Annotated in this window: 44 protein-coding genes and 1 pseudogene (2 of these 45 running past the window's edge); 17 read left to right on the forward strand and 28 right to left on the reverse strand. The window is 43.0% G+C overall.

Annotation, left to right across the window (positions count from 1 at the left end; genetic code table 11):
* From K1Y79_RS29460 to K1Y79_RS23015, 6 genes are all read right to left on the reverse strand, one after another.
* Positions 1–446, reverse strand: the beginning of a protein-coding gene (locus K1Y79_RS29460) for a non-ribosomal peptide synthetase (protein WP_220252544.1). It extends 11,359 nt beyond the left edge of the window; the window shows 446 of its 11,805 coding nt (coding positions 1–446); the start codon lies at positions 444–446; the stop codon falls past the left edge of the window.
* A gap of 25 nt (positions 447–471) precedes the next feature.
* A complete protein-coding gene (locus K1Y79_RS22995) occupies positions 472–2,883 on the reverse strand; it encodes an ABC transporter permease (protein ID WP_220252545.1) in 2,412 nt (803 codons plus the stop codon).
* A gap of 22 nt (positions 2,884–2,905) precedes the next feature.
* Positions 2,906–9,157, reverse strand: a complete 6,252-nt coding sequence (locus tag K1Y79_RS23000) for a non-ribosomal peptide synthetase (RefSeq protein WP_220252546.1) — start codon at positions 9,155–9,157, stop codon at positions 2,906–2,908.
* A gap of 36 nt (positions 9,158–9,193) precedes the next feature.
* Positions 9,194–9,385, reverse strand: coding sequence for a hypothetical protein (locus K1Y79_RS23005; RefSeq protein WP_220252547.1), 192 nt, complete (start codon positions 9,383–9,385; stop codon positions 9,194–9,196).
* Between the two features lie 72 nt (positions 9,386–9,457).
* The gene (locus K1Y79_RS29585; protein ID WP_220252805.1) at positions 9,458–9,715 is read right to left on the reverse strand and encodes a transcription termination/antitermination NusG family protein; all 258 of its coding nucleotides are present in this window, start codon (positions 9,713–9,715) and stop codon (positions 9,458–9,460) included.
* Positions 9,716–9,928: 213 nt separating this feature from the next.
* Entirely contained in the window at positions 9,929–10,615 is a 687-nt protein-coding gene (locus tag K1Y79_RS23015; RefSeq protein WP_220252548.1) for a response regulator transcription factor, read from the reverse strand.
* A gap of 467 nt (positions 10,616–11,082) precedes the next feature.
* Between K1Y79_RS23015 and K1Y79_RS23020 the strand changes: the two genes are divergently transcribed.
* Positions 11,083–12,174: a serine hydrolase domain-containing protein gene (locus K1Y79_RS23020; protein WP_220252549.1), complete on the forward strand. Its 1,092-nt coding sequence runs from the start codon at positions 11,083–11,085 to the stop codon at positions 12,172–12,174.
* Positions 12,175–12,259: 85 nt separating this feature from the next.
* On the opposite strand, the gene K1Y79_RS23025 is transcribed toward K1Y79_RS23020, so the two are convergent.
* From K1Y79_RS23025 to K1Y79_RS23055, 7 genes are all read right to left on the reverse strand, one after another.
* A complete protein-coding gene (locus K1Y79_RS23025) occupies positions 12,260–14,029 on the reverse strand; it encodes a hypothetical protein (RefSeq protein ID WP_220252550.1) in 1,770 nt (589 codons plus the stop codon).
* The gene (locus tag K1Y79_RS23030) at positions 14,026–14,742 is read right to left on the reverse strand and encodes a type II restriction-modification system restriction endonuclease (protein ID WP_220252551.1); all 717 of its coding nucleotides are present in this window, start codon (positions 14,740–14,742) and stop codon (positions 14,026–14,028) included. Before K1Y79_RS23030 ends, K1Y79_RS23025 begins: the two co-directional genes overlap by 4 nt.
* 477 nt (positions 14,743–15,219) lie before the next feature.
* Positions 15,220–15,564 (reverse strand): hypothetical protein, encoded by a 345-nt coding sequence (locus K1Y79_RS23035; RefSeq protein WP_220252552.1) that lies wholly within the window; start codon positions 15,562–15,564, stop codon positions 15,220–15,222.
* A 61-nt stretch (positions 15,565–15,625) separates the two neighbouring features.
* Positions 15,626–16,036 (reverse strand): response regulator, encoded by a 411-nt coding sequence (locus K1Y79_RS23040; RefSeq protein WP_220252553.1) that lies wholly within the window; start codon positions 16,034–16,036, stop codon positions 15,626–15,628.
* A 94-nt stretch (positions 16,037–16,130) separates the two neighbouring features.
* Entirely contained in the window at positions 16,131–16,553 is a 423-nt protein-coding gene (locus K1Y79_RS23045) for a response regulator (protein ID WP_220252554.1), read from the reverse strand.
* Between the two features lie 412 nt (positions 16,554–16,965).
* Positions 16,966–17,496, reverse strand: coding sequence for a hypothetical protein (locus K1Y79_RS23050; RefSeq protein ID WP_220252555.1), 531 nt, complete (start codon positions 17,494–17,496; stop codon positions 16,966–16,968).
* 245 nt (positions 17,497–17,741) lie between these two features.
* Complete coding sequence (locus K1Y79_RS23055) at positions 17,742–19,358, reverse strand: DUF262 domain-containing protein (protein WP_220252556.1); 1,617 nt, start codon at positions 19,356–19,358, stop codon at positions 17,742–17,744.
* A gap of 589 nt (positions 19,359–19,947) precedes the next feature.
* On the opposite strand from K1Y79_RS23055, the gene K1Y79_RS23060 reads away from it, so the two are divergent.
* Both K1Y79_RS23060 and K1Y79_RS23065 read left to right on the forward strand, forming a co-directional pair.
* Positions 19,948–20,688 carry a class I SAM-dependent methyltransferase gene (locus tag K1Y79_RS23060; RefSeq protein ID WP_220252557.1) on the forward strand — a complete coding sequence of 247 codons (741 nt, stop codon included), beginning with the start codon at positions 19,948–19,950 and terminating at the stop codon, positions 20,686–20,688.
* A gap of 77 nt (positions 20,689–20,765) precedes the next feature.
* Positions 20,766–21,227: a GNAT family N-acetyltransferase gene (locus tag K1Y79_RS23065; RefSeq protein WP_220252558.1), complete on the forward strand. Its 462-nt coding sequence runs from the start codon at positions 20,766–20,768 to the stop codon at positions 21,225–21,227.
* A gap of 219 nt (positions 21,228–21,446) precedes the next feature.
* Here K1Y79_RS23065 and nhaA read toward each other — a convergent pair whose 3' ends face one another.
* Positions 21,447–22,793, reverse strand: coding sequence for a Na+/H+ antiporter NhaA (nhaA, locus tag K1Y79_RS23070; protein ID WP_220252559.1), 1,347 nt, complete (start codon positions 22,791–22,793; stop codon positions 21,447–21,449).
* Between the two features lie 1,137 nt (positions 22,794–23,930).
* Here nhaA and K1Y79_RS29185 point away from each other — a divergent pair.
* The 3 genes from K1Y79_RS29185 to K1Y79_RS23080 all read left to right on the forward strand — a co-directional run bounded on the left by K1Y79_RS29185 (position 23,931) and on the right by K1Y79_RS23080 (position 25,902).
* Entirely contained in the window at positions 23,931–24,476 is a 546-nt protein-coding gene (locus K1Y79_RS29185) for a SulP family inorganic anion transporter (RefSeq protein ID WP_236059780.1), read from the forward strand.
* Between the two features lie 52 nt (positions 24,477–24,528).
* Entirely contained in the window at positions 24,529–25,224 is a 696-nt protein-coding gene (locus tag K1Y79_RS29190) for a SulP family inorganic anion transporter (RefSeq protein WP_236059781.1), read from the forward strand.
* Positions 25,225–25,539: 315 nt separating this feature from the next.
* The gene (locus K1Y79_RS23080) at positions 25,540–25,902 is read left to right on the forward strand and encodes a hypothetical protein (protein ID WP_220252560.1); all 363 of its coding nucleotides are present in this window, start codon (positions 25,540–25,542) and stop codon (positions 25,900–25,902) included.
* A gap of 141 nt (positions 25,903–26,043) precedes the next feature.
* On the opposite strand, the gene K1Y79_RS23085 is transcribed toward K1Y79_RS23080, so the two are convergent.
* From K1Y79_RS23085 to K1Y79_RS23100, 4 genes are all read right to left on the reverse strand, one after another.
* On the reverse strand, positions 26,044–26,475 hold the full coding sequence (locus K1Y79_RS23085; RefSeq protein ID WP_220252561.1) for a VOC family protein: 432 nt from the start codon (positions 26,473–26,475) through the stop codon (positions 26,044–26,046).
* Positions 26,476–26,492: 17 nt separating this feature from the next.
* On the reverse strand, positions 26,493–27,044 hold the full coding sequence (locus tag K1Y79_RS23090) for a dihydrofolate reductase family protein (RefSeq protein ID WP_220252562.1): 552 nt from the start codon (positions 27,042–27,044) through the stop codon (positions 26,493–26,495).
* Between the two features lie 273 nt (positions 27,045–27,317).
* Positions 27,318–27,551 (reverse strand): hypothetical protein, encoded by a 234-nt coding sequence (locus K1Y79_RS23095; RefSeq protein WP_220252563.1) that lies wholly within the window; start codon positions 27,549–27,551, stop codon positions 27,318–27,320.
* A gap of 306 nt (positions 27,552–27,857) precedes the next feature.
* A complete protein-coding gene (locus tag K1Y79_RS23100) occupies positions 27,858–28,604 on the reverse strand; it encodes a hypothetical protein (RefSeq protein ID WP_220252564.1) in 747 nt (248 codons plus the stop codon).
* Between the two features lie 389 nt (positions 28,605–28,993).
* Between K1Y79_RS23100 and K1Y79_RS23105 the strand changes: the two genes are divergently transcribed.
* The 6 genes from K1Y79_RS23105 (at position 28,994) to K1Y79_RS29590 (ending at position 37,742) form a co-directional block, all read left to right on the forward strand.
* A complete protein-coding gene (locus K1Y79_RS23105; protein WP_220252565.1) occupies positions 28,994–29,590 on the forward strand; it encodes an RNA polymerase sigma factor in 597 nt (198 codons plus the stop codon).
* A 137-nt stretch (positions 29,591–29,727) separates the two neighbouring features.
* Complete coding sequence (locus K1Y79_RS23110; protein ID WP_220252566.1) at positions 29,728–30,885, forward strand: FecR family protein; 1,158 nt, start codon at positions 29,728–29,730, stop codon at positions 30,883–30,885.
* Between the two features lie 141 nt (positions 30,886–31,026).
* Positions 31,027–34,446 carry a SusC/RagA family TonB-linked outer membrane protein gene (locus K1Y79_RS23115; RefSeq protein WP_220252567.1) on the forward strand — a complete coding sequence of 1,140 codons (3,420 nt, stop codon included), beginning with the start codon at positions 31,027–31,029 and terminating at the stop codon, positions 34,444–34,446.
* An 11-nt stretch (positions 34,447–34,457) separates the two neighbouring features.
* Entirely contained in the window at positions 34,458–35,963 is a 1,506-nt protein-coding gene (locus K1Y79_RS23120) for a RagB/SusD family nutrient uptake outer membrane protein (protein ID WP_220252568.1), read from the forward strand.
* A 52-nt stretch (positions 35,964–36,015) separates the two neighbouring features.
* Positions 36,016–37,317, forward strand: coding sequence for a thioredoxin family protein (locus K1Y79_RS23125; RefSeq protein ID WP_220252569.1), 1,302 nt, complete (start codon positions 36,016–36,018; stop codon positions 37,315–37,317).
* Positions 37,318–37,334: 17 nt separating this feature from the next.
* Positions 37,335–37,742, forward strand: a complete 408-nt coding sequence (locus tag K1Y79_RS29590) for a helix-turn-helix domain-containing protein (protein ID WP_220252570.1) — start codon at positions 37,335–37,337, stop codon at positions 37,740–37,742.
* 24 nt (positions 37,743–37,766) lie between these two features.
* On the opposite strand, the gene K1Y79_RS23135 is transcribed toward K1Y79_RS29590, so the two are convergent.
* The gene (locus K1Y79_RS23135) at positions 37,767–38,024 is read right to left on the reverse strand and encodes a hypothetical protein (protein WP_220252571.1); all 258 of its coding nucleotides are present in this window, start codon (positions 38,022–38,024) and stop codon (positions 37,767–37,769) included.
* 367 nt (positions 38,025–38,391) lie between these two features.
* On the opposite strand from K1Y79_RS23135, the gene K1Y79_RS23140 reads away from it, so the two are divergent.
* The 3 genes from K1Y79_RS23140 to K1Y79_RS23150 all read left to right on the forward strand — a co-directional run bounded on the left by K1Y79_RS23140 (position 38,392) and on the right by K1Y79_RS23150 (position 44,510).
* The gene (locus K1Y79_RS23140; protein ID WP_220252572.1) at positions 38,392–40,989 is read left to right on the forward strand and encodes an alpha/beta hydrolase family protein; all 2,598 of its coding nucleotides are present in this window, start codon (positions 38,392–38,394) and stop codon (positions 40,987–40,989) included.
* Between the two features lie 831 nt (positions 40,990–41,820).
* Complete coding sequence (locus tag K1Y79_RS23145; protein WP_220252573.1) at positions 41,821–43,101, forward strand: toll/interleukin-1 receptor domain-containing protein; 1,281 nt, start codon at positions 41,821–41,823, stop codon at positions 43,099–43,101.
* 23 nt (positions 43,102–43,124) lie between these two features.
* Positions 43,125–44,510, forward strand: a complete 1,386-nt coding sequence (locus K1Y79_RS23150; protein WP_220252574.1) for a hypothetical protein — start codon at positions 43,125–43,127, stop codon at positions 44,508–44,510.
* Between the two features lie 429 nt (positions 44,511–44,939).
* On the opposite strand, the gene K1Y79_RS23155 is transcribed toward K1Y79_RS23150, so the two are convergent.
* On the reverse strand, positions 44,940–45,239 hold the full coding sequence (locus K1Y79_RS23155; RefSeq protein ID WP_220252575.1) for a hypothetical protein: 300 nt from the start codon (positions 45,237–45,239) through the stop codon (positions 44,940–44,942).
* A gap of 51 nt (positions 45,240–45,290) precedes the next feature.
* On the opposite strand from K1Y79_RS23155, the gene K1Y79_RS23160 reads away from it, so the two are divergent.
* Positions 45,291–46,100, forward strand: a complete 810-nt coding sequence (locus tag K1Y79_RS23160) for an adenylate/guanylate cyclase domain-containing protein (protein WP_220252576.1) — start codon at positions 45,291–45,293, stop codon at positions 46,098–46,100.
* An 11-nt stretch (positions 46,101–46,111) separates the two neighbouring features.
* On the opposite strand, the gene K1Y79_RS23165 is transcribed toward K1Y79_RS23160, so the two are convergent.
* The 4 genes from K1Y79_RS23165 to K1Y79_RS23180 form a co-directional block, all read right to left on the reverse strand.
* Positions 46,112–46,555 (reverse strand): hypothetical protein, encoded by a 444-nt coding sequence (locus tag K1Y79_RS23165; RefSeq protein ID WP_220252577.1) that lies wholly within the window; start codon positions 46,553–46,555, stop codon positions 46,112–46,114.
* Positions 46,552–46,803 (reverse strand): hypothetical protein, encoded by a 252-nt coding sequence (locus tag K1Y79_RS23170; RefSeq protein ID WP_220252578.1) that lies wholly within the window; start codon positions 46,801–46,803, stop codon positions 46,552–46,554. The genes K1Y79_RS23165 and K1Y79_RS23170 overlap by 4 nt, the downstream gene beginning before the upstream one ends.
* Before the next feature lie 202 nt (positions 46,804–47,005).
* Complete coding sequence (locus K1Y79_RS23175; RefSeq protein ID WP_220252579.1) at positions 47,006–47,629, reverse strand: DUF6266 family protein; 624 nt, start codon at positions 47,627–47,629, stop codon at positions 47,006–47,008.
* 145 nt (positions 47,630–47,774) lie between these two features.
* Complete coding sequence (locus tag K1Y79_RS23180; RefSeq protein WP_220252580.1) at positions 47,775–48,419, reverse strand: DUF6266 family protein; 645 nt, start codon at positions 48,417–48,419, stop codon at positions 47,775–47,777.
* 341 nt (positions 48,420–48,760) lie between these two features.
* Here K1Y79_RS23180 and K1Y79_RS23185 point away from each other — a divergent pair, with 341 nt between their 5' ends.
* Positions 48,761–49,402, forward strand: coding sequence for a Pycsar system effector family protein (locus tag K1Y79_RS23185; RefSeq protein WP_220252581.1), 642 nt, complete (start codon positions 48,761–48,763; stop codon positions 49,400–49,402).
* Between the two features lie 685 nt (positions 49,403–50,087).
* Here K1Y79_RS23185 and K1Y79_RS29595 read toward each other — a convergent pair.
* The 4 genes and pseudogenes from K1Y79_RS29595 to K1Y79_RS23210 form a co-directional block, all read right to left on the reverse strand.
* A pseudogene (locus K1Y79_RS29595) lies at positions 50,088–50,419 on the reverse strand (DUF4265 domain-containing protein).
* Between the two features lie 131 nt (positions 50,420–50,550).
* Positions 50,551–50,847 (reverse strand): DUF4265 domain-containing protein, encoded by a 297-nt coding sequence (locus tag K1Y79_RS29600; protein ID WP_220252806.1) that lies wholly within the window; start codon positions 50,845–50,847, stop codon positions 50,551–50,553.
* A 111-nt stretch (positions 50,848–50,958) separates the two neighbouring features.
* Complete coding sequence (locus tag K1Y79_RS23205) at positions 50,959–51,264, reverse strand: hypothetical protein (protein WP_220252584.1); 306 nt, start codon at positions 51,262–51,264, stop codon at positions 50,959–50,961.
* 7 nt (positions 51,265–51,271) lie between these two features.
* Positions 51,272–57,671, reverse strand: the 3' portion of a protein-coding gene (locus K1Y79_RS23210) for a DUF6443 domain-containing protein (protein WP_220252585.1). It continues 767 nt past the right edge of the window; only the last 6,400 of its 7,167 coding nucleotides appear in the window; the start codon falls outside the window, past its right edge — the gene reads right to left on this strand; its stop codon occupies positions 51,272–51,274.

The raw sequence follows: 57,671 nt of genomic DNA on the forward strand, positions 1-57,671 counted from the left end.
GTGCTCCAGCCGTCATACAATATATGGTGGTGTGCAATGTTGAGTACATAGCGTTCAGGAGCTGTCTGTATCAGCGAGATGCTTACAGGGAGGTTGGTAAGATCAAAAACCCTCGAATGTTCTTCTGCTATGACAGCTTCCAACGCAGTACCGTTTGATAAGACAGTATATGTAAAAGGTAACTGCACTTCTTTCAGGATGATCTGCACCGGCTTTTCCATGCCTTCCCAGCGAAACACTGCCCGCAACACCTCATTACTGCGTTGCACCAATTGCACTGCTTTTTCAAAAGCAGCAACATCTATCCCCCCATGTATATGCAGGGATAAGAAGACAGCATACAGGTTACTGTCCGGCGATGCCAGGTAATGATGCAACATCCCCTGTTGAAGCATATTGAGTTCAAATATGTCTTCAACATTTGACTTTTGAAGTTTTTGTGTCACGGGTTACAATTTTGAAAGGTCACAGTTAAGCTCTCAGACTTTTAACTGGGTTAAGCCGGGCAACCTTAATGGTTTGAAAACTTATGGTAATGAAGGCAATTGACAGACATAGCACAGTAGCTACCAGGAACACCCACCAGGGAAATTCACTTCTGTATGCAAAATTGCCCAACCATTTGTTCATGAAATAATATGAGATAGGCGCTGCCACTATTACGGCAATAATCACCAATCTCAGAAAATCGACCGATAACAGGAAGATGATACGCCCTACTGAAGCACCCAACACCTTTCTTACGCCGATCTCTTTGGTGCGCTGTTCGGCGATGTAGGTAGCCAGACCAAATAGTCCGATACAGGCTATTAATATCGCCAAACTTGCAAAGATGACTGCTATCTTTCCCATCCGGCGTTCTGCATAGTACATCCTGTTAAAGTCTTCGTCAAGAAAGCGATAATTAAACTGGGCATCTCCGATGTTGCCCCTCCATTTGCTTTCTATCTGCCGCACTGCTGTACCTACCTGGGATGTACTTAGCCGGAACGATACCAGCCCGTTATTTTTTCCCAACGTAAGGCAAAGCGGACCTATGTTCTTGCGGAGTGATTCATAGTTAAAGTTCTTCACCACGCCGATGATCTTCAGTTCTTCGATATCCGGTGCTGCACCAGTGTAAATCTTTTGTCCGATGGGATCGTTGTACCCCAGGGATCTGGCCATTGCTTCATTGATAATGACCGCCCCTGAATCTGACGTAAACTCCTTGGAGAAATCACGTCCTTTCACAATCTGCATACCCAGCGTTTTGATATAATCCACATCTACATTCCAACTTTCGACGCTGATGCCGTTGTTCAGATCCATAGTGGCATTCTTCCAGTAGGTCCAACCTTTTCGCTGTGCAGTAGATACCGGCAGAAAGCCTGTAACAGTACCTGACTTTACACCATTGATACCTAATACTTCCTGTTTGAATAATTCCTCTTTCCCATTCAGTGCCACTGAGCCGCTGATAATCAATACCTGCTCTTTATCAAATCCGACATCTTTCGTCTGGATAAAATTCAGCTGACGGAATACCACGATGGTCGATATGATCAGGATTGCTGAAGTAGCAAATTGGAAGATGACAAGCACATTTCTGAAATTACTCTTTCTCAGTGCGCCGGACATTCCCTTTAGCACTTTGATAGGCTGGAAGCGCGACATAAAGAATGCCGGGTAACAACCTGCGCCTAAACCTATCAGGAATGGCAATGCAAGAATGGTCAGCAACAACTTCGCATTGAACATATTGAATACGGAGATGCTCTTGGATGCCAGCTGGTTGAAAAAAGGCAGCATGAGTATTACAAAGAGCAGTGCAAACAACAGCGATATCATTGAGGTGATGGTAGACTCTGTCAGAAACTGATATATCAGTGATGTTCTGTCCGTACCCAGCACCTTACGGATGCCCACTTCTTTTACCCTGGCTGCAGAACGTGCCGTAGACAGGTTCATGAAGTTGATGCACGCGATCAATAGAATGAATATGGCAATGGCCAGGAAGATGTATACAAACTGTACGTTACTGTTTGCAGACATTTCTCCCTGTCTGTCAGAGTACAGATGTATATCTGTAAGCGGGAACAAGTTAAACTCAAACCGGTTGTCTCCCCGGTTCAGCTGATCAGCACTGTTAAGCTGCATAATATCTTTCGCCTGCGGAAAAATATACTTCTCCACCACCTGACGCAGTTTCTTATTAAACTGTAGATAGTCTACTCCTGGCTTCAGTACCACGTATGTCTGGAAGTTAGCGCTCAGAAAGTTACCCCACTCATAATCCACTTCAGACATCGGGAAGATGAAATCAAAGTTGAAATGTGCATTGGCTGGAATATCCTTTATAACAGCTGTTACCTTATAGTGCTTACCATCTGCCTCCAGGATCTCTCCCACACAATTCACCGACCCGAAATACTTCTTTGCCATAGAAGCTGTAATGACAACACTGCCAGCATCATTGAGCGGCGTAGTACCGTTTCCAGCTACAACAGGTAAGGTGAACACATTAAACAAAGTAGAATCTGCATGTACAACACGATGCTCGTTAATCAGCTCATTGCCCTTTCTGATCAACCGGGAGTCTTCTTTTGTATAGAACCGTACATAGTCTTCTACTTCCGGGTAATCACTTTTAAGCGTAGGGCCGATAGGATCAGGGGCTACCGCTACCAGCTGTTCCACACCTCCGAATTTAACGTCGGCATTAATACGATAGGTGCGTTCTGCCTTCTGATTAAACCTGTCATAACTGAACTCGTCGTTCACATACAGCATGATCAGCAGAAAACAGGTGATACCCAGCGAGAGCCCGAATATATTCAGGAACGAATGGAACTTATGATTACGCAAATTGCGCCACGCAATTTTGAGATAACTCCTAAACATCAGTGATCAGTTTACAAAGGATTTAAAATAAAATGTCCAGTTCTTCCTGGCTGAGATTGACATGTGCAAAATCAGCAGGCGTTACCTGTCTTTCTTCCTCTCCGGACAGCAATTGTATTTGCTGCTCCAGGATGTTCATCCAGTCCTGTATAGTTTCTTTGCTGAATGCCTTTTCATTATATACCACATCCAGCTGCAACACACCATCTATAATCATGGCATTCAACTCCAGTCTGGCGGTCATATGGTTGTCGCCGTGCACATCTCTGCCTGTTGGCAGGGTTACATAGCTGAATAGATCATTGTGAAAATCGCGGGTAAAATCTCCCAGGTAGTTAAATCTGACATCGACCCGTCCGGTTAACTGGTCAGGCGAATCTGCTGATTTCCGGATCTCCTCCTGTATTTGATGGATGAGTATGGGGAATGGTACACCGGCGTCCTGAATAGTCAGTGGGTACATCACTGTAAACCAGCCTGCGGTACGGGACACGTCTGCACCATCCAGGTTCCTGCCATGGCGTTCCTGTTCAATTACGAATTTCTGTTTGCCTGTCCACAGTGCCAGTGCTTTTACCAGAGCCGCGTTCAGCAGAACGCCAACGTCAGCTTTATACCGCTGCCACACATTGGTGACCATCGCTGCATCCATAGTAAGCGTATAATGCTTGCTGTCTGCGATGAGCCAGTCAGACAGTTCATTGTCAGCCGATATAAAAGAAGCCACCTGCAACGGCTTACGCGCAGGATACTGGTTCCAGTCTACCTGTGCCACCGTTTTCAGCGGCAACGTTGTTCCCTCACGCGTCAGCAACTGATACAGGTCTTCCAATAATATGCGCCAGGTTACGCCGTCCACTACCAGGTGATGAGCAGTAATAAACAGCATATCCCTTCCATCTGCCAGATGGAGCAGCGCTGCTCTCATCAGTAGTCCCTGTTGCAGGTCAAATCCGCTCTTTATGCGTTCGCATATGGTAGACAAAGCTGCTTCAGTGGTACTGATCTCCTCTATCGGGAATGGCGCATCCAGGTGAAGCGGGTTGTAAAAGAGCTTTCCTGTGGATGCATTATAGTTAAGTCGCAAGCCATCATGGTGAGCCAGCAACTGGTCAAAAGCCTGTTGCAAACGGGCAAGCTCCGGCGTATGATGTAACTGTAGCAGGACAGATTGGTTATAATAGGCCGGCTGAGGGAATTGCTGTGAGAAAAACCATTTCTCTATCGGAGAATGCTGCTTCTCTCCCGTTATGATTCCCTGATCTGCTACGGGGCTGTCAGTGCCGGCATCGATATGCATACATACCATTTCTACGGTATGATATGCCAGTATATCCCTTACCTTCATCTGGATACCCTGTGCCGCCAGTTTCGTAGCAATCTGGATACCTTTGATAGAATCACCTCCGCACTCAAAGAAGTTGTCTGTCTGATGCATCTCCGGACAGCCCAGCACATCCCTCCATACCTGCAGTACACGGGCGGTTATACCTGTTGCAGCTTCTTCACGATCCTGGGCTATAGGTTGATGATGCAGCACCAGTCTGGCCGTATCAACTTTTCCATTATTGGTAAGCGGAATTTCCGGTACATGGTGGAAATAGGCAGGTATCATGTAATGTGGTAACCGGCCACCCAGGTAACTTTTCAGTTGCTTGTCTTCCAGACCTGCCATTTCATCTTCCGTGCGGTAGTAAGCGACCAGATATTGCTGTCCGGCATTCCCGGTGGTCACATCCAGCACTGCTTCTATTATGCCTGTATATGCCAGTAACTGCTGCTCTATCTCTGCCAGCTCTATCCGGAAGCCATTGATCTTCACCTGCCTGTCTGCACGGCCCAGGAACAGCAATATGCCTCCGGGCAACATCCTGGCAATATCGCCGGTTTTGTACATGCGGTTACCGGGAATAAACGGATCACTGATAAACCGTTGTGCGGTCAGTACTTCATTATGCAGATATCCTTTACCAACACCATCGCCACCGATATAGATCTCGCCGGTGAGGCCTTCGGGAACCTGCTTATTGTTCTCGTCCAGCAGATAGATCCCTGTATTTGCCGCGGGCACACCGATAGGAACGCTCAGCCACTCTTCTGCAGGATCAAACTGGTGAATCATACAACCTACAGTAGTTTCTGTAGGGCCATATTCATTATACAGGGTCACATTACCCTGGAATAACCGGTAGATATCTGCGGCCAGCCATGTTTCCAGTGATTCCCCTCCTATTACAAACACCCTGATGCTGGTATGTTCATCAATATACCTGCTAAGCTGTTCATTCCTTAAGAGCCGCAGGTGTGAGGGGGTGATCTTCACTACCACTGACTTATTGTCCTTTAATATCTGTTCGAGCACCAACGCCCCCGGAGAGTCATCGTATATGACTATCTTATTGCCGCTGAGCAGTGGCGGGAAGATAGCGGTAATTGTCAGGTCGAAGGAAATAGCTGTATAAAGTGGCATTGTTGCCGGTTGTTCCTTCAGATAGTGCCTGATGCCCCAGCTGGTATAGTTCACCAGTGACCGGTGAGCAATCATTGCCCCCTTTGGATTTCCCGTTGTACCGGAAGTATAGATCACATAGGCCAGGTCGTCAGGAGTATGTGCGGGCGCAGGCGCAGCTGTCGCAATATCAGTGTAGATATCTGCCAGGACCTTAATACCCGGTAAGTGCTGGTATTGATCCTGCAGATCGCTGGTGGTCAGTACCAATGGCGTGCGGCAGTCGCTCAGTATATAAGCAATACGTTCAGCAGGCAACTCCGGATCTACCGGTACATAAGCCGCTCCGGCTTTCAGCACACCCAGCAGAGCAATAATAAATGCTGGTGAGCGGTGAAACAGCAAAGCAACGATCGTACCTCTGGTAATCCCTTCCTGCTGTAACCTCTTAGCTACTGCGTTAGCGCGCAGCTCTATTTCTTTATACGTGTAGTCAATTCCTTTGTATTCAATCGCAATGGCCTCTGGCCTGGCAGCTACCTGCAGTGTAAAGAGCTGGTCTGCCGTTTTATCCCGTGGATAGTCCACCGGTAGGCTCATTTGCGGCGGAGCAGCATCCGCCAGCGACAGCTGACTGATCACCGTACCGGGATCAGCCAGTACATGCTGCAGCAATGCATTCAGACGCTGGTTAAATGTCACTATCGTGCTCCTGTTAAATAAACTGGTGGCATATTCTAATTGGTAGCGCAGCGCTGTTCCGTCGTCATACACTTCCAGCGTAAGATCGAACTTCGAGATACCCGAATCAACATTCACTGGCCTGATACGCAGTCCGTCGTACTCACCTTCCGGCATGGGCATATTCTGATAGACGAACATGGTATCAAATATGGGTTGCCTGGCTGGATCTCTCACCAGTTCCAGCTGCCGCAATACTTCTCCGAACGGCACATCCTGGTGCGTCATGGCTTCCAGCAGCGCCTCTTTTTCTTTCTTCAGTGCATGCAGGAAGCGGTCGCCCGGCTCCAGCGGATGCCTGATGGAGAGGTTGTTGACAAACATTCCCTGCAAGGGTAGCAGGTCGAGGTGGTTTCTGCCGGCCACGGGTATCCCTATCACAATATCCTGCTGGCGGGAATACTTATGTAAGAGAATCTTATAAACAAAGAATAATAATACCTGCATTGTACAACCAGCCTTATGGGCTAATTCTCGAAGATGCAGTGTGGTATCGGCGTCAAGTTCAAAGAACAGCTTTTCTCCTTTTGTAGAGAATACTGCAGGTCGTTGACGATCCAGCGGTAATTCCAGCACAGGTAATGTACCTGACAGCTGTTGCTGCCAATAGGTACTGTTCACCCCCTTTTGCTGCCATGCGGCGTAGTCGAGGTAGCGGACTTTCAACGCCGGCAACGGGCCTCCTGCATACAATGTAAACAGTTCATCTACAAAGAGACTTACAGAGATCCCATCTGATATGATATGATGGAAATCCAGGAAGAGGATACTACCTGATATAAGCGTAGCCCTGCATAGCGGTGCTTTGGAGAGATCGAAGGGTTGTACCAGCGAGCGTAGTATACCTTTATCTCCGGACACTACTGACATGCTGAACGTTACCTCCTTCTGCATACGGATAACTGGTACGTCCTTCAAATGAAATGACATCCTGAAAACATCATGGCGTTCCAGCAATGTCCGGATGCAAGATGCGAGTTTGTCAGCATCCACAGGCCCGTCGATTTCAAAAGCTACAGGGATATTATAGGCTACAGCGTCCTGTTCACGTGCCCAGGTATAATATAGCGACTGTTGTATGGGAGAAGCGGGTAATTCTGCCGGCTCATATTCCAGCACAGGAATACTGACCACCGGAGAATGAGTGCTTTCACTACTGACAACTGCTTCCAGTGCAGCGATGGTTCTTTTCTCAAACAGCAGCTGGAGTGGGAAAGACTGGTTGAAGGCACGGGATATTTTCATAGAGGCTTCGATTGCCCGAAGGGAATTACCCCCGGTTTCAAAGAAGTCATCATAGATCCCGATCGCATCATGCTGCAATACTTCTCTCCATATAGCGGCTAATGTTTCTTCTGTAGCAGTACGAGGACCGGCAGATGACTGCGTATCCTTCATTGCCCGGGCCACTTCATCCGCAGTATCCATCAGCTCATCCAACTGCTCAATAAGTTTAAAACGCTGCAGTTTACCACTGGTAGTACGGGGTATGTTACGTACAGGGATAATCAGGTCCAATACAATTCCCAGTCTGCTGTTGATATGCCTTTTCAAAGCGTTGGCCAGCGGCAGGAACTGTTGAACAGTACCCCTGTGGAAAACGAATGCAATGGCTTCTTCTATTTGTGTATGATAATTGAAACGCCCGGCAGCTACTATTTTGTTCAGGCTGATACCTTCCACTTCAGCAGCCACCTGCTCAATATCGTGGGAATAGAAGTTTTGTCCATTCACGAACAGTACATCTTTCATCCTGCCTGTTACGTAGAGCTGTCCTTCGCGCATAAACCCGAGGTCGCCGGTCTTCAGCCAGCCGTCGGCAGTGATCAGTGCAGCTGCGGCGTCAGGATTATTGTAGTAGCCTTTTGTAACGTTCTCGCCCCGGATCTGTATTTCACCGATTTGCAGATCGGGCAAGGGGGTGTTGTCTTCATCTGCAATCCGGAGAAAACAATCCGGTACAGGCGTACCTACGTTGACCATTAAGGCGGTGTAAGCGTCTGTGGTTGTCTGCACCCTTACCTGTTCGCCTCTGCCCGTAAACCGGCCATCAATTGCCAGGGTTTCCGCAGGTGTTCCGATACCTGACATGGTTACTGCCAGGCTGGCCTCTGCAAGTCCGTAAACCGGCCTTACAGCCCGGGGTGATAATCCTACAATAGAAAGCTGTGCTGTAAATTCTTTATAGAGATAAAATGAGATAGGTTCTGCTCCATTATAGAGTATCCTTACGGCAGACAGATCCCATTCTTCGCTGATGCTGGCGTGTCTCAACAGGTATTCATACCCGAAGTTGGGCGAGCTGAGTACGGTGACCCTGTGTTCAGTAACTTTCTCCATCCAGAGTGCCGGTCTTCTGATAAATGTGGAGGTCGGCATCAGCATTTGCTGCATACCGCAGCATAACGGATTAAGGTGGAAGCCAATGAGGCCCATATCGTGGGTCAGTGGCATCCAGCTCAGCATAACATCCTGTTCAGTATACCGGGCAGCAGTGCTAATGGCGTTAATATTGGTAAGAAGGTTACCATGAGTCAGGCACACACCTTTCGGTTTTCCTGTAGAACCGGATGAGAATTGTATAAAAGCAAGATCATCTTTGCCGGACTGATATATTGTGCCGGCGGTGTGTTGATTGGAAATTTCGTTCAGAGAGAGCGACCGTTGCTGCATCTGTTCAAAGATGTGATGCTGCTGATGTTTGTGCGCATATGCGGCCATTTTGTCCAGATCAGCATCAGCGATGGCGAGGAAGGGATGGTGTAATACCCCCCATACATTAAACAGCTTCTGCCTATGCTCATCATTCTGGCCTACAGTTAATGGTACCGGGATAATTCCGCCCAGCAGACAAGCCCAGAAGACAGTCAGGAAAGTACTGTTATCTTCTATTTGCAGTACCAGTTCGTGGCCAGGCGCGAGTCCTTTTTGCTGCAGGTAGTATAATGAGGATAAGGCCTGCTCAAACAGTTCCTGGTAAGAAACAAAATGTTCATGTTGACCGGATTCAATAAAGGTGATGCCTTTATGTGCCACATGTTTCTTTTCCAGCAGTATTTCACTCAGGCTGTTATAATGTGTCATTCTTCATTGGATCTATGGTTATTAAGCCGTGGTACGCTATTCCTGTACAACGCCGAATACGCGGAGATATGCTTCGGGTACGGTCATCAGCAGGTCCCGCTTCATGAAGCCGGTCCATACTATAAATTTCCCCATACCATCGTGGGCTACAATCCCGCAGGAGAGGCCTGCCAGCGAACTATCAACAATGGTTATCTGTTCACCTGGCGCTAACTGAGTTAACCTCACTTCAATGTCTTCACCAGCATTACAGAGAATACGTATATTCCTGATAGTGGTGTCGTTTACGCGGACAATTCCTTATTCAAACTTCACGAAACATAGTACGCCGTTGACGCCGGGACAATCAAAGTATTGCTGGATACTGTTAAGATGGACGAATATGTAAGAAGAAAATACGGGCTCATAATGCATATGTTTTTCAATCTTGTAGTTTGTAAGCACTTTTCTCAATGGCAGCAGATACGTTGTTTCCAGATCATCTAGTCTTTCTGCAATCTTTTTCTCATAACACGGTCTGGTGTATAACAGATACCATGCGGAAACGAAGTGGCTTATTCCTTAACGTTTAAATACAATAAGACTAAGCACAGTAATGTTCATTTCGTACCATGGGTAACAATTAAAATGGTACGGATAGGGTTTCGCATGGTGTTGACATAGCTATTGCCGCAACCCTTTACAATTACTGTCTGCGAATATGTTAGCAAAATACTTCAAAATGCATAGTATATACTATAGTATAACTACCAAATATCATTTCGGTTTTTACTAATTACCTGTATATGATGTGCTTGAAATAATGACATTGGTATTGAGGTGGATGATTCTGTTATACAGGGCATACTTCAGCAAACCCACTGTAGACTTGAGTCCCAGTCGATCGCGTATATCCTGTCTGATCTTTTCAATAGACCTTGTACTAAGGAAAAGCTCATCTGCAATTTCTTTGTTTGTCTTCTCTTCCCACATCAGCTGCACAACCATTTTTTCTCTCTCATTTAATCCGAGCATGGACTCATTATTCTCCCTGGTCATATTCCTTCGCCGGTTCAGATACAGTGCTTCTGTGAAGAGCTTATTCCTGAAGATATCATTGCCTGCTATCATGCGAATAGCATAGACCAGCTCTTCACCGTCATCTGCTTTAGATATATAGCCGTATATACCCAGATCCTGCAACTCACTGACTACTTGCAGGTCTGTACACATCGACAATATCAGGATATTGACCTGTGGAAAATTTACACGCAGCGTCTTTATCTGCTCGAGATAATCAGGAAAGGAGATATCCATGATCAGTACATCTACGGGTCGTATATGGAGCCGATCCGTCAGATCATCAAAGCCGGAAGATATAATTTCCACAGACATCCCGGGCTGCTCAGACAAATACTTTCTGAGCATTTTTGCAAATAACGGTGTCTTGTCCAGGATTGCCAGGCTTATTGTTTTCATAACTCTAAAAGCTATTAACGGGTCTATAAATAATAATACAGGCTAACAGATATTAACCTCGTGCATTTGTAGTCATACGGTTATTTATCAGGTAATCAAGTTAACATAGCATCGCGTCTGTTTACGCACGGTTTACGACTGACGTTTATGACAGACAAAAAGTTTTGTCTGATTGGTTAAAAAACATGGTAAACATACTAAAAACTTATTAATTGAAAGCCGGTTTCCGATAGTTTAATCCAATTATAATGTGGTGCATTTCAATTGGCAGAAGAGACCGGCAATGTTCAGATTTTCGCATAACTTCATGTATTTGTTTACGTTAAATGCGATTCCCATTTTAAAAAGCTAGCAGGTAAATGTAGTTTTTCTTTTTATATTTGGACGCCCTTTTATTTTCCGGACATCTCTATGTAAAGGAAACTAAGAAAAAGTTCCGAGAATAAAAAAACAAAAAGTATTTCCTCATGAAGTTAAAGCATATAATCCATGTTGTCATTGTTGTTCAGCTCATCACCTTATTCTCCTGCCCTCAGGGTTATTCACAGATAAAAGCATTAAACGGCACTACCATTAGCGCCAGTCAGATGGATAAGATACTTAAAGCCAGAATGCTGTCTTTAAATATACCTGGACTATCCGTTGCTATTATCAATGACGGAAAGATTGTCTATCACCGTACAATGGGAATGGCCAATATTGAACGCAGGCAGCCAGTGGATAAACAGACCCTTTTTGAAGCCGCCTCTCTCACAAAGCCTGTCTTTGCCTACTTTGCCATGAAGATGATGGAGAAGGGCATTCTTCACCCCGACACACCTTTATATAAATATCTGCCGCCACAGGATTTCGATTATGATAAACGCTACCAGGCTATTACTGCAAGAATGATACTGGACCATACCAGCGGACTGCCCAACTGGCGATCTGATAATCCGGGAATGGAGATGGATATTAAATTTAACCCCGGCACTGAGTTTTCTTACTCAGGAGAAGGATACTACTACCTCGCAAAAGTAATTGCTCATCTCACAAATAATAACCTGCAAAGCATCGCTGATCTGTTGCAGACAGAAGTGTTCACTCCGCTCGGTATGGCGCAGGCACATGTAGTATGGAATGACTCTTTGTTACAACATATGGCGTATGGATATGATGAGAAAAGACACCCACGTAAGCTCTGGAAGCCAAAGGTATTCAATGCCGCCTCCAGTCTGCTGACCGAAGCCGACAGCTATGCGCACTTCCTGATAGCCATGATGGAGGAAAAGGGATTGACACATGCATCTTTCAACGATATGCTGCAAAATCATATCGCCTTGCCCGCAGACCACCTTATCAGGAAATACTTTGGTTATACTGCCTGGGGATTGGGGTTTGCCATGAAGCCAGGGCCGAACGGCATGTTGTATTGCCATGGAGGTACCAATGAAAATTTTGAGTCTGGGTGTATGTTTTCCAAAGAGCAGAAAGCCGGATACATATTTTTCATCAACACCGATAAAGGTATTCCAATGAATAACCTGATGGAAAAACTACTTACTACAGGACACCCCTGATACTACAAAAATTTGCCCTACTGCTGGCAGGAAGAAATGCATGTTTCCCAGCTCATATTGCTGCGGCCCTGATCTTCGTACTATTTTATACAAAAAGACCTATCTGTCCGACGGGAGCAGGTGTCATAGCGATAATGAAATCCTCCCAGCTATCGAGTGTAAGACCAAAGCTCCGGATATCGTTCAGCTGTCTCAATGCTGCTTCCAGTTGGGATCTTTCTATAGTAGTTGCCAATGCCAGCAAATCTATGCGCATCAGCACATCTTTCGTGAAAGTGCGTTTTGCATCTGCAAAAGTGATGGATTGCAGTAGTTGTTTAGTCGTATCTGAATTAAGCAGCAATAAGGTGTATGCCGCAAACTCAAACCTGTCAAACCCAAGCATATAACAGGTATCATCCAGCATGACAGGCTTTTCGTCTTGTGGCAATACCAGTGTAAAGTGAAAGGTCTTATAGAGCCCGGATATTGCTACTTTGTACGGCTTGAATGAATAATCGCCTATGCCGAAAATAGAAAAGGGTGGCTTGTTTTTATAAATGCTGGACTTTCTGGCACTAAATAAGTGCTGATGATCGATCAGATACTGGTAGGTTTGGGGATAATCCTGTCTGATGTAACTGGTCTCCTGCCCTACTTTCCGTTGTGTGACAATCGTATATCTCCTTGGCGTGTCCACAATGGTCGTCTTCAGATCAGAGCTTTTGAGGATACCATATACCAGCCCATCTTCCAGTTGTATTTCTTCCTTCAATCCGTTAACATAGTGCTCGTCTGCTTTTTCCAGTTCCATGATGGAGGAGCAATCATGTTTGATCCCCTGCCGCCATTCAAACGCGCTATTGCCGTCGATATGCTGCGCCTTGTGGTAGATAGCCAGGTTAGAAACGAACTTATCTCCTTCCCAGCCGAAGCTCACTCTGGCAATGTCGTTATTGTAAAAATCAAACTCTGCACATGCAAACGCCGGGTCAGTGTTCAACCGGCAATAAAACAAAGCTGCTTCTACCGAAACATTGAACTCTTTTTTGCTATCGATGCAATGCTTTTCAATATCTGAAATTGCATATTGTTTGGCGTATTGATCGTAGACAATATTTTTAATGACCGTGTTTTTAACAAGTAGTGCGATATGGCCACGCCCGTGCTCAAATGCGCGGATCATCATCAATGAAATATACTCGGCAATATCGAAGTTGCCTTTTCCGGTCATTGCATCCAGTCCGCTAAGATTTTTGAAATTGGACTTCTGGGGCAGGTTCTGTGAATTAAGCGTACTTAGCTTTGCGTTTGTTACCCAAGGCGGGTTGCCGATAATTAATATCTCCTGTTTACTGAATGTGCTGGCTATTGTTTCAAAATCCACGTCAAACACACTGCTGTGAATGATGGTAATGTCAGGCTTTTCAGCAGTTGGATGAGTAAGATAAAAATCGATGATATTGAACCTGGTTTCCCAAACGTAGGGCTTATAGATTTCGACACCGAAAATATGCTTTGCTTTGGGGAAATATTGCAATGCAGCCAAAATGAAATTACCTTTTCCGCAGGTAGGTTCAATGACAACATCAGGCGAGATATCTTTATTTTTCAGATGTGCCGCCACGTTGTTAGCGAGGGCCAGATTGGTCTGAAAGTCTCCATACTCAGATCTGTCAGGATCGGCATTCAGTTGCCTGGAAGGCATCAATGTTGCCCGGAGTGTATGTAAATCCTCTTCACAATCAAAAAACTGTATACACCTGAAGGTGTCATACATCTTTTGATTAGCATCCTCCACAGATGAAATATTTTTCAGTGCTTCGTTTAAATATAAGGCTACTTGTTGAGGAATGCTTGCTTCGAATACTGTCATATTTTAGGTTTGTCGTAACTCACAATCTTTTCTACGCCGGGAGTATTCTCAGGCAGCGTAACAATACGTTGATACTGCAATCGCCACTGTAATGCGTTGGATATAGTCAGGTAGCCTTGTTCCGGTTTCGTCAGCAAGATCTGTTTGGCCATAAGCTCGAGTGTGATTTCATCAGCGGGAATATTTTTATCCTGCAGATAAGCAATAATATCCGCCTCGTTAGCGCCGTCTTCCACCATCTGACGCAAACGGAAAGAGGTGGTAAAGTCGGCGGTTCTTTCTTTATGAACGAAGGAGCAACTTACAAAATTCAAGGTAGACGTACGGGTACTGGCATCATCTGTTTTGTCGTAGACAAAAACGAGCAGGTTATAACCTAGTCCGAATATCTTCTGTTTTGCGTCTTTGAAAGGGCAGGAAGATTGTGGCTGTTTGATGGAAGTTACTTTGATATCCGTGAGGATATCATCAGATGGTAGGTCTATGCCTCTTGCGGAGGAGCCTATTGCTACTTCGTATTTGTCTCGCAGGTATCGCTGGAAGCGTTGCTCGATTAATGTACCTACCGCTTTGCCATCTGTAACGCCATAAAGTTCCGGGTGCTGAAATTGTGATTGCTCGAGGCAAAACTGCTTTGCCTCTTGTATCAGCTTTTCTATTGTCAGCGTCTCTTTCTGTTGCATCGTTAAATTTACAGCTTTTGTTCTGTGCATATGGACAAAATATGTCATACGGACGGACGGATATTTCCGGGTAAGATGTCCGCGAAGGTATCATCCTGTCAGCTATTCTGGATAAAGTTACGAAGCAATGGGAAGGGAAAAAAGCTGATTCCACATAACTTATTAACAATCAGATGATCTCGCATAAAAATATTCCATCTTTCTGGAATGATTAACCTGACCGGCTGTCTACCGCGTCACTTTTTCCGTGGACGTAGGCCATTCCGCCTACTAGTCCCGGTTATATCTTCAAATGATCCCGTCGTCAAAAGGGCACTTTAAGGTCACTTCAATATCCCGGGGATATTGAAGTGACCTTAAAGTGCCCTTTTGGTGCAGGTAATGTATAAGACATTAGTAAAGTATCCATGGGGTAATTTGCCAGATTACTTGATAACGGGGAGAACTGGCTGAGCACAGGGATGGTCTTGGGTAGATATATGATTATTTGCTATATCAAGACAAATATCAGGCTTCCTGAACGACATACTCGGACGTTCCTTCATCCAAATAGCAGGTGATATCTTCGATTGGTAAAATGTTGGTTATCAAATCATTTATAACATACAGATCGAACTCCTCGTCCACATTGACTTGTCCGCATATAGGACAAAGCTCAACTTCCAGGATACCGTATACTTTGACCTTCTTTGCGTCCGGACTACCGATCTGGTTACCGCCCCACATGATACTATCTCCTACGCGAAATTCCCGGAAGGAAACATTCCCGTATTTGAACTGTATACGACCTTCATACTGTTTTTTACAAACAGAACAGGTTACATCTGCTAATAATATATTAAAGGAGCCCAAGAGAATTAATTAACTAAGTTATTAGTGGACGCGGCACTGCTGCGAATAGCCAAAGAAGGTGCTAACTGATGGCACACCAGGATTTGAAGAGATCACGAAGCTGTTGCGTCAGCGCGCCAAATTCATGTTGTTTGGCTATTACCTCATCTACGTAAGGCTTAAGATCTTCGTCAACGATATCTTCAGCCATTGAAGAGCTGCTGATTAGGATAAACGGAATCTGTTTAGCTTCAAACTGCGGATGACTGAGAAGCTGCCGGCGAAACTCAAGACCGGTGGTCTTGGGCATCATCAGATCACAAAGGATCAGGCATGGCGTGTCTGTCGTTGTTGTCAGGTATTCTATTGCCTTTGAAGGCTCACTGAATACATGGTAACATTTGAACAGACCTAAATCATCCAATGCCTCCTGCATAATCATTTGGTCATCGATATCATCTTCAATAATAATTAATGGTCGGTATTGATCCATGAGCGCCTACTAATCTTTAAATTGAAATGCGGGAGAACCTGTAAACCCAGGATGAACTAGTGTATAAGCAAGCACATCAGCCCGCTTAATAACACTAATGTAGAAAGAATGGCTCTGAGTGAAGCCAGTACTGAATGATGGCCTGCAACTGCCGGAAGGTAGACTTATAGTCCAGCTGTTTCACAAAAAACCCTTGCACCTGCAGCTCGTGGGCCTTGTTGATGGTCTCAGGAGATGCTGTTGTCGTCAGAAATACAAAAGGTATGGTACGCTTATGCAGTTCCTTCATACCCAACATCTGGATACGAAACTCTATACCGTTCACCATTGGCATATTAATATCACAAATTATCAGAACGGGTCTGTCGGTAGTTTCCACAAGGTAATTCAGTGCATCGCTGGAATAAGCAAACGTTTTGACTTCCAGGCGCTCATCCAGATCTTTAAGTGCTTCCTCAATCAACAGGCGGTCATCTGCATCATCGTCCACAATAATAATCAACCCATTTTCTAGCATAAATCTCGATTGGTTTCAGTTGGCTCTATCCACCTTAATAGATGATTTCATATGTATACACCGTTTATTAAGTGCAGCAGAAAGTTCATCTATTTTAATGAAACATCATTTTTAAGGAGACGCAAATATACGAGCAGATATTTGTGTTAACATAAATTAAGGGTTAATATTTTAAACTTTTTAGGTATTTGGTTGAGGGGATTAAACGGTATATCAGGGGTCGGATATGTCAGGGAGGTTTAATATTAGAGTAAATGGCGATGGGAAGTGAAATGCTTCAAGATAAGTTACCCCGAAGCATTTCTGTCATATGATGTAAGAGAACTTGCTTATCCATATGAATAAAAGACTCAAACATGATTTTACTAAATAAAGTAGTGTCCTGAGTGGTCAGAGTTTTGAGTCTGCGATGCTAACTTCTCAATGCCGCTACAAGTTTATTAGCGGCGTCTTTGAAAAAGGTTTCCATTTCATATTGGGAAACTGCTTGATAAGGCTGCCTCTTCCCATTATTTTTCGTATAGAATTTCGGACCTCTTTTTCCTTCTTCAACCTGACAACCGTTCTGACAGGGCACATATTGAAAGTTGTAATTTCCTGCAAATTCGTTGTTCTTAATAAGGATGACTTTAAAATCCACTTTGTATCCTCTGGCCGCAATGTCACCTTTCTTAAATAGCTTCTTTTTTCCGCTACTAGTATAATACTCATTTGTGCTGTAGATAACGTTGGTCTCCAGATTAGTTAATTCCAGAATAATATCAGTGTCCGTGCTATTCTTCAGCTCTGTGTAATCAATTTTCTCACCTGTTTTTTTTACAATCTCATTAAATAGCGCCCTATCTCTGACAGTAAAATTCTCTTTGAGCAATTCCTTCTCAATTATGTTGTAGACATATATGTTTGCATCCTCTTCCGTGGCGTTTGACTTGGAGTTTGGCACTCTCAGAACAATTTTTGGTTTAGGGTTTTGTCTAAGAAATTCCCTTAGATTGCTCGTAGAAATTGTGTCTGAAGGCGGTCGCTGAAAAGAAACAAATTTCGATGATGAACAACTGATAGTTAGCATTATGAGTGCTAGAAAACAAAAAGATCTCATTTTTTGGGGGATTTATATTAATGGAACGATATGTTAACTAATGCTGTGTATCGCTATCAAATGGGATAAATTACACTGCATTACACAAACTAATTGATACTCCATATTTCGCCGGCCAGCTTTAGCAGCTTCTTATGTCTTTCTTCCAAAACAAGTTTGGTATAGTCTTCGATTCCGCAAACTTCTTTAGTGAGATCGAAGGATACCAATCTATTCTTGCTGTTGTATATTTCTTTTTTCTTTGCGAAAGAATAATTTTGGGCAGCTGAATTTTTCCTGCCACTCAGCAAAGTTAAATTGCCTAGTTTATGAATAAGATTTTTATGTTCTATTTCAGAGAACCTCTCCTGCCAATACTGATCTGATAGTTTCTGAGGAAGAATGTGTTCAATAGAAATAGTTCCCTCATATGTTTTGGTAACGGATGTATCCTGTAACTCCTGCTCAAGTCTTAAGAGTATCGCAGTAGCATATTGTGCTCCATAAACGTCAGCGGAGATAAAATTCAAAAACTCTTCGTTGTTAGCATATTCCTTAATTTTATCGATGATCTCCTTTACGGTGCCGCCTCTATTAATTAGGTTTATGACGTTGTAATAAACAGTATTCCGTTGCGTTTTCCCTAATCGTCTCACCCAGTTCTGGTAAGTGACCCGTTCCAGATACTGAAGGAAATTATTCAGTTCCTTTGTATCTGTTATGTATTTCATAAAGCAGAGCAATGGTGGGATCCATTCATCATGACTTACCCGGTGCAGGGATGAAAGTATTCTCCGGGTAAAAGCATCGTCAAATTTATTCTCTTTTATTCTGTTATATTTCTTAGCTGAACTAATTAGCTGATTGAGGAAGGTGATTGAATCAGACTCAAAAGTATCCAGGTAATTCTCATACTCTTTATTAAGATCAACACGTTGCCTATCGCCGGTGATAGAAGTTCTATAATGGCTAAAAAAGACATCCAGATTTGGGATAGATATTAGTTCTTCTAACTCATCCCATTTATCTTTGATCTGTTCATGATCCTGGTCAACAGGCGTGATTGCAAAAAGCTTATTCTTAATCAAGTCAGCATTAGACAATGACATTCCACGAGCATTGAGCACATTGAACAATCGATAAGCAGATTGGAAGTTCTCAGTTTTCACAAACACAACGTAGATATTCTCCAGCAGATAGTTGGCATAAAAGCATAACTTCTTCTGATCAAAATGCTGCAGGTGCTTTTCGACAATTAAAGAGTTGGTCAAAAACCTTAATTGGGTAACTGGGAGGTCTGATTTGTCAACTATTGGCTTACCTGCAAGGATATGATCAATAAAAAATTGTTTATCCTGATCTCTTACGTAGAGTCTTGGCTTCTCGGGAGCACCAGTAAGTGCATTTATAGGCATAATCCTTCCTTGAAGAGACTGTTTTGCATCTGACGAGATAATTAGATCCCTTAATTTGGCAAGAATGATCACCAGCGTGGTAAGCCTTTGTTGACCGTCTGTTATTTCAAACCGATGGTCTCTTTCTTTCTCAATGGCGATAATTGATCCGATAAAGTATTCACTATCTTCCGCTTCAAATGCTTCGAGCGTGTCATTGATAAGATCCTGAGTATTTGATTCGACCCATGAATATGGTCTTTGGTAACTGGGGATTTCGTATGTCTTAGTACCTGTAAATACCGAGGACAATTTACATTCTTCAGCTTTCATTGTAATAGAGATTAATAAGACTTTAAGTAAACAACGATACCAAGTTATAAGAATGATTAATCATTTATGTTAATACCATGTTAATGATGATAACTTTATGATCCAATGAATAGCGAGAGAATGTGAGAGTAATTTTCAACCTGAAAGCTGAGAGAAAGAAACAATTTTACGGGTAGGTTATTGGTTACAGACAATAGATATAGGATGGTACGCCGATATCCGTTATTTCCAACAGCAGCGTAAAAAGTGAGCGCATTACAATATGCGAGACGAGTTGCAAAGGATATTGCGAGTATTCGGAGTAAGCAGTATAAGGTTGCATTTTTTTAATTTATACTATTTTTGAGTTGACAAAACGGTCAGTGATTGTGGATATTATCATATTTGTTACAGCCAGAGAATAGCCAAGGCGAAGAATTTTGGTTATAGATCAGGTGGGATGTCATGAATGGAATCATTGTCTTAAATGATTTCGACAATTTACCAGCGTGCATGTTTCTCCTTTCGCATGAAATAAATGTAACTTAATATGCTAGGTATGACCAATAATTGGCTTTAATATAATGTAAACTCGCAAGAACATGTATTTATGAAAGATAATTTCTCCTCGCAGTCAGATAAATATGCACAGTACCGGCCAACCTATCCACAGGAACTTTTTGGTTATCTCGACGCGGTCATTCAACATAAACATAGTGCCTGGGATTGTGGAACCGGCAATGGACAAATTGCCTATGAATTGGCGAAAACATTCGATCAAGTTTTTGCAACTGACATCAGTCAGTCACAAATAGATAATGCCGCGAAGTCAGATAACATCACCTATTTGGTTCAGCCAGCAGAAAGCACCAGTTTCCCAAACAAAACGTTCGACCTGATTACCATCGCCCAAGCTATTCATTGGTTTAATTTTGAACAGTTCTATCAGGAAGTTAGACGTACAGCGAAAGATCATGCATTCATCTGCGTAATTGGCTATGGAAGACTGCAAATATCGGAAGAAATTGATGCGATTATAACAAACTTCTACACAAATGTAATTGAAAAGTACTGGGACAAAGAACGTCGGTATGTCGATGAGGATTACCAAACAATTCCATTTCCTTTCAAGGAAATCAAGACACCTCAATTTGTAAACATCCAGCAATGGACTTTAGAACATTTGATTGGATACCTGAATACCTGGTCAGCGGTTAAACATTTCATTAAGGAGCAGGGTATTAATCCCGTGGATGACTTAAAGAGATTACTCCAACCATTCTGGCAAGATGCCGAAGCTAAAGCAGTTCGTTTTCCAATACTGCTGCGATTAGGACAAATAAACGGGTAACAGGAACCATACACCAAATTACTGCAGATTGTATCAATTTCAACTTACTTAAGACCAAAACAGCAAGTATCATCATCATGGAAAACCTTACATTCAGAAGAGCGACAGAAAACGACTTACCTGATATAGTGAATATGTTGGCCGATGACCACCTGGGTGAGACAAGAGAGAAGGTGACAGCAGATGTCCGAGAGCTTTATATAAAAGCTTTCGAGATCATTGACGCTGACAAAAATCAGGAACTAACTGTTGTAGAGACAAATGGCAAATCAGTGGCCACTTTTCATCTGACCTTTATACAATACTTAACCCATCAGGGCGGACTAAGGGCACAAATCGAAGCTGTTAGAACCAAATCAGATTACCGGGGTAAAGGAATCGGAAAAAAGATATTTGAATACGTTATAAACAGAGCAAAGGAAAAAGGTTGCATACTACTGCAGCTTACATCAGACAAACAACGACCAGATGCGATCAGATTCTATGAGGACGTTGGATTCAAGGCTACACATGAAGGTATGAAGCTTAAGCTTGATTAGGTGGATATTCATGCTTAGCTTGAAATTATGGAATGACATCTATTCGATTGTCGCACTGCTACTACTAGCTCATGCCATAAAAAGAGAATGTATCAAAAATAAACGAACGTTCTCAGAATTGCTTAAATGACTACCTGATTCCATCACGTACCCAAATAAAAAGAGGCTGCTCATTACTTTTGAGACAGCCTCCTATATAGCATCATCTTTATCAATACATCAATGCTCTCTTATCGTGGTTTCATCCGGTATATCAATTATTTTTTGTTTGGCCCCTTTCAGTACAAGGATGCCCAGGGTACCAGCTATCAGGGAAGATATCAGGATTCCATATTTAGATTGATCGATCATCTGTTCAGAACTAAATGCGAGTCCTGTTATAAATAAGGACATCGTAAACCCTACTCCTGCCAACATTGCTACACCGGCTATATGCCGCCATGTTGCATATTGAGGTAAACTCGCTATTTTTAACCTCACCATCAGCCATGTGAACAACAATACCCCTACAAATTTCCCTACCAGCAATCCAGTTGCAACACCCATGCTCACCGGGTTACCCAAGGAGCTAAAAAAATCACTGCCTATGACCATACCTGCATTTGCCAGCGCGAATAAAGGCATAATTACGAATGCCACCCAAGGGTGTAATGCATACTCTATCTTTTGCAATGGCGTTTCAGCGTCTAACGAAAGCTGCTTAATCTTCTCAATCGTCCTATGTTGTTCTGCAGTAGTCAGTGTTCCCTCCAAAGGTATTTCGTCCTCAAATTGTTTAGAATAAGCATTCAGGTGGCTTACATATTCCTGTTCATTGATTTTCGTCCGGGCAGGAATGGTGAAAGCCACCAGTACACCTGCAATAGTCGCATGTACGCCAGAAAACAAGAAGCATAACCATACGGCAATACCCACCAGCAAATAGAATAAGGTAGAACGAATCCCCAGGGCATTACCGCCGACCATCAACATCAACAAGCAGGCTCCTGCAAGTAATGGTGCAAACGAGATACTCGCCGTGTAAAAAAGTGCAATCACCAATACAGCACCCAAATCATCAGCTACTGCAAGTGCAGACAGGAAAACCTTTATAGACGAAGGAATGTTCTTTCCGGCCAGCGAAAGCAAGGCCAGTGCAAAAGCAATGTCGGTAGCCATCGGAATACCCCAGCCATTTGCCGAATCTCTTCCCTGATTGATCAAAAAATAAATAGCGGCTGGCACCAACATACCGCCAAGTGCTGCCACCATCGGGAGCGAAGCCTTTTTCATGGACGACAGCTCACCCGCCATAAACTCTCGCTTCAATTCCAGACCGATCACGAAAAAGAATAAAGCCATTAGCCCATCATTGATCCAGATATGCAAAGGGACGTCCAGTGCTTTATCTGAAAATGAAACAGCCAATTTAGTTTCCCATAAGTGATGATATGAATCATGCCATGCAGAGTTCGCCCATATAATCGCAGCGATCACTGCCAAAAAAAGTACGATACCGCCTGTAAATTCCTGATGAATAAAGCGGTGAATTGGTTTAAGCAGCCTGTCAATCGGTGTACTTGCCATCTTCTATGGATTTATATGCTAACAAAAGCGAATAATATATAACGTTTTAACTATTCAGGATATTAAAATTTGCTTAAAACGCATCTGCAATATACGGATTACTTGCCGGGACTACCGCTATTGACGAATCCAGCACGGGAGAATGGTATAAGGGGCAGTGAAAATAATACCCCCCCTCCCATGTAACCACAAACGTCTAACAGGTCTGCCGTAAACTGAGCGCTCAGGTATGGAAAAAGCATCTCCGAAATGACGCTTGTGATAAATACGTAGCTGAATACATGTAGTATAGGGAGCTGGTAACTCGGCCTGTTTAACAGCCACCGGCGTTCAAGGCTAATTAGGTGCAGGCTGATAGGCATGAATAATAGCGGGTCCAGGTAATTATCGAAGATCGGCACCTGGATATGTAGTCCCTTTTGCAATAGTTGGTGGACTGCAAATAGTATTGTGCTTAGGATAAAAAGAATCCGTTCCAGTCTGATTCTATTCATAGTGCTACTGCAAATGCGAAAATTAATATAATGAGGAAAAATGGTGATAATGCAAGCGCTACCAATAGAACCGGCAACTTCAAGATGAATAAGAGTACCTGAAGCAAGAATGGCTGCGAGGGCACTGGACGCATCCAATCTTGGAAACGTTTTAGATTCCTTACTAAGCCGCTTTTAAGCTCATCACTGAGATTTTGTTCTTCCTTATCCGTTTTGTTACTGCCGGCCATACATATCGTTTAATTCTATAAAAAAAGCGACATAGCCACATAAAACGTGCCGCACCTTTCAGCCCCGGAGAGAAGTCGAAGTTTGTAGCACCGTATAGTAGAACACAAAAAGCTGGGCGCGTGAGCGATTGCAGTGGAAAGCCCGCAGGTACGAGGACTTGCAACGGAAAGCGCGGTGCCGGAAGGCACACGCCAATACCATAATATGTCAGTGAGCTAAATTTAACTTGCATAAGAAGCAGTATTAACTACCTTTGCCCACGAATGAACAGAAATACCACATCATCTCCGGTTACACCACCTTGATAGTTTAGTCCATAACTATCAGTAAAGCGCGGCATCTCAGGCCCGGGCTTATTGTTCTATTCAATCCATTTACAATTTATTTTCTTACTTCTCTAACTTTCATCAACATGAAGGCTTACTTCAACTTGTTTGACTTTTCACAAAAAGTCAATTACAAGACCGAGGTATTGGCAGGGCTTACGGTAGCCATGACCATGATACCTGAATCATTATCCTTTGCAATACTTGCCGGATTGTCACCGCTGACTGGTTTATATGCAGCATTCTTAATGGGATTGATCACCGCTACACTCGGAGGCCGGCCAGGGATGGTATCTGGTGGTGCAGGCGCAATAGTTGTCGTATTGATAGCCCTTATGCAATCCCATGGTGTAGAATATGTGTTCGCCGCTGTAGTCCTCGCTGGTATTATCCAATTACTCGTAGGTATTTTCAGATTAGGCAAATTTATACGACTGGTTCCGCAACCAGTCATGTATGGATTCGTGAATGGGCTTGCAGTGATTATTTTTATGGCACAAATAGAACAGTTTAAAGTAGCGACAGTCGGCGGTACAGCATGGCTTACCGGATCCCAATTAGGGGTCATGCTTGGCCTGGTATTACTCGCCATTGCCATAGTCGTGCTGTTTCCAAGGATTACCAGGCAATAAAGAAGCCGTAGCCCAAGGGACCGCTAATATCGCAAATGGTCTTTTTACAGGTATGGGCGGTTGTGCGATGATCGCACAAACCTTTGTTAATCTGTCGGCAGGCTCAAGGGCAAGGCTGTCAGGCATCGTAGCGGCAGTCACCATCTTATTGATTATTTTGTTTGGTGCACCTGTAATTGAACGTGTACCGATGGCAGCGTTAACAGGTGTCATGATCATGGTAGCGATAGGCACTTTTGAGTGGATCAGCCTTCGGATCATCAATAAAATGCCCGCACATGACATTGCAGTCGGCATACTGGTGGCAGTCATCACCGTCTGGCTACATAACCTTGCGCTGGCTGTACTCATCGGCGTGATCATCTCTGCATTGGTATTTGCATGGGAAAGCGCAAAAAGAATACGTGCAAGAAAGTACACCGACGATCAGGGTGTCAAGCACTATGAGATATTTGGCCCGCTGTTCTTTGGTTCTACTACCCTATTCTTAGAAAAGTTTGATGTGCAGAACGATCCCGCAGAAGTAATAGTAGACTTCAAGGAAAGCCGGGTAACAGACATGAGTGCGATTGAAGTATTAGGCAAGCTGACAGAACGTTATCACAAGATGGGCAAAAAGCTTCACCTACGGCACCTGAGCGAAGATTGCCGCCAATTATTGAAAAATGCCGAATCGGTTGTTGACGTGAATGTATTAGAGGAACCACACTACCCGTGTTGCAACAGACCAACACTAAGGGTATTTTGAGGTATGGCAACGATCACACAGGGCTCAAAGTCATGGTTAGGCGGCATTATAGCTAGACTGTCGCTTTACCATTTTAAATATCCGGTCGATTAGTTTGGGCCCTGACGATGCTCGATTAGCTCCAGCTACAATATTTACATTAGTCCAAATGAAACACCTCCTTTGAACATAGTACCCTGTCAGCGACTATAGTCAGCAGCCGGGCAAGCAGGAAAAGCTGACAACACTATTCCACCATAACAAACTCATCTACACACACTTATGAACGTTCACCTTTAAAAAAATACGTAGATTGCATGCTCAAACCCCAAGTACATGCATTTCACGACATTAGTTCCCAATATATTCTATCCAGATATCAACGATGGTTTGATACTTTTCGTTGAATGTCTCCATTTCAAAATCTCCCATAAAGAGATGCTATCTGATAAACTATTCTGTGTGTTGAAACAAGGAGGAATAACCGTTAACTTGTTCCAAGATGAGGTCCTGGCGGATCAGCATCACCCTGAATTTCGTCTGATCACTACGGATATAGAGAAAGTATATCTTGAAATCTGCGGTTCGCACTCACATCTTTTGCATCATATCCAGAATAAAATCGAGTTGAAGTCATGGGGTGCGCAGGAATTTGTCATCACCGATAACCAAATATCCATCATCATTCAACAATGGTGACTATGATTTACTTTATGTACTGACAAGGCGTAATCAGCCAACAAGTCAACTGTTGCCGGAAGATTTGCGAGGAAGGATATCCGTTTCACCAGATAATACTCCTTCGTGATAGAATTGCGGCAATCAGGGGTCAACGATTGTCTAACGTGAGGCTGGATCAAACTCCACGATCCATTCAATGCCATATTTATCTCTGAACATTCCTGCATAAGTGCCCCATGGCGTATCGCCTACCTCTCCTTCAACCTCCCCGCCAGCTGATAGTCCGATGAATAAAGTATTGGCTTCTTCTCGGCTCTCGGCCTTAATCAAAATCTTCGACCTGTTTTCTCTCTCACTTACCGTACCCATGAACTCCGGCACGTCGTTACCGACTAACACGTTGGCCTGGCCTAATGGCAAGGCGATGTACATGATTTTATTAGCCTCTTTTTCTGGGATCTGAAATTCACCACCCGCCACGTCAGCGAAGCGGACGATCTTACTAAACTCACCGCCAAAAACTGACTTGTAAAATGTGAAAGCCTCTTCGGCATTGCCATTAAAATTGATCCATGGATTAGCTGTCTTCATAACTTATGTGTACTAGTTTATTGTTTTACATAATGATGGGCCACACATCCATTTTTAAAGATGCTGGTATCTGTCAATTTAAGTCGCAGCATTTCAGTAAGGCTTCCGGAAGGAAGCAATTGTCTGCCCCTTCCTGCCATGACCGGATGAATAACCAGGTAAAATTCGTCGATGAGGTCTGCGTTGATCAACACTGGTAACATGCTTACCGAATCAACTGATATGTTCCTGCCTGGCTGTCGTTTTAATTTTAAAAGTTCTTCTGCTGCCCCGCCGCGAACAACGCGCGTCTTCGGATCCTCAGTGTCCATAGTCGCAGATACTACTACACGATCTATCGCACAAAGTCGATCCGCAAACCTATTCTCAGCAGGCGAACCCGATCTTTCCGTCCTGACATTCTCCCAATAAGGAAACATCAGCTGGTACATCACACGCCCATAGAACAGAAGATCTACATCCTCCATCATTGCTGTAAAATAATCCATTAGTTCCTCACTCGGACTTCCTATAGTATGGTCGCAATAACCATCCAGGCTTATGTTCATACAGAATGTTACAGTTCTCATATGCCAAAGATAGCAGATGAGCTAATACTTCGCAGGGGTGACTTGCGACAAATTAAGGGGGCTTTTAAGCCAGAGCGGCAATCGGAAGTTTAGAATGAAGATGATGCCCCCCAACCATCACTAAAGTAATCCATTTTAAGGGGCAACTACTACCGTTTGAGCAGATGTGTTATATCGTAATACTTCTATGACTACGTGTATGGCGCTATACAAACGAAGAAGCCGCCAATATTATTGAGACGGCTTCTTCGTTTGTATTTGAACTAAATGTGCCTAAATCCATAGATTCTGTTTAAAGAAAAATTCAAAATCATCTTTAAATTTCTCCACGTCAAAGTCTTGAATTTTTTTTACACTTTTAATGGTTTCTAAAGATTTTAGCATGTCACGAGCTAGGATGGGTCTAATATCTTCAGTCTTCTTATATTCATCATAGTCCAGAACTAGGCTATAATCCAAACTCTTACCTGGACGATCAACCTGAACCCCATCGTAGATATAACGCATGACCTCCGTTTTGTATTTCGGCTTGCCAGGTTCATTATTTGAGGGAAATGACTACTTTCGCAAATTATTCCAATATATAACGTGGTTAGATCCTCACCATAAAACTTATGTAAAAAATATTCCTTTATTCGGGGATGATAAGGTGATACCGGATCAAACTTGCTTTGAATTTCCCACGTTAGTTCCCTAGTAATGTATACAAGCATAGAATATAAATTATGCAAATTGTCTCCAGTTGGCAATTTACTATTTACGGATATTTCAAAATGAACAAGCGAGCCTCAAACTAACTCTATGCCCTCATAATTATGCTTGCATATATTGCTTGCGTAGCCCCATCGGTGTTTCATATCTTAATGCCAATATATATTTTTCAAGTGCTTCAGCTGAGTTTTTTTTTGGATCAAAACTAATTCGTGTGGATCCATCTAGGACTGAAATGTCAAAAAATATTTCATCATTTCTGTCAGCAATTCTAAATGTATTGAAGTCAACCCAATAACACTTTGAAAAATAATAACTTACAAAAGTCAAGTTTTCAAATGCTTTGAAAAATTCAATTGTTTTTATTATTGACATTCCTTTGTTGTATATGACTAGTTTGAAGTCACTTAAGCCAACGTCATGTGACACTACCAGTTGAGCAGTCAAACCATTTTTCTTAATTGGTTTGGAATATGGCGTAAAGATGATGTACTTGCTATCTAAAATTTCATTCTTGACTTCATTAAGAAAATCTAAATCCCAATTGTTCTCTTTACCCAAAGAATCCATACTGTAGAATACAATTTCATAGAGAATTTTCCTTCTAATTTCCCAAGGCTTTTGAAGATATTCGTCTACATCACATCCCACAGTTATTTCAACCTTAGACATTTTGTGACCATCAATTTGGAAAATTTCCTCCTTACTGTTAATGATGTCAATATCAATCCTACGGTTCTTTATAAATTTTGCCTTTCCGATCAATGAAAGATAGGAAAGGGCCACGGAATTAGCCTCCTCCTGCAATTTGTCATAATGCCTAAAAGCGATCTCGATGTAATTCAACATATTGTTAGTTATTTACTATTTTTTATCTAATCTATTGTAAAGTTTGCACCTGGCAAGTCCTGTGCTGGCGCCTACATGACAACCACATACCAAACGGCCTAATAGTGCGAAGCCTATAGCAAAGCCGCCAGTTTCACTACATGTGGGAAGATATAGACGAAACCAGTACCGCAGCATACGATTGAAGGCTTTTACCTAGTTCCCGAAAAGCTCTACTGGACTGGCACCCGTTGCCAAGTTATTCTACATGAAAAGCCGAATGCCCACTGGATGACACACTTAATACATTTACCAAATTAGGAATATGACGAATATTTGCTTTTCCTCAATTTCTTATTATTTTAGCATGAACAAAGTTAAATGTGCCTAACTAGCAGGCAGTACGGGGAATGAATAGATATCATGATCTTAGCGACACACAGCTGTCCGGTATGCTCAACAACCGGGACACTGCCGCTTATACTGAAATCTATAACCGCCACTGGGAAATCATTTACAACTACGCCCGCCGCTGGAAGCTGGATCACGATCAGGCCAAAGACATCGTGCAGGATACCTTTCTCCGTTTCTACAACAAGATCGGTGAAACCGATTTTTCAAATGCACCCCTGGCCGCTTACCTGTATAAGATTGCCCGCAACCTCATCCTACAGGCAGAAGAAAAAGAAGAAGTCAGGCAGCGTCATTCCGCATCACTCGCCAGGTATGTCAACACCGTCAGTCGTCAGGCAGATGACAACTTGCTTGAAAAAGATATGATCCGGCAGATCGAAGAAGAGATAGCCCGGCTGCCCAAAAAAACGCGGCTTGTCTTTGAAAAGAGTCGTAAAGAATACTTAAGTCACAAGGCCATTGCAGACGAGTTGAACATGAACGAACCAGCCGTTCGCAAGCACATATCCAACGCTTTGCAAGCCATTAAGGCAAAGCTGGGAATGCGTTTCTTCCTTACCGTTATGAATATTATTTTGTGGCTGCATAAATAGCCATAAGCAAAATATTCTAAACGTCTGTTAATGCCACGTTAACAGCGCATAAATAAAGTTTTAAAAAAAACTTCACACATCCTCACATTGCCGATTATACTATTACAACGGCGCTATTAATTTGATACTACTAGCTAATGACTGAACAGGAAGCAAACGACTTACGTAACAGATACCGTACAGGGAACACTACCGATGAAGAAAACCAACTGCTCCATGCCTGGTATAGTAACCAGTTGGATCAGGAGGGACTGCACGACTACGCTACAGATCGTGAGGCCACCCGTAAAGAAATATGGGCAAGCATCGCACCTGAGCCGGTAAGCCGCAGGCTACCCGTGTACGTACGCTACGCTGCCGCTGCCGCTATTGCAGCCGTCATCACCACAGGCATTTTTTATTTTACTCAACATAAAACGCAATCATCAAACCTTAAAGCAGAAAACATACAGCCGGGTGGAAACAAAGCCACACTCACCCTGGCTAATGGAAAGACAATCACCCTCAACACCGATTCGGGCTTGCTGGCTGCAATGAACCCGGCATCTGGAGTGGTGGTTTCTAACAATACCCGCACAGGTATTGTCACTTTCAAGTTTGACAGCAATTCGGGCAAGGGTGTTAATCCCAAAAATAAAAACGAAGTGAATGTAGACCAGGCTGCGCCCAATACGATAGCCACCCCTGCGGGTGGGCAGTATCAATTGATACTATCGGACGGGACTCGCGTTTATCTAAACGCCGCCAGTAAAATAACATTCCCTTCCCGATTTGCTGGCAATACCCGGACCGTCTCGGTCCTGGGTGAAGCGTACTTCGAAGTATCCAAAGACCCTAATCATCCTTTCATAGTAACCACTAGCGACCAGACTATAACTGTATTAGGTACGCATTTCAATGTCAGTGCGTATTCTGGCGAACCGGTAAAAACCACGCTTGCCGAAGGCAGCGTCAGGTTATCTTCTCTTTCATCCCCCAACAAGCAAATACTGAAGCCCAATCAACAGGCTGTGCTGGACCGATCAGGGTTCAAGGTAAGCGATGTTGTTGCCGATGATGTCATTGCCTGGAAGAGCGGCGTTTTCAAGTTTGTAGAAACGCCACTTTCAGAAGCCATGCAGCAAATTGGCCGGTGGTACAATGTAGAGATTGCTTTGCATAATCTGCCCGATACCCCCATCAATGCCAACATCAGGCGCGACCGCAACCTAGAGCAGGTCATCACAGCCTTAGACCGGGCAGGGTTTACGTTCAATTATAATACAAAAGAAAGGAGGTTAATATTTGTCAGGTAAGCTACTAACATAACCAGTCATCATCCCTTGTAAATGACATAAAAAAAACCGGATTGCGCTAACAATCCGGCCAAAGCCGTTTTCTGTCATTTACTACAGCGAAGTGAAAATTTATCAGAAACCAACTAAACCAACCAATTTATGAATTATTTAATTCATACCGGGGATGTTTTATCCCATATCGGCCAAAAAATCCGATATTCAAGGGGACAAGTGTTCAAATGCATTATTCTAATGAAGGTATTTTTACTCTTTCTTTGCATAAGTCTGCAAGTATCAGCTATTGCTACAGCCCAACAGGTGTCCCTGAATGTCAAGAATGCCAGAATCGCCAGTGTACTCGATCTTATTCAACGCCAGACCGGCTATGACTATGCCTTTGCCAAAGGCACCGACCTCAAAACTGCGAAACCAGTCACCCTCTCCCTCAAATCAGCCTCTATCGAAACAACTGTACACAACTTATTTAGCACTCAGCCATTTGACTATCAGATTGACCATGCCTTGAAGATGATTGTAATTCAGTCAAAGAAACATAGTAAGACATCAGTTGAAACCGTTAGTATTCGAAACGATGATGCTTCACAGATTACTTTAACAGGTGTCGTGCGGGACAAATCAGGCAATCCCTTACCTGGAGCAACTGTACTTATAAAGGGTACAAATCTTGGCGCCGTCACCAGTTCTGACGGTAGGTTTCAGATTCCTGATGCTCCGGAAAGTGGCATATTGATCGTCCGCATGATCGGAAAAATCAGCCGGCAGGTTTCTTATAGAAATGGAATATTGGAACAAGTAATATTGAATGATGCTGAGGCGAATCTTGAAGAAATACAAATAATCGCTTACGGCCAGGTGGAAAAGAAATACGGGACAAGCAACCAAGGCACGATCACTGGCGAACAAATTGCAAGGCAACCAGTAAGCAATCCCTTGTTAGCAATGCAAGGAGTAGTTCCCGGCCTATTTATCCAGCAAACAACAGGGCAAACCGTCGGGCGTGTAGGTGTCTTGGTTCAGGGCTTAAATACGTTACGATCAGGTGCAGAACCATTTTATGTCATAGACGGGGTGCCATTTTCACCAAATTTCACATCTAATTCGTTGGCAGGAAATCAAATTGCTCAAAATGTCATTGGGGCCAATACGTCAAGCGGCGGGAGTACATTCAACTTCATCAACCCCGCAGATATTGAAAGTGTTACAATCCTTAAAGATGCCGACGCTACTGCTATTTATGGCTCACGTGCCGCCAATGGAGCTATTTTGATAACTACCAAAAAGGGCAAGCCAGGAAAAACTAAAGTGGACCTAAATTTTCAATCTGGTTGGGGCAAAGTCACCAGGAGACCAGATTTTTTGAATACTGCACAGTACCTTGAGCTAAGAAAAGAAGGTTATAGAAACTCCGGAGAAGAAGTTCCGACGACTGAAAGTAATCCTGACTATTCTAACTTTCCATTAACAGTCTGGGACCAAACTAAATATACAGACTGGTGGAAAGAGCTTGTAGGTGGGACCGCTAACTATACCAATTACCAAGCTAATGTATCGGGTGGTTCAGACCTAACGACATTTATTGCTGGCGCGGGGTATTCGAAACAGACAACTGTGTATCCTAATGACCTAGGAGATAACAAGTATAACGTCAGTCTTGCAGTAAACACTAGGTCTGAGAACAGGAAGTTCAATTTTATGTTGAAATGCTCGTTTCTTCAGGATAAAAATACATTGAACGGGGTAGACCTAGCCTCCGCTGTGTTACAACTTGCACCAAACGCACCAGATCTTTTTAATCCTGATGGTTCATTAAATTGGGGGCCATTTCCAAAAGATCCTTCTCAATATAGTTTCGAAAACCCGCTGCGGGATATCTATAATGAATATCATAGTACGAGCAATAATCTGCTCAGTAATGGTTTGATAAGTTACGAAATTATTCCGGGCCTTACGATAAAATCGTCCTTCGGCTATAATATGATCTTCGGAAATGAAATGATACTTCGCAAATTTGAATCTTACCGGCCGGACGCAGTAGGAGTTACTTCCAGCTCAACGTTCCAAAACAGAAACATTACATCCTATATAGCAGAGCCACAAATCACCTATAACAAACTAACAGCATTTGGGGTAATAGACTTTCTGGTGGGAACGAGCTTTCAACAAACGAACACAAAATACGACGGTTTTGACGCTTTCGGCTACAACAATAATAGCCAGCTTGCAGATCCAAGAGCTGCTTCAAGCGTCATTCCACTGATCGGACAACAGAACCTTTATAAATATAACGCCGTGTTCGGCCGGTTCAACTATCGTTATAAAGATAGGTATATAGCTAATTTTACTGCACGCAGAGATGGTAGCAGCCGCTTTGGAAACAATAATAAATTTAACAACTTCTTTTCTGTAGGAGGTGCCTGGCTATTTTCGGAAGAAGCGTTTCTAAAACATGTCGTGCCATCTATATCAACAGGGAAATTGAGGGTTAACTATGGAACTACAGGCAATGATCAAATCGACGACTATTTGTACGAAAGTAGACTCGTTACCCAGCCATCTGGAATACCCTACCAAGGCGTTAGTTCCCTTGTTCCATCCCAACTTTCTAATCCGTCTTTGCAGTGGGAGGAAACAAAAAAGTTTAATATTGGCTTAGACTTCGGAATTTTTGATAACAGGATATCATTTAGTGTAGATTATTTTAGAAACAAGTCTTCCAACCAGTTGGTTGACTATATCCTACCCTACATGACTGGCTTCACCACGGTAAAGAAAAACTTTAACGCAACAATTCAAAATACGGGCTTGGAGCTGTTACTCAATGCCACTGCCGTTACTAAACAGAAATTTAACTGGAGCTTTTCCCTCAACGCTACAGTTCCTAAAAACAAATTGGTAGCCTTTCCGGGGCTAGAAGGCAGCCCATACGCGAACAATTTTGTAATAGGCCAGCCGGTAAACATTATTAAGGCTTATGAGTTTGCAGGTGTCAATCAAACATCTGGTTTGTATGAGTTTTTGACTGCAAAGGGTGAAAAGGTAAATGAGCCAAATTACTTCACGGACCGGACAAAACTAGTTAATACCAATCCGAAATGGTATGGTGGATTTTCAAATAGCATAACCTACGGCGGATTCTCATTAGATTTTCTTTTACAGTATGTAAATCAGATTTCACCTAATATCAAGTACGAGAACTTCTTTCCGGGATACGGCAGCGCAAACCTTCCTGCCTATCTAATCAACAGATGGCAAAAAGAGGGTGACATAACAGATGTTGAGAAAATCACGTCTGGTTATGCATTTACAACGGTTACAGCTAAAGACAGTGATGCGCACTATACCAATGGCACTTATGTAAGACTTAAAAATGCATCAATTTCCTACACACTGCCATCCAGTATAGTTAAAAAAGTCGGCGTTGGAAGTGTCAGGGCATACATCCAGGGCCAGAACCTATTAACTTTTACAAGTTATGAAGGGGCAGACCCGGAAACGCATTCAATAGGTTTTCTGCCACCATTAAGAATGTATACACTAGGTTTACAAGTTTCACTCTAACAGATTACAACATGAAAAATACATTCATAACGAAAACTTTGTCAAAGTGTATTGTACTACTGAGTATGCTGGCTTTTGGCATCACTATATTAGCAGGGTGCAAAAAATACATCACAGTAGATACGCCGCCAACAAGCGTAAGTACACAGAGTGCTTTCAAAAACAATGCGGCAGCCATTCAGTTTGTTACTGCCTTATACGCCAACATGAGTGGAGCAAATGGCAATGGCTCCTACGTATCCACCAGCATTCTACCTGAACTGTCTGCCGACAACTTGTCCTTATACGACAAGAATATGTTTCGTTATACAGACTACTACAAAAATTCGCTGGAAGCGCAATACCTTACCTCCGGTGAACAAGATACCTATTGGGTGATAAATTACAAGCAACTGTACACGATCAATGTTGCAATTGAGCAGTTAATAGAAAATCGGTATCTAACACCAGCGGTGGCCAAACGCCTACTAGGCGAGGCCTACTTCATGAGAGCATTCTACTATTTCTATTTAATTAACTTTTTTGGTGATGTACCGCTGGTGCTAACCAGTGATTATGAAAGGAACGGTTCTTTGTCAAAAACTTCGCAAACAGAAAGTTATAAGCAGATAGAAACCGACCTTTCAGCCGCGGAAACCTTGCTGGATACGAAATATGTCTCAGCAGACGTACTAACAACAACTGCCGAGCGCCTGCGCCCCAATCTGTCAGCTGTCAATGCACTTCAAGCAAGGGTTTTCTTATATCAGAAAAAATATACTCAGGCCGAGACAGCGGCAAGTAAAGTAATTGATCAACCGGCTTATGCCCTCACCGACCCTGCATCTGTTTTTTTAAAAAATAGTACAGAAACGATTTGGGCATTACAATCGGTAAATGTAGGATACAATACCTACGAGGGAAGCATATTCAACCTTCCCCCATCAGGTCCGAATGGCAATCTTTTCGGGGGCTATCCCTTCTTCGCATCCAGTTCTCTTGTCGGCAGTTTTAAGCCGGGAGACGCCCGCAAAACTGAATGGTTGGGAGTAGTCAAAGCGAACAATCGCGACTATTACTATCCTAAAAAATATAAGATACCTTTTATTGCGAACTCAAAAGATTTGCAGGAATATGAAATCGTGCTACGGCTGGCTGAATTGTATTTAATACGTGCAGAAGCCAGAAATGAACAAAGTAACACAATTGATGCAGTGTCTGATCTCAACGCACTTAGGGTTAAACGCAGAGAAACCGGCTCAGGAACAGTTGAAAACCCTCTGCCTGACCTATCCGCGACACTAACGCAAACGCAGCTAAGGGAATTGATATTGGAGGAGCGCCGCCACGAATTGTTTACCGAAGGTGGCCACCGGTGGTTTGATCTTCGCAGATCTGGTACAATTGACAAGGTGATGGCAATAGAAGAAGTCGAGAAAGGCGGTACATGGGAAAGTTATAAGATCTATTATCCTATTCCCAGGTATGACTTAATGTCTAATAAATCGTTAATCCAGACACCCGGATATTCTAACTAAATAACGAAGGGCTGCACTGTACAGCCCTTCGTTTCCTCAATAATTAAATGTTATGAAAAAGATTGTTATTGTGCTATTGCTATCGCTTTGTACTCCGTTATTTTCCGCGGCTCAAAATGCCAAAGGTGGTTTTAGAGATTTTCCAGACTGGCAAGCGGTATTGAACGAAGCAAAAACAACAAATAAAAACATCTTCGTCGATTTTTATGCGACTTGGTGCGGTCCTTGCAAAGAAATGGATGCTACGGTTTACACAGATCCTAGAGTTTCAGGTTCACTAGATTCCAACTATATCGCTGTAAAAATACAGATGGATAGGACAAAGGAGGATAACCCGAAAATTCAATCCTGGTACCAGGAAGCTGCCTCTCTTGGCAAGAAGTATCAGATAAATGCTTTTCCAACCCTCTTATTTCTGTCTCGAAAAGGTGAATTATTAGCTATTGAAAGTGGCTTTCAATCTGCCTTGGATTTAGTTCGATTGCTTCAAGCCGCAAACGATCCTCAAAATGCTTATTACCTTCAACTCCAAAAATATCAAGACGGCAGTATTGCTTTGAAGGATTTGCTGAATCTGGCGATAACAACCAAACGATATAAGCATGATAGTCTTGCTGATGCAATGGCTAAACGCTACAAAACGGGATATTATGATCTGCTGAGTTTGGATAGTCAATTAAATAGAAGTTTTACTGATCTTATTACGCACTTTCCTGGCACCATTAAAGAAAAAGACCGCATAGTATCTTACATGTATGCAAACCCTAAGATTTTGGATTCTACCTTCAGACCCGGCTTGTCAAACGATTATATCTCATATTTCATCCGTAGAGACATAGTTGATCCATTAATAGATGAAGCAGATCAGGAGAATCGAAAGCCCGACTGGGCGCGCATAACAAAAGAGGTAGCAAAGAAATACGGGAACCAGAAAGCTACGAATTTAGTCTTCGACAGTAAACTTGCCTGGCTCTACAAAAAGGAAGATTGGGAAAATGTAGTGAAACTAGAAATTGAGAAGGTGGAAAAGAAGGGAATACAAAATGCCGTAAAAGCAAGTTCTCTGCAAGTAAATAATCTTGTATATGACCTGATATTCAAAAAGAGTAATAATCCGGTTTATCTAAAAAAAGGACTTCAGTTTATGGAAGTCCTGCTTGAAAAGAATCCAGCTGACCATGAAGTCATTGATACTTATGCCAACGTGTTATACAAGATAGGAAGGAAACATGAGGCCATCCAGCAGGAGAAAAAAGCACTTATCCTTGCAGAGGAAAAAAAACACGAACAAAATGTGCAAGTCTACAAAGATGTATTGAAGCTAATGCAAGAGAACAAACCAACCTGGCAGTAATTGAACTAACTATAAATATGTTTGAAGATTCTGAAAAAAAAGAATTCTTTGCCCGATGTCAACAAAACAACTTCATCTCCGCAGAATTGAAATTATTGAATCGATTAGATCAGCTTATTGAAGTGAATTTCAAATTGCATAAAGATTGTAATTACTATGCATCCTGCCTTTCCATCAGCTTGAAGGTTCTGAATCGAATTACAATGCATAATCGAGGTTTAACAGTATTCAGTATGGTCCAGGCAAGAATTTACAAAGAAGCTGTAGCCCTATTGAGAGAATCGAGCATGTCAATCAAGCAGATCAATTATGAATTGGGAGTAGACGATCCAGCATATTTTAGTCGCCGATTCAAAATGCTGGTAGGGTGTTCGCCTTCTGAATTTAGGAAGGTTGTTGGGGTGAAGATAATATACGCAGGATAGAATTATCCTGCGTATATGTCCGAACTATTCGGCAGTATAATACAACGTAGAAGTTGTACAAATGCCTGGAGTTTCTGCCAGAGGTACTGCGATAGTGGTTACTGGTGTTGGGTTTGGCCTGGTCGTAGTCGTTGCATAGCCAGGTTTAGTAAAAGTACAAGAAGTAGTACCAGCTGTAGTGAAATACAGTACTTTGGTCAATCTTGCACTTTTAAATGCCAGTGTACCACCAGCAATGGCCATCACAGCAACAGCTGCGAGCACAAATTTAGCACGTTTCATAATGATAACATTATAGTGTTGAAGATGGGCCTACTCTGTTCAAGGGTTTTCAGCTTCCCCCTATATTCTATTGCGCAATAAACGGGTTACAATACGCTACGAACTTATAGTCATTGCGAGATATGAAAGCAAGTACTACAATTGGCTGGAATTAAATGAGTATTACATGATATGTTGATAATATGAACTTCCAATTAGCTTGAATACCTTTCAGTATAAAACTAAGAAGATTGAGTTGCACATTATATGTGAGATACCCATTTTATTTAGGAGATAAAGTCTATTTGAAAGAAATATGAATTTACCAGAGATAGTCTGCGATTCTACAGCGGTCAATCTACTTAGATTAACTTAAAGATGATAGATAATGAAAATAAGAATATTGATACCATTAATTTTAGTAAGCATAGCTGCATTAGCACAAAAGCCGCTGATTACAGATTCAAGTTATACCGAATGGCCTGAGATCCGATATGCGAAAATTAGCAGAGATGGACAGTTTGCTTTTTATAATGTCTTTAACCTGCCGATTGGAAATACAACTACAGTCGTTATCGCCACTGACAAATCTTGGCAATGGCAACAAACATCACTAGGTCAGTCAGAATTTAGCACCGATTCCAAATACTTTTACACAATTCGAAATAATTATCTGGTTAAAGTCAAGCTAGGAGATTCGGCAGAAACACAAATATCAAAAACTAATAGCTTTCAGCAGTTAAGTAGTATCGATGGCGACTATCTTATTTATAGATCAGATAGCTCTCAAGCTATTGTTGTGAGCAATCAAAGAACAAAAGTTGACCTCAAAATTAATGACGTGAACGATTATAAGATCATTCCTACAAATCGAGCACTGTTATTAATGACCAAAAATGACGAAGAGAATCAGCTACAGGTGTTGAAGTGGCTCGATGTCAAATCAGGGATAGGCAAAACGATTTACCAGGGAAATCAAGTATCCAATCTGATATTTGACAAATCTGGCGAAAACATTGCATTTGCCACCGACAGCGTTGGTACAATTAAACTGTGGCATTATAATATAAAATATAAGACTGCGAAACAGGTGCTTAATACCGGAATGGTCGGTCATGGACGTCTTATAAAAGTAGACGACATATGGGAATTTTCGAACGACGGCAGCCGGTTGTACTTTACATTGCCAGACGCAAAACCGAGATATGTCCAGGCTCAAAATGATCCTGATGTATGGAGTTATCAGGATAAATTAATTTACCCGCAGATGAAGCAGAGGGGATTTACTCAATTTGCTGATTGGCGTAATTTGACTATGATTGATCTTCGGTCCTTAAAATTAACACAGATACTTCGGGGCAATGAACAAAAAGGACATTATAGCCATCGGCATGGGAATAATATGTTTGTCATGAAAGTGGTGGATAGCGCTGATCAAAATGTCATTTTCACAAAAGATGCTAGGACATCCTATTATCTTGTAGATGAAATCAGCAACATAAAAAAGCCAATCAAATTGTCCGCTAAAAAATCATTGTATAATATAGAGTTCTCTCCTGATAACAAATTTGTAACCTATATTGATGAAGAAACCGAAGGATACATGAGTTACGAAATTGCCACACAAAAGACCTGCTTTTTCTCAGAATCCGTGCTATCGGAATTGAAGCTCTATCAAGACAACGCTAGAGCTGCCACGTTGAGTCCGAGAGGAATAATAGGTTGGATAAAAGGAACGAATCGAGTATTGATCATGGGTACCTATGGTATTTGGGAGCTTGATGTAAAAAACCAAATCAAACCTAGAAACCTCACAAACGTCAAACATGATCAGGAGATTTTCTTTTCCCTATGTGATCGGTTCGAAAAGAGAATCATCGATCCCAAACAAGACATATACATTCAGGGGGTAGAGTTTGAGACAAAAAAAACCGGTGTATACAAACTAAACATCAAGAGCAGTACCTTTGATAAACTGTATGACGGCAATTTCTACTGGGGTGCCCCTTATGAGACTTTGAATATTAATCAATATCAACGGTCTGAAAATGCAGACGCATTTTTAGTGAGGTTTGCTACTGCGCAAAAGTATCCTAACATCTTGTTTACTAAGGATTTTGTCCGTTTCGATACCCTAACCACATTTTGTCCAGAGCAAAAGTACAATTGGCTTACTTCCGAACTACACATTTACAAAGACAGTACTGGAAGGAATTGTCAAGGCATCCTATATAAGCCTGAAAATTTTGACCCGAAAAGGAAATATCCTGTCATTTTCACCTATTACCAGGACCAAGCGAAATTTCTTCATGAATACTTAAGTCCTTCGCCAGTACCGGCTGGAATAAATGTGCCCCATCTGGTAAGTAATGGGTATTTAGTGTTTCGACCGGACATCTATATCGAGGAAGGGAAGGTTGGAGCCTATGTATTAATGAGCATAAATGCGGCAGCCGATCATCTGTCTGGATTTAATTGGGTGGATAGTAGCAAAATGGGCATCACAGGTCATAGTTTTGGTGGATATGAAACCAACTATATCATTACACATACTTCCCGTTTTGCCGCTGCCATTGCCGGTGCCGGTGTCACAAATCTAGTTTCAAACACCCTGGATTTATGGGGTGATAAGGCGGAGAAAAGACAATATGCACGTGACGTAACCTGGATGGGTGTAGATTTCGAAGATAATCCGCAGCCCTATATAGACAATTCACCGATCTTTAAAACAAAAAATGTAACGACTCCAGTCCTAATTTTACATAGCGAGGACGATGCTAATGTGCCTTATTATCAAGGTACACAATTCTTCACTTCACTCAGGCATCTGGGAAAAAGTGCTTGGTTGCTTTCATATAAAGATGGCGGTCATACAGTTGGCGGCCTGGAAAATCAAATTGACTATATGAAAAAAGTACAAAGCTTTTTCGATCACTACTTAAAGAACAAACCAATTCCAGCTTGGATGCAGAAACACATAGAATAGTACTTTAGAGTTTACCAACAATAATGATTGTAAAGTTGCATGAATTGATTAGATGGACAGTGCCATTATAATTCAGCAGGTATAATACAATGTCGTTGTTGTGCAAATGCCGGGTGTCTCAGCCAACGGAACAGCTATAGTCGCAACTGGCAGCTGATTCGGGGCCACGGTAGTCGTTGCATAACCGACCTTAGGAAAAGTACATTGCGTTGTGCCCGCTGTCGTAAAATACATAATGCGAGGGCAATTGATGTTTGCAGCAAATATGCCTCCAGCGGAAGCTAATATCAAAATTGCATAAAGAAGAAGTCTGGCTTTAAGCATATATTATGTTTTACATTTATTAATCAGTAAAACTACAACTAAGCGCCAAAGAATTATATAGGAGATCTTATCCGTAGTTTGGATAAACCAGGAAAGATCTATTGTAGAAATGCTCCTGAATATTCAGGAGCATTTTTCTGTTTATAGGTGTAAGTGAATGCTATTGCAGCAATGGGTCGCGGTTTCGTTTCTGAAGCTGAGATATGTACAAATATCAAGACTTTGCCATTCATCAGACAGTCTGAGAAAATTCGTTTTGGATCTTCTCAGACTACCCTATAGGTTATAAGCCACTTGGCTTAAAGCAGGGTTATAAGCAAGTAACATTGCCCGATCGGACCGCAAGCACACTGCGCATCTTTGGTCCATGTAAATAATACTCCGGATCTCCTAACCAGCTTTCGTGTGATCGAGTTAGATAGCTGAAATTAATTTATATTTACTTTTCGGGTTTGTGTTGTCGGCAGCTATAAAAATTGATAATCAATATTTTAATACGAGCGCGTAATGACAATCAATGAGAAACTAAATAAAATATTAGCATTCCTTGTTGAGCATAAGGATGCATTTGTAAACGTTAACGTTATTCATAAGGTAGTATTTCAACAGACAATACCTGTTGACGAAGCTGCGCGACTGTTGAGCAAAATCATAAAAGACGGACACGTGGAGGCGTTTGAAGAAAATACCTCGGTTCGTTATATACTGGAAACAGAAATGTTTCTGGAAGGCGGCGGCTATGGTGGCATTTATAAGAAAGTCACGGAAGCAAATAGTGAAGGACTTAACGGGAATCACCAGGTAATAAAGGCAGATGAACTGTCAATTGTCATTCCTAAAGTATTTGCTTCTTATGCATGGGGAGACCTGGTCCATGAGAGGAAAGTGATGGAGCTAGTAGAAACATTGCGCAAGAATGGATTGGACGCACAAATGGATAAAATGCTAAGCCAGCAACAGACTGCCATCAATTTTAAAGAAATGATGGTAAAAGGCATGCAGTATGATAAAGTACTGGTTTTTCTCTCTCCAAAGTATAAAGATAAAGCTGACGCTTTTACAGGTGGCGTGGGAACTGAGTTTCGTATCGTTATCAATGATATGGAAAAAAATCCCAAAAAGTATATTTTGGTTTCATTTGATGGCAGAGGTAATGATCTGGTCCCTCTGGCATTGCAAGGATATGACGTGGTTAATCTGTCGTCAGATGGGTGGTGGGATGTACTAATTAGAAAATTAACAGATCAGGAGCAATATGTGTTTTCTCCAGTGACAGGCAAGCCTCCAGTGTTACCCGTTCATCGTGTTGATGCATTGCCAATTGAGAAGAATGCAGAAGAAGCAATTGCAATTGAAACCACGAATATTCGTCAGGGAAATAGTAGTTCATCTGGTGGCTTATATAATTTTGTTGAGTTCGATGTGCAGGCATCTTTCAAGAATATTTCTGGCCAATCCATTAAGGGTTTTGGTTATGAGATTAAAATCAGAAAAGAATTGATGCCTGAACTATATAACTTGCCCAATGTTGATGGTTATCTGGTAATAAAGAAAAGTGTTGATAATAAGCTATTTAACAATCAAAGTGTTGAAAGTGACTTTATGAAAATTAAGATTATGAGTCAGCATTTGCCACGTATTATAGGTACGAATCTCACCATAACGGTTCATTCAGAGTTTGGCTCTTATGCAAAAGAATTTCCTGTAAACACGCTATTTGCTACATATAGAAACGCGATGAACTTCGGTGAAAAGTATCCGCTAGGTACGCCCCACATGTTTCAATAAAATTTATCCCAATATCTATCTAAATGACTATTCAAACTGATCAACTTAACGATCTATCAATAGAATCCTACAACCAGCTATTCGTTAATCGAGGTAAGTTCGCTCCCGAATATTTCCCAAATGGGCCAGGTGATCTTCATATCAAGCGCAAGAAGGTATTGTTTCGGCTAACGATCGTCGATTACGGTGTAGGTATCGGCCACAATCCAAACATTACCTTTGAGGGATGTGAGTTTACTGATAATGTGCGGTTTAATAGTGACACTGTTATTAAAAGGGATATAAAGTTTATCAATTGTACTTTTAAAAAGGATGTGACTTTTGAAAGCGGAGAATTTAAAAAAGAAGTGCAATTCTTGGGGGGTGAGATTGAAGGTGTGCTTATAGTGGAAAGTGGAAAGTTTGAGAAGCTGCACATTGCTTGTGATGCTGCTGAAGTTAAAATTGAGAAAGGAAATTATACTGATCTTTCAATTTATAATCCGGGTGAGTATCCAGATCCATTGAGGAGCATTGACAACCTTTCAATTGATTTCAAACTGATAACAGGTAATGTAAGAATTGAAGGTTATAGCATCAGAAATCTTAAATTAACAGGTACTGTTAATAAAGACACTGAATTGCTAATGAAGGAAATGTTCTTCAGTAAAATTAAGTTCGAAAATCTTTATTGCAATGGGAAAATAAGAATTTTTGATCTGATCGCAAGCGCACGACTCTCGCCAGGCTTAGAAATTACTAACTCCAATTTAGGCAAAATGGACATTGTGAATGTGAACCTACGTAGTGTGTATGCCCTATCAATAAAATCTTCTTATCTGGTGGAGTGTACGTTTGTAAACGTTACATGGCCGGATAGTTTTTTCAACGTATATGAAAATACACTTGAATCTATCTTGTTAGATAATAAAGAAACCTTCAGGCAGCTAAAATATGCCTACAGCAAACAGGGCGATTCGGTAATGGAGCACAAGTTTCACGGGGTTGAATTGGACGCGTACCGTTTTTACCTGAAAGCCAAGCGCCGGGAAATGAAGCCGCCCTATAACTCCAAATTTGAACGATGGAAAAAGCACCGTCAGACTTCAATAATATTGCTTCTAAGCAAAATTACCAGCAACTACGGACAAAGTTTTGCAGCACCGCTTGTTACTATTTTGGTGACAGGCGTGCCTCTTTTTGTTTTAATGGTTGCGTTCAACAAAATCCCTCCATTGAAATTAGGATTTAATTTCAGTCTTGGAAATATTTCTACTACCGTTGCTCATTGGCTCAATTTTATAAATCCGTTACGGCGGTATGACAATCAAGATGTAAACGGGGGGCTAATTTTCGATTTTGTAATGAGAATAATATCATCATTCTGTATATATAACTTCATTAGAGCGACGAGAAGATTTGTAAAATAAATGTCTTGCTAATCCATATTCGCAGCTGAATCCACATAATAGGTGATTTGCATGATAAATTCATCCATACTCTTGTTGGAGGACATTGCATCTTTGTACACACCTTCTGCTGCCATCGTGAGAATAAAGGGCAGGGCTGGGCAGTCTAGAAGATGGCATTTTGCACTTAACTTCAGAATCAGCATATGAAGCCTTCAAGTCCGCCGAACGGGCGGCACTGATCTGCTTTACGTATGCCTGCTTCAGTGGATTGTAAGCCAGTATGGTCAGACGGTCTGCGCCAATTACAAAATATCTACCTACTACGCTTTCAATTAATAATAATGCCGCACTGACTCAGAGCGGCATTATTTTCTGTTTGCATGTTTCGCAACCATGCTTTCATGTTTCAGGCATATTATATTAATCAGTAACTGCACAAGGCACAGTTTAGAGCATACGGACTCCTAATTCAGTAATTCGATATCCTTCAACTGAACCTGAAGCTGTAGTGGCTGAATTTCCGTCAGCTTTTATTAAAATTCCTTCATCTACCAACTCCTGCAAGGCGTCATCTCGGTAGCTTCTTAATTCAGGGCCAATTGCGTAGTTCACCATGCCGATAGCCAGTAAATCTCCAGCTTTGGCAGGCAATTGCCCATGATTTCCATTCTTTCGGAAAGCATTCAAGATACGTGTTTTTGCATCTTGTATCATAATGTACGTTTCATCTAAAAGTATTGAAATCATTTGAAAATTAGTTATGTTACAGCTTCGATCTTAGCGCAACAATCAATAAATATGGCAAATCTGGAAATGATCAGGCAAATGCGCCTGAAATACGATTACAAGTTCCGAACAGATGCTGACAATTCCATAGAATACGGTCAACTAACCCGAAAGGACTACTTTGAAAAAGCGTTCGATACCCGTGCCTTTCAGAACATACAAGGTGACTATGAAAAGTACTTTTTAAGTGGGGCGGAAACAAATGTTTCATTGCTGTTCATAGACGTTTGTAACTTCTCCATAATGTCTAAAGACTGGCCTGGAGACAGCATTGGAAGATACTTTGATCGATACTATGGCCTAATCATCCCAATCATCTATAAGTACGGGGGTGAAATTGACAAAATCATGGGCGATGGCATTATCGCTGTTTTCGGCCAGCCATTCATAAATGCGTCCCCCACCCAGTGCTTTGAACAGGCCAACAATTGTGCGAAGCAAATTATTTTCAATACCCGGCAAAGCGACTATGTTAGCAAGGTTGCCTTTCATAATGGCAAGATCAAATACTTCAAAAACAAGAGCACGTTTTACAATGAGTACACGATAATTGGCCAGCCGCTGACCGAGCTTTTCAGACTAGAAAGTGTATCCGTTGACAATGCGATCAATTTTTACCAAAGCGGCCCCGTGCGTATCTGTTATGATGAAATGATTAAAAGCCGGGATTATAGATGGACAGGAATAGGCGAAGGCAACAAATATATGGATGAACGAGGGATGCCCTGGAGCTTCAGCGTGAAAACTGTACCCAAACTAAACGGCGTAAAGGAAGAGCCTAAAATCGTTTACATGGAAGATCTACTGCGGATAACCTGTTGATAATTATTCATTCACTTGGTCGCTACATCGTGAATGACGCTTTTAATGAAATCGACAACAGCCTTCCAACTGCCAAAGATCAAAATGATCAGCGTAACAGCGGCAATTATATTTGCAACGGTAGGTTGAAATATGGAGGCCCGTTTGCTCCGTATCTCCAGTCGTTCCGCCTGTTCTATTTTTTTCTGCTCTTTTACAAACCCGCCATCTTCTAAAAACGCCTGAACCTTCAAGCGGTTCTGTGCTCGTTTGAAGTAAAATTCTCCTTGTTCTTTATTATACAGGGAAAGGACGAAAACATACCAGCCTGGTTTCAACTCAGACATTTGTTGACACGTCAGTTGAACGTGATCCCTTTCCTCCCCGATTTTCGCAGCCAGGTCAAAAGTGGTGATCGTAGAATCCCTATCTAGCATGAACTCGGCAATCTTGTTCGCAATCTTGTGGTATTTCATGCTTCCAGGAATCCTCCGTTATCCAATAGGTCCTTGCAATACTGAGGGTTACTTGAAATGAAGCGAGTACGACCATCGCTGAAAGGTTCTGTCTTGAAGTTTTGCGGGTGTTTGTCAGCGATCATCTCTAAATGGTAGGCAACGCGTTGCTGATCTTCATTCAGTCCCTGTGCAATACCAGCATCCACCGCACTTCGCTTGTCTATCATGAACCGCAGGATGCTATTGGCTAATACTTTATCAAACATAATTATCATTTTCAGACACAAAAATAAGTTCCCTCCGCAGCTTAAAATACAGGAGGGTAAAAACAAGTTACAGATAAATTTAAACGTCATGTTTTGTATAATGTAATCTAACGTATTACTGACCTTCCTTATCATTTCGTCAAAAGGTCTATAACGGAGCGCGACTCCGTTATAGCCTTTCATGCTTAATGGTGAGGATTGACTAGACATACATGCTATTGGAACTGTTGCTTCCTGATGCCTCACGAAATGCTAAATAACAGTGTAGCTGCTGTCCAGCCCAATATTCAGGCAAGGTTAGGATGCTATGCCCAACCTTCCGCTTATTTCCACAAAGGTTGAATGCCGCCTGACGAATTTCCGGGCAATAAGCCAGCAACATGGCATGGTCAGTGCTACGGGGATGGCTATGCTCATCAGTCCAGCTATATATTAACTGACTACCTTCACGGTTTACCGTAGCAGATACTTCGGTATTACTGATCGAACCACGTGCTACTTGCAGGTTTGCATAACTTACCTGATAATCTTGGTAGGTGCCACTAATTGCATGCTGGATGTTGCTTGCTACAGCGGCATTATAAGCGTTAATATCTGCGCCACTGCTGGCGGGTGCAAATCCAATCCGTAGAAAATCAGTCATCGTACCCAGAACTTCACTAATCATCTTGAGTTTCAGGCGACAAGCCAACTGCTTTTCCGATGGCAGCTTTGCTGATTTCGAGCGTTTGGAGCGAAGGATCAGCTGCCCATTAAGCATATATGCTTCGACAGGCCCAATAGCGCCAAAGAGGCCACCCCAAGGCCCGTTTTTAAACCTGGCCATAATTGTAAAGTTTAATGGTTTCGATTTCCTCTCGCCCTTCCGGGGAGAGATGGCTGAAAGCCAGAGAGGGGAAGACAGATTCTCGACACCTCTCTGCCCGCTGGGCATCTCTCCCCATTGCGGAGAGAGGGAACATGATGCATAATTATACGACCGGTACAGGGCCCATATGTACACTGTCAGATACCAACTTGCCATTTACCGTGACAAAGAACAGCCATACATGTACCATATTTCCCGACCAGTCCAGCGGTACAGCCATGTCATATTGCGCCGCAGACCGTGCTGCTGCACTTTTTACCATGACATACTTTTGCAGACCTGGATTATAGGCTAGGAGGTAAATTCTGTCGCTGCCATTGGTACTATCTACCGGAGCATTGTTTGTCCAGGTGATGTCCAGCTGGCCTGCGGTCGTTCCTGCCACCTCCACATCAGAATGGACGGCTAGTAAGCGCCCTTTTGCGATGCTCAGTTGCGCATAGTTGATCGTCAGCAAAGGATACACTCCAGTGATGGCCTCATCAATGTTTTGCTTAAATGCCACCTTGTACGGCGATTGCTCCTGATTGTAGGCCTGATAGCCGATTCGTATCAACTCTGTAACCGGACTCAAAAACTGGCTCATTAAAGCAAACCTGGAGCGCTGGATCATCTGCGCCTCGGTGGGTGCTTTGCCAGTGGATACGGGCCTACTGCGCATTACCCATAGCCCTTTCCATGTAGCACCTACAACGGTGCCTACAAGGCCCGCAAATGGGCCTAAAATGCCTTTAAAATACTTTCCCATGATAATAAGGGTTTTGTTTTTCGCGTCGGGCCTCCGTCATCCAGAGGTACGAGGGATCTCTTGAACCGTGCTAGAGCAAGAGATTCCGGCCTGCGCTGGAATGACGTAAATAGCCCAATAACGTGAAAGAGTTAATAAATTCTGTTATGATACTTAACCGTAGGTTGGTCGTAGGTTGATCGTTCATGAACGATCAAAGGGGGCGATCAATGGATATTCAATGTTCGAATCGTTGCCACGCGGAAGATATTCCGGATGTCGTAAGTGCCGGGCGGCATCTCCAAAATGACTTATATTCGTATCTATATTATTTTTAACTCTAAATTAATCGTTTCTAAGAGATGACTACCCCCGTACCAGGGCCGGGTTCCACAGGGACACCCGCCCCGAATAGCAATCCCAATGCCTCGATACCCGTTAATACTCAGGCATCCACCACACCCCCAGGCACAACTCCGCAGAATCCAGTCCAAACGGCAGACCATGGAGAACGATACTGGCTCATACTTCAGAATAATGTAGAATGGGTAAGGTTTTCAGACTCAAAGGCTGGTTTGATACTTACGACTTACGGCGTCTTGTTTACCATCATTTACACAAACGCGAAGGATGTGTTTACGGCAGTCAAAGGCAGCCAGGGCATTCACTGTGTTGTCTGGTTGTTTGCCCTTTCGTCCCTGGCTTCGATAATCTCCGCATTTTTGGCTGTTCGGCCCAGGCTGAAAACACCAGGCGATTCGATATTGTATTTCAAACACATTTATGAGAATAACGCGGATGCACCAGCCTACCATGCCAAAGCAAAACCTATTCTCGATGACGAGGAAAAATATTTAAAACACCTGACAGGACAGATCTGGTCGTTATCAAAAGTTGCTACAAATAAGTACAATTTTACAGGTTATTCTATATATGCTTTCCTGGTAAGCCTGGTATCCCTGGTGATTATGGTAATTATGTATGTTCATAAAATACTGATTTAATATGGATACCAAGACACTACTTGCAGATGTTGCTTCAGATGTCTCTGATATTTTCAGTACGGAATTTCAGTATGCGAAGACATTGTATGTTCCGTCCGCAGATGATCAGGACCTGAGTCATGACAGGGCTTCGATTAAGAAAGGAAAAGAGTTAGAAACGTGTGTGACGGCAAATTTACTAATTGATCGCAATCGTGACAGATTGGATTTGTATGTGTAATACGAATATTTATAAACAAAAGGGAGCGGCTTGCGCTGCTCCCTGATATTATGAAAAAAGGCAAGTTTCTAACTGTGGAGGTGTGATATAAAGTTAGGAGTTCGGGCTGCGGGGCGATTGCGCTTTTAGGAGTTAATTTGCTTTAAATGGGATCTAGGGAAATTTTAACAAAGCGTTAGGGAACGATAATAACAAAAACCATATTTACTCAATACATATATTCGAAAAATAGGGAGCACCTGTAACCAGGTACTCCCCTTTTTAATGTCATGAACGAAAGCCAAATCGGTGTGCTTTAGGTTGCGGTGCGTTGCTGGTATGAAGTTAGTCATCAGTGCTGAAACTGAATAGCAGTAAAAAACCTACTTTACCGCACGGTAAGGGTATGCTCACTATCGCGCCTAATGTGGCTTGTTGTCTCTTCATACACTAACTTTTCTTTCCTACTTTGATCCTAAAACAATGCTATGCCACATCATAGGTGTGACATAGGCAAGATTCTTCGTAATCCCACTTATTAGCTGAACAGCCCGCTTGCAAATATTTCCTTACCGGAATGTAATCCATTTCTTTGGGGATGTTCACTCCGATAATATGTCGTTCCCGAATTGTTTCCAATCCACAACCTAACTTTTCAAGATCGTGTATGGTTGTATCCATGATAGTTTTATCAATCATATAAATTCTTACGTTGTATTGCCCGATACAGCTACATAACCCACTGCATAGAAAGTGCTGTCCTCATTATTATATTCCGCCTTTAGGGTATCTCCGAGTGAAAGTCTTTGAGCGACCATAGGAATATTTTCGACTATATAGTCCCCATTTTCTGTTTTTGTAGCCCATAAATGTTCAATTTCAATATGCTCTGAATTCTTTCCTTCATCAATGGTTTCGATTACCGCTATTTTTATTTTGCTATTCACCACTAGTTATTCGAATTGAATAGGATTTTTTCTTGTGAATCATAGAAGAGAACCGATCCATATACTTGGTTCTCTTCCATATCTAGTTGATCACGATTTGGCGATTTTAAAAATGCTTTAATTGACCTATAGTTCACAGATTTTGGAATATTCACTGTAAGAGTATTTTTTGCGGGTAGTCCTTCCGTTTCGCAACCTAAATCAATCAGTTGATTTGACACATTCTTACGAAAGGCATCGTCTGCAATTGCTATTCTTACAGTGCCATTCCCTGAATAGGCTATAAAATCTTCGGACAGATATTCTGGATGTGGTAAGTTGAATCTGGTGTCTCCAAATGAGTTAAGTTGCGATTAAATACAAATCAAGTATAAAACCCCTCCATAGAGGTGCTTTATACTATTAAAATGTTAACTGTTAGTATCTGACGTTTCCGGCGGGATTGGGTATCTCGTCCAAGGATCATCCGGACTTGGTCGAAAAGCTTTGTATCCTAAGGGCAAGTCTGCAACGTCTAAGATTGTTTCATCAAATGCTATCACTTCTCCTAAAGCGATAACTTTGTAATCAGAATCTTCCACCGCTTGAGTTGGACCGGTAAATTCCCATGCACCATCATCTTCATGATGTGCTACGTTCAGGATCGGTTCCTTTTCCAGTAAAACAAATCTAGTTGTAATTACCGCATTCAGTAAATCTTCTTCAAACTGTTTCATGAGTGTATCAATTAGATTTATTGTATTTTTTTTGATTTTCTTCCTTAGATATAACTCTTAAGTTGGAATTGCTATTTGTGCCGCCTTTAGATTTTGGATCAATATGATCAACTTCTGCTTGATTGGGATCGGCAGGCTTTCCTTTCTCCGCCTTTGAAGGAGGGTTTAATGTCTTACCACTTTCATCACTAACTAATTTCCCATCGTTTTGTCTTTTATTTTCTTCAAGTATACGTTTCCGCTGTGATCTGGTCGTTTCTAATCCTGCTCCGACTTTTTTTGGCTCTTTTAAATGCGAATAGTCGCCTTTTTTTGTAGGTTGTTTATTGCCTGCGCTGCCAGAGGTGCTTGCACTCTTATTGGCACTCTTTGTCGAGTTTCCTTGGTTCTGCTGGCCTTGGGACACTGGCTTATTAGCATACCGTGCTTGAATATCTGAAACCTGCGTAGCTCCCGGCAGTTTATGCGTAAAGGGAACTCCTGAAGTACCGGCTCCGCCACCAATTTCACTTGCCAAACCCCGCCAATCAACGTGCTTCAGCTTATCAATACCCTGTACAATTACAGCAGTCAATCCGGTCGCGGCTCCTAGCGCAAGCGCTGCTTCAGCGAGCGCAGGGGCAAATATAGCAAATCCAGGTACCGGCTTTCTCCCATCCGGGTCAGCAAATTTAACAGGATTATTGAATCCGAAATGATAGGGATTGAAATTTTCCTGTTCTTTGGTTTCGGGGTCTATTTGTAAGAACCTGCCCAGCTGTGCATCGTAGGTCCTCGCATTGAAATCGTAAAGCTCCAGACCTGAACCATCATCAAATTCCTCCGATTGCAGTTCGTTACCATTGAACCAGCGTTTGTTGAACCTGTATTGGGTGCCTTTCAACGCACGGGCGCTGATTCCTGCCATCGCCTGCCCGTAGGGATAGTGATGGTTTTCTTCCAGGAGCGGACCGCTGGTATGGATGACCGACAGGTTGTCGAAGTATACATCCTGCCCATTCTCGTTATTGACATAAATATAAATAAATCCAGTCTTTTTGATCACGATTTCCCCAGTGGCAAGCGTCTGCAATATGTCGGGTGAATTTTGGACCTGCCTTACCGCAGAGTTTTCATTAACCAGGTTAAACTGGTCATCAAATGCGGCATAAGTCAGGTAAGCCTTTGGACGGTCGGAAAGGTTCTGAGCAGGGTCATTGTTCTTGACCTGATTATACAGGCTGCCGTTCATACTGGTGATGGGGCTTCCGACTCCTGACCCTTTGTGGATACCATCAACCACACCATTTGCACTGAATGATGAAAGCAGTGCCGTTACCATATCCGTTGCTGGGGCGGCGTAACTGGTAGAACCCCCGCTTTTGTAAAAGGCCTTTACCCCTGCCTGAAGGGTATCACCAGCCATTACACGCAGTACAATAGAAGGTCCGATTTTTTGGCCGTTCTGCGCATTCAACTTGGCCACGGAGGTATTCGGATTGGTAGTAGCATCGGCTGGATATCCGCTTGGCTTGGCCGAGCGGGTCAGATCGATGTTGCTGAACAGAATGTTCTCCGTAGCTGTGTAGCGATATTCCATCGTGGCCATGTACCGGCTGGTATCGGATTGCGTCGTCAGCACCACTCGGGTGTTACCCTGGTAGTCCTTCGCGAAATAGTCAAAAACAAAGGACTGTGTTGTGCCTTTCCACTCTGCACGGATACGCCCTTCTTCATGGCTAATCTCTTTGAGCGTATCATTGACATACACATAGCCATTGATGTAGTCGGTCACTGTTTTCCTGGCCGGACTTACGGTGTTGTCCGTCACTGTTTTTCGCAGTTTCTTACCAATTGCGTTATAGGTATACGCAATGATTCCTTTCCCGGTTACCGAAACATATTCTGGTAGGTTTAGGTCATTGTACCTGATGCTATCTATTCCTCTGTTCTGATCGCGAGAGATGTTGAAATTTGGATCGTACCAGTAATCGCGTGAGGTATCATTGGTCGTTTCTTTAAAATCGCCACGTTTGCTGGCCGGTTCATTTTTATGATCCTTTACATAATTGAGCTTGTTTGAATTGGCGAAGTAGCCATATTCCAGACTGTCGATGGTTTTTAGCACAGGGCCATCCAGTCCCTTGTGGACCTGCCATAGCTGGTTACCGTTATCATCATAGGTAAACGCTGAACTGAAATCAGCCTTGTTGGCCAGCCAAGTACTTCCACCATCATTTTGTTGGTTAAAGCTAGAACGTACAAGCCGGTCAGAATTATCATAGCTAAAGGCCAGGGAACGTGCGATATTGGCACTTCGGCTTTTCCACTTGGTACCACTCATCAGGCCATTGTATTCCTTTCCGGAAAAGCCCTTATCGTAGTTGCTCAACTGACCGAACCAGTTTGCGGTACTCCCTATGGTATTTACATAGTCAGCATTGATGCCTTCAATTTCGCCGCTTAAGGTATAATTGTAGGCCAGTTTTTCCAGCTGCGTATTGCTTCCAGTTGCACCTAGCTTTTTAAGGTTCAGCTGACCAAGTTCGTTATAGCTGCTATGGGCAATCAGCCGCTGTAATTTGCTGTCATTGTTCAGCCAGATCTTCACTGAATCGGTTTGCCCTGCTGTGTTGAGGTGGTTGAGGTACAAGGCTGGCAAATATTGATTGCCATTCCCATTCTTATGATACACGTACTTGCTCAGTAGCTGTCCGGCAAAATTGTACAGCATCGTACTGGTGGTGCTGGCTCCACTGATGTTTTGCTCGATGACCTGGCTTATTTTTTCCCGTGGATTATAATAACTGGTAGTCGTGAGCCATTGATCAGTCCCTATAACCCTGCTGCGTACCCCTGTAACCAGGCTGGTAGTAATTGGGGCGAATACTGTATGTACATCCGCATTGACATTACTCAAGGCCAGAGGTTTGGACAGGTCGGCGGCAACAGCAGGCTGCGCACCAGGGAATTTGTAATCATCGTAGTAATAATAGACTTCCGGACGCAATTGCCCTGCGGATATTCCGCTTAAGAAATTGTTGGGTTTGATCAAAACCGTTTCGCCTGAAGCAGCGGCGCTAATCTCCGCTACAAACGTATCGTTATCCGAATCAAAGCCCGGTAAGAACGTAATGCTCGATGTAGCCTGGTACAATGTTATACCGCTATGCTGCTCCAACACAAGATTGACATCCTGATAAGTATGGCTGATTGTCTGTGTCCCCGCCGCACCATTGTCCAGCTGTGTTTGAAGTGCAGACCTGGCACTGGCAGAGCTGTAATAACCATTGACGATCTGGCGGTTCAAGTCATCATACATGACAAATGCCCAGCGGGACTTGTGTCTCTGAAGGTTGTCCCTGGAGAATGTCAATCTTTCCCGGCTGTCGTAAATATGCTCCACGACCTTCCCTCCCGGAGTACGGTCTACGATCTCATTACCGTTATCATCAAAGTAGCTGCTGAAGCAAAGCTCGGTGTGTGTCCCAGCGTCCAACACCCAGGTATTTTTAATAGCGCTGACTGCTTTGGGTGGTATAATGCAACGCAGCTTGTCCATTTCATCATATACATAATAGGTGCAAAGCCATCCGGCATGATCTTCGGTAATCTGGTCTGCGGCCTGCGATTTCATCATGACCAGTCGCCCGCTCTTATCCTTGTATCTGATGATCTTATTGTGCGCTTCATCCGAGGTTTCCGTTACGAGCAATGAACCTACCGCGTAAGCCGCTGTACTGGTAGGTCGGTCGGTTTCGTTGTAGCCAATTTTCCAGATGCGTATGCCCTCAGTTGCGCGGTTGGTGCGGACCAACATACGTTTGCTTCGCGCATTACCTTCCCATGATTTACCCGGACGCCTGATTTCCAGTACTTCCCGGTCCGTGGAGTTTTCGTAGATGTTGCGGCTGTAGAAGTAATTTTCTTTGCCAGCGTACAGCGTATGGTAAAAGGCCGGTTGTGCAGTTGCGGGATCAAGTTTGAAATTGCCATCGCTGCTACTGGCTCCATAGCGCTCAAAACTCAATGGCTCACGATCGTATGGATCATAAAAGTGCAGGCTTACCAGATCTTTACCACCAGCGGTAGCCTGCCGTTTCACCGTTTGAAAATCACGACCCAAGCCATCGTAGTAGTCTGTTTCCTGCTGCACATCATTCGGACTGCTCAAAGCTGCTGCCGCTACTTCTGTCGTAATACCCGCCTTAGAAATGCTTCTTTCGCGGATGTAATTCATATTGGTAGCACTGGCCCCACTGCCGTATGCAGGAATAGTCGCCACTTGCTGCGTGGCACTCACCATCGTTACCGTATCGGGGATACTTGCCGTAGCATTGGAAATGCGCACCAACACCGTATTAGAATACGTCACCTCTGATCCACAACTTACTTTTCTGCGGTAATAGGTAGGGACTGTGATATTCGATACCGTAGCAGAAGGAAAATCTGTCCAGTCGATTTCGTTGAAGGACTTCTGCCAGGTATAGGTATAACTGCCACCACAAGAACCGTTAGAGGCTGCCGAGACATTGTTGAGCGTAACGCTACCCCCCGCACTTACAGACGCAGCCGTCACGCCGATCTGTCCACCGTTCAACTGTACCTGAACCAACGCAGGCGCGGAGTAAACCGTTACACCATTGCTGCTTACTTTCAGGCGATAGTAAGTATTGGCGCTTAATTCTCCTGGATTGTAAGTCAGCGTATTACTCCCTGCTACATCCGTCCAGCTGGTACCATTGCTGGATTTTTGCCAGAGATGAACATAAATGCCACTGCCGCCCGTGGAAGGGTTGGCACTGATGGGTGTTGTTGCAGTATTCGGCATGACCGTTTGGACCAGTGGCATTAAGGTACCCGCTTTGAGTACATCGTAAACAGTCACCAGACTTTGCTGACTATAGGCAGTCACACTACCACTGGTAACCAGGCAACGGAAATACGTATCGTTGGTCAGGTTGCCGGGCGTATAGCCGGAAGAGGAAGTCCCGACATTGATCCAATCGCCCGTTTCATTAGTAGTCTGCCACTGATAGCTGTAGCTGCCCGTGCCACCTGAAGGCGATACGCTCAGTGTTCCTGGTGTCGTATTGAAGTTGATGCCTGGGTTCTTGGGCGTTACAATGCCCGGATTTAGACGCGGCTGCACCGTAACAAGTGCACTTGAGCTGGTCGCGTTGACACCGTTACTGCTGACGATGACCCGGAAGTAAGTACTTACCGTCAAACTTGTATCATAATCCAGATCCTGTTTAGCAATACCGGGATAGTTGCTCCAGGTAGTGTTATTGAGCGATGTTTGCCATTGATAGCTATAGGTACCATTACCACCCGAAGGATTGGCCGTTAAGGTAGGCACAACGGAGTTGTAAGGAATTGTAGCCGATGCAGGTGTAATACTGCCCGCTACCAATTGGGTATAGACGCTGATGACTGCCGTATTGCTATAGCTGGTACTGCCCCCGCTGGTTACTTCTCTCCGGTAGTATTTCTTGCTGGTCAGGTTGCCGGGCGTATAGTTCTGTGAAACAGCGCCGGAAATGTCCGTCCAGCTGGTGCCATTGTCGGAGGATTGCCATTGGTAAGCGTATGGCCCACCGCCAGTGGGAAGCGTGCAACTCAGTTGCCCCGGAGAAGTATTGTAGTTGACTGTTTTGGTAGCTGGCGTGATGTTACCCCCGGAGGTGATCGCGCCATTCACCGTAACGGTGAGCACATTGCTGTTCGCGCTTGCCCCGTTGCTGCTGGCAACCCTGCGGTAGTAGGTAGTTGCCGTCAATGCCGATGGGCTATAATTGATGCTGGTCGCACCGAAAATACTGTTGAAGCTGATGTTGTCAGCAGAGGATTGCCACTGATACCCCACCGTACCATTTCCACCTGTGGCGACACTACCGGTAAGTTGGCTCGGAACGTCATTGTAGTCAATGGTCTGATTGCCGTTGATGATACCCGGATTGATGGCCGGGTATACCTGGATATAGATAGCGTTGGTGGTTTTGTTTTCGCTGCCGCAGCCCACGGCCAACCGAAAGTACCGCGAAGCGGTCATGGTACCCGGATTGTAGTTCTGAGTAGTGGCTCCGCTAATATTGGTGTAAGTGCCATCATTGACAGAGGATTGCCATTGATAGGTGTAGGCTCCGTTACACCCGCCACCAGCTGCTGCAGATCCGTTGATCGTTCCCGGATTCACCCCGTTGTTGATCGCGGAGGAAACGGGACTATTGATATTGCCTAATGTAAACTGAGCGAAAACACTGATGGTAATGGCGTTACTCAACTTAGTTTCTGAACCTCTGCTTACCTTGCGGCGGTAATAAGTCGTGGCCGTCAAAGACCCTGGATTGTAGGTTTCAGCATTGGCACCGCTGATGTCTGTCCAGGAACTTCCATTGCTGCTTTTCTGCCATAGATAAGCGTAA

It is taken from the genome of Chitinophaga rhizophila (genome assembly GCF_019492185.1).
Classification (GTDB): domain Bacteria; phylum Bacteroidota; class Bacteroidia; order Chitinophagales; family Chitinophagaceae; genus Chitinophaga; species Chitinophaga rhizophila.

Coding starts and splice junctions, on each gene's coding strand:
- K1Y79_RS22995 (WP_220252545.1), bottom strand. CDS start 2,883: ATGTTTAGGAGTTATCTCAAAATTGCGTGGCGCAATTTGCGTAATCAT.
- K1Y79_RS23000 (WP_220252546.1), bottom strand. CDS start 9,157: ATGACACATTATAACAGCCTGAGTGAAATACTGCTGGAAAAGAAACAT.
- K1Y79_RS23015 (WP_220252548.1), bottom strand. CDS start 10,615: ATGAAAACAATAAGCCTGGCAATCCTGGACAAGACACCGTTATTTGCA.
- K1Y79_RS23020 (WP_220252549.1), top strand. CDS start 11,083: ATGAAGTTAAAGCATATAATCCATGTTGTCATTGTTGTTCAGCTCATC.
- K1Y79_RS23025 (WP_220252550.1), bottom strand. CDS start 14,029: ATGACAGTATTCGAAGCAAGCATTCCTCAACAAGTAGCCTTATATTTA.
- K1Y79_RS23030 (WP_220252551.1), bottom strand. CDS start 14,742: ATGCACAGAACAAAAGCTGTAAATTTAACGATGCAACAGAAAGAGACG.
- K1Y79_RS23040 (WP_220252553.1), bottom strand. CDS start 16,036: ATGGATCAATACCGACCATTAATTATTATTGAAGATGATATCGATGAC.
- K1Y79_RS23045 (WP_220252554.1), bottom strand. CDS start 16,553: ATGCTAGAAAATGGGTTGATTATTATTGTGGACGATGATGCAGATGAC.
- K1Y79_RS23055 (WP_220252556.1), bottom strand. CDS start 19,358: ATGAAAGCTGAAGAATGTAAATTGTCCTCGGTATTTACAGGTACTAAG.
- K1Y79_RS23060 (WP_220252557.1), top strand. CDS start 19,948: ATGAAAGATAATTTCTCCTCGCAGTCAGATAAATATGCACAGTACCGG.
- K1Y79_RS23065 (WP_220252558.1), top strand. CDS start 20,766: ATGGAAAACCTTACATTCAGAAGAGCGACAGAAAACGACTTACCTGAT.
- nhaA (WP_220252559.1), bottom strand. CDS start 22,793: ATGGCAAGTACACCGATTGACAGGCTGCTTAAACCAATTCACCGCTTT.
- K1Y79_RS29185 (WP_236059780.1), top strand. CDS start 23,931: ATGAAGGCTTACTTCAACTTGTTTGACTTTTCACAAAAAGTCAATTAC.
- K1Y79_RS29190 (WP_236059781.1), top strand. CDS start 24,529: ATGGGCGGTTGTGCGATGATCGCACAAACCTTTGTTAATCTGTCGGCA.
- K1Y79_RS23080 (WP_220252560.1), top strand. CDS start 25,540: ATGCATTTCACGACATTAGTTCCCAATATATTCTATCCAGATATCAAC.
- K1Y79_RS23085 (WP_220252561.1), bottom strand. CDS start 26,475: ATGAAGACAGCTAATCCATGGATCAATTTTAATGGCAATGCCGAAGAG.
- K1Y79_RS23090 (WP_220252562.1), bottom strand. CDS start 27,044: ATGAGAACTGTAACATTCTGTATGAACATAAGCCTGGATGGTTATTGC.
- K1Y79_RS23095 (WP_220252563.1), bottom strand. CDS start 27,551: ATGCGTTATATCTACGATGGGGTTCAGGTTGATCGTCCAGGTAAGAGT.
- K1Y79_RS23100 (WP_220252564.1), bottom strand. CDS start 28,604: ATGTTGAATTACATCGAGATCGCTTTTAGGCATTATGACAAATTGCAG.
- K1Y79_RS23105 (WP_220252565.1), top strand. CDS start 28,994: ATGAATAGATATCATGATCTTAGCGACACACAGCTGTCCGGTATGCTC.
- K1Y79_RS23110 (WP_220252566.1), top strand. CDS start 29,728: ATGACTGAACAGGAAGCAAACGACTTACGTAACAGATACCGTACAGGG.
- K1Y79_RS23115 (WP_220252567.1), top strand. CDS start 31,027: ATGAATTATTTAATTCATACCGGGGATGTTTTATCCCATATCGGCCAA.
- K1Y79_RS23120 (WP_220252568.1), top strand. CDS start 34,458: ATGAAAAATACATTCATAACGAAAACTTTGTCAAAGTGTATTGTACTA.
- K1Y79_RS23125 (WP_220252569.1), top strand. CDS start 36,016: ATGAAAAAGATTGTTATTGTGCTATTGCTATCGCTTTGTACTCCGTTA.
- K1Y79_RS29590 (WP_220252570.1), top strand. CDS start 37,335: ATGTTTGAAGATTCTGAAAAAAAAGAATTCTTTGCCCGATGTCAACAA.
- K1Y79_RS23135 (WP_220252571.1), bottom strand. CDS start 38,024: ATGAAACGTGCTAAATTTGTGCTCGCAGCTGTTGCTGTGATGGCCATT.
- K1Y79_RS23140 (WP_220252572.1), top strand. CDS start 38,392: ATGAAAATAAGAATATTGATACCATTAATTTTAGTAAGCATAGCTGCA.
- K1Y79_RS23145 (WP_220252573.1), top strand. CDS start 41,821: ATGACAATCAATGAGAAACTAAATAAAATATTAGCATTCCTTGTTGAG.
- K1Y79_RS23150 (WP_220252574.1), top strand. CDS start 43,125: ATGACTATTCAAACTGATCAACTTAACGATCTATCAATAGAATCCTAC.
- K1Y79_RS23155 (WP_220252575.1), bottom strand. CDS start 45,239: ATGATTTCAATACTTTTAGATGAAACGTACATTATGATACAAGATGCA.
- K1Y79_RS23160 (WP_220252576.1), top strand. CDS start 45,291: ATGGCAAATCTGGAAATGATCAGGCAAATGCGCCTGAAATACGATTAC.
- K1Y79_RS23165 (WP_220252577.1), bottom strand. CDS start 46,555: ATGAAATACCACAAGATTGCGAACAAGATTGCCGAGTTCATGCTAGAT.
- K1Y79_RS23170 (WP_220252578.1), bottom strand. CDS start 46,803: ATGTTTGATAAAGTATTAGCCAATAGCATCCTGCGGTTCATGATAGAC.
- K1Y79_RS23175 (WP_220252579.1), bottom strand. CDS start 47,629: ATGGCCAGGTTTAAAAACGGGCCTTGGGGTGGCCTCTTTGGCGCTATT.
- K1Y79_RS23180 (WP_220252580.1), bottom strand. CDS start 48,419: ATGGGAAAGTATTTTAAAGGCATTTTAGGCCCATTTGCGGGCCTTGTA.
- K1Y79_RS23185 (WP_220252581.1), top strand. CDS start 48,761: ATGACTACCCCCGTACCAGGGCCGGGTTCCACAGGGACACCCGCCCCG.
- K1Y79_RS23205 (WP_220252584.1), bottom strand. CDS start 51,264: ATGAAACAGTTTGAAGAAGATTTACTGAATGCGGTAATTACAACTAGA.